The organism is Chryseobacterium mulctrae (assembly GCF_006175945.1).
Classification (GTDB): Bacteria; Bacteroidota; Bacteroidia; order Flavobacteriales; family Weeksellaceae; genus Chryseobacterium; species Chryseobacterium mulctrae.
This window is the reverse complement of sequence record NZ_VAJL01000002.1, coordinates 1-56,905: the sequence shown is the minus strand read 5'-3', so window position 1 is coordinate 56,905 and position 56,905 is coordinate 1. Positions and strand designations below refer to the sequence as shown.

Here is a 56,905-nt window from a genome sequence, read left to right as displayed (position 1 = left end):
GGGAATTGAGCAGTACCGGAAGTTTAAAGACCTCTAAAGCAATGTTTTTTTTGATTGCGCATAAATCGGCTTCGCCTACTCATGTATGTTGAGGAGAATTATAAATTCTCTCAACATACATTCGGAAAAAAGAATATATTTATATTGCAGAGTTGCAGAAATGCAATTTTCATCATTTTGTGTTTTTTAAAGACGGTTTTTTAGCTGTCTTTTTTCATTCTGTAGGGGTATCAAACTGAGAATAAAATAAAAAAATGGTACAATTCCTCGCACCATTTTGCCAAATCACAACCAAAAATTATATATCTAATTGAATAACAAATAAATTAATTTTTTTTGCATATTTTTGTATATACGTAAATACACACATACGTATATATAATATGGCAAAAATCATTTTAACAACGCACCAAAAAGGAGGTGTAGGAAAGTCTACCCTGACTTTTAATATGGCTTTAGCGTTAAATAATGAGGTTAAAGTCTGCATTATAGATTTGGATTTACAGGGTTCTTTATGGCGTTCCCGAACGGCATCAGATATTCCAGTTTTTTCTGCAGATGAAATGAATGATGTCTTAAAATCAGACTTCGATTTTATTTTTATTGACACTCCGCCCTATCTTAATGAGAAACTTCCTGAATTGGCTAAGTTGGCAAATGTTATTGTAATACCTACAAAAACCGGAATTTATGACCTCTTAGCAATAGAAGACACAATAAGTATTATTAAAGATTCAAAGAGCGAAAAAAAGGCGTTAATTGTTTTTAATATGGTAAAACCAAATACCACATTAACCGGTGAAATGCACGAAGCAATGGAAAAGCATAAAATCCCAATTGCAAAAAATTACATTTCCGACTTGGTAGCTTTTACTCGTTCTGCAATAAATAATGAAATTACAGACCAAAAAGCCAAGTTTCAGATAGAAAACCTAACTCGTGAAGTATTGGAAAGAATTTAAAATCATATATCCGTATATACATATATATTATGGGAAAACCTACTAAATTAGGCGATTTTGCAAAAAATCTTACAAAAGAAAGAAAAACACCTTTGCAAATGGTCGTCCCTGTTAAAGAGAAACCATTGACAAAAAAATTCCTTATGAATATGCCTTTAGATACCTATGAGTTTTTAAGGGAAAAAGCATTTAAAGAAAATACAGATATTAAAACTCTTGTTCTAAATGCTATTGAAAGAACATATTTTAAAGTAAGTCGTGAAGAAGTAATGAAAGAATTGGAATAATGAAATTGAGTATTAGAATTAGATAAAAATAACTTTAAAAATAATAAATATGAAAAATGTATCTAAACAAAATTTAATCATTGCATTGCTTGTCCTAAACTTTGTGTCTATTTTAGGATTGCATTATTTTGCTCAAAAGCAAGATGAAAAAATAGATAAATTGTCCTACAATAAAAATATTTCCTGGTCTGAACTAAAAATTAGACATGATGTTGATATGTTATTATTTGGTGAACCTTTAAATTAATAATACATATCTTTGCTTTAGAAAAGAACAGGATTTATAAAATCTGAACAACTTAACGGCAGGATTTACAAAATCTGAACAGTTCTTTTTCTTAAAATAAAAATCTGGAAGTAATTCCGGATTTTCTTGTTTATGCTATTTTATTTTTTTGATATCGTCTGCTCTGTAAATATCCGAATCTTAAAAAATTGAACAAAAGAACAACGAACGTCAAGTGTTTTGAAAAAAACAAGAAGACTGAGGAATTGACAACTGAAATTTTTTCAAAATAAATAATAATTTGCATATCTAAAACGTAATGCGTAACTTTACACCTTACAATTAATAAGAGTAATGATCTATTCTATAACGCATAAAGGCTTAAAAAAATACTGGACGAAAGATGATTCTAGTAAATTACCCTCAGAAATGATTGATAGAATACGTGAAATTTTAGATATTATTGATAGTGTTGAAGAAGTTCCTCAAGATTTTGAGCCTTTTAAAGGACTGCGATTGCATCCATTAAAGGGGAAATTAAAAGGGTTTTGGTCTGTGGACGTTACTGGTAATTATCGCATCATTTTTAGATTTGAAAGTAAAAATGCTTATGATCTAGATCTATTAGATACTCATTAAGATTGTAGAACCGAAAAATCGAATTTTATTATATGAAACCTATAGTTCGTGCTATCAAGCACAATACGCATCCTGGTGAAATTATTTCGAACCAGATTATTAAACCAAATAAATTAACAGTTGATAGAACTGCTAAATTTCTAGGTATTACACGACCTACTTTATCTAATATTGTTAACGGTAAAAGCGCAATTACTCCCATTATGGCAATAAGAATTTCCAAAGTTTTTGGAGGTAATGCTGCATTTTGGATTCGCTTACAAACTGCTTACGATCTAAGAGAAGCCGAAAAAGAGTTTGAAGAAAAGCATATTGAATTAGATAAATTCGAATTTGCCTAGATACTAAATTATTATCAATATAAAAAGGAGTGCTGAAATTCAGTACTCCTTTTTAATCTAAACATTTTATTTTTTTCCCTTTTATTGCTACCATAAATCTGACATGTATGAACTTGTAAATTTTCAATTCTTTGTAAATCCTATAGAGAAAGGATTAATAATATTACATTATCTAAAATAAAGTTGCGGTCGCCCACCTGCATGTCCTAAAGATAAATTTTTCCTATTTTGTTATTTTATAACAAATTTGGTGTAGGCGTAAAAAAAACTACTGAGCAATAAACTTTTTCGAATATTTTCAGCTTTTATTTTAACACGTCGAGTTTTGTCGTTTTTCTCCTATACTTTTGCATTAATAATGATATTTAATAATTACAAATAACTATTAATTAGAGTATTGAAAAAAAAAAATACATAAATATTATTTCACAAACTAAAAATAATATTTATATTCGCCTACACTTTAACCCATAAAAAATAAACATTATGAAAAAAATTAAAATTTTATTAGCAGCTGCCACAGTTGCTCTATTTTCATTAACTACTTTAATTTCATGTAGTGAAAATGATTCTTCAGAATTAACTCAAAACACGACTACTGCAAAAGGTGATTCAAAAACTATGGCAAGAATAAGCGATAAAGATTTACCAACTGCTTTGTCTGAGGATGTAGATTTTAGAGCTTTATCTGATATGATTGTTTTTTTTGAAGAAATGCCAAAGAAACAAAATTTTGTAGCTAATTTTAATAGAGAAACTTTAGAATCTCAGAAAGATGATGCTTATTTTATTTCTTTATCAGGATATACTCAACAAGAAGTAACAGATGCTAAGACTAAACTCAATTATCATTCAAAGCAAATATATTCTAAATTTCCTCAGTTGTACGAATATAATCAGACTGATCTATACAACATTATAGAAAGTGCAAGTGATTTATATTACAATGAGATAAGTTTAGGAAGTAAGGTTAAATGTTCTACTTGTTCGAAACTAGGAAGAGCAAAAATGGTATTTTACACAGCAACAGGGGCTGCTACATGTGCTTCTGTAGCCGGTCCTTTTGCTTTATGGGCAGGATGGGCATGTGGAACGGCTGGATTTGCCGTAGCTGGGTATGAAGCACTTGCATGTTTAGAAGATTGTCAAAAATAATCGTATGAAAAGAATCTATAAAATTATAGCTCCTATATTCTTTATTGTTATTATAACTGGTGGCTTTACTAAAAATATGGAATTTCCAGTCACCAAGTTTATAATTTCAGTAATATTTGGTAGTTCTATTTATAGTATTTTAGTCTTATTAAAAAAGGAACATTTATTTAGTTATTTAATAGGATTTTTCATCCTTATATTGCTAATTACTAGCTATATAGAATTTATCTTCTATATAGAATTTTTATTAGGCTTAATTGTATTATTCATATGGTCATTATTTAAGAAATATTTAAATAATTTTAAGTTATATAAAAGATAAATAACTCATTAAAAGCTCCTACTTTTTGTAGGAGTTTTTTGTGCTTAAAATTCACAACAGTTAGGAAATTTGAGGAAACGTAATATCGTAATTTTTATAACCATGTAATATTGTCAATTTGTAAAGTAAATGCGAATTTGCATAGTTGATGCGAAAATTTTCTAAGTAAATGCAAATAATCATTTGCCACAGAAAAGCCCACAACTCTTTAATTCAAGTATATCAAAGAAATCTTCTTCCTCAAATAGCTCTAAAATCATCTTTGGTGCTATTATTTTACAAATAGTATTAATCCTTTTTTTCTTGATACGATCTGCATTTTCACGTATTTTTTTTAATGGATAATCTTTCTTCCAATAGTAAGGATTATCACCGCCCTTATACTCGTATGATTCTGCAATATCAAATAGATCCGGATGGTGTTCTAAAAGCCCCACAAGTTCATATAATCTTTGATTAAAACAGAAATAACAATTGGCTCTACTTCTCCATGCGAAGAGCATGTCGAAATACCATTCTGGTAGTAAAAACCTAACGTCAGTTCCTATGATTCTACAAACTTCTTCATATACACTTTTCCAGAAAAATGTTGGAGGTTTCAAACCTCTTGTATTAATAATATCATATACTCCGGAAAGATTAACTCCCATTTCCTGCAATGGATATACTGGCAAAATATTAGGACTAGTAGAGTTATTAAAGCCTTGTCTATTTTCATCAGCTCTAATACCATAATACACCTTCGCACTTTCTCCATTAATCCAGCTTATAAAAGGTTCGATTTTTGCCTGTCTTGTGCAATATCTTGATTGCCCATTTGGAAGAAAATAATTGTAACTCTCAATAATATCATTAAGATTAGCACCAACTTTTATAATTTCTTTTCCCAAATATCCTTCTACTTTATCAATCCATGTAAGTACTTCAGGTAATTCAGCACCAGTAGGATTGAAAACAAATTCATAATCGAGTTCAGGATCTATTGTTCTTTGAACTATTGCTGTAGCTAAAGAATCCTTACCTGATATTGGAATTATATTTCTCATTTGTTTTTATAATTTGATTGAATCTACTCTGCTTAAAAAATAGTATAGTAGATGCAAATATTAGGGTTTTAGTTAAAGTTTTTTGCATTTACTTTGCGAATTCACAAATATAAATATACTCTTTTACGAAGTTGATCTATACTCAATTAATAAAATTCTGTATTCCGATTGATTTCTCATTTTATCTATTCTCCGCCTACTTTCTTAATAAAATTAAAATCTTCGTCCTGTGATTCTTTTCTTTCCTGCTCTTCTTCTAATGTGGGTTTAATCAGTTCTTCTCTGTTTACTGCCTTTGGATATTCCAATTCTCCTTTTAAAATTTGTTCGGCTTCTTTTGATACTCTCTCGTAATACTCTTGTATTTTTCTTGGACTAGTTCTCGGAACTACACTTGCTAAATCTACCTTTGTATTTGTTTTACTCATTTTATATTGAGCATAAATCAAAGGATTTTCATTTTCTACAATGCGTCCTACAAACTCTCCTACTCCTAAGTTCATAAATTCGGAACTCTTAAAAACATCTCTTTCCTGGTAAGAATAACTTTTCCCTTTATTATTCTGTAATATGGATGTATTTTTCTTATTTGTACTTTTAGTTTCAAAAAGTCTGTCTTCTTTTCCAAACTGTTTACTTAAAATATCTGCAGTATGACTACTTGCAACCCTTCCATAAAAATGACTCCCACAAGCAGAAAACAATACATCTGCTTTCTCTTTTCCGTAACCATCAATTAATTGGCTTAAATCCTGAACGAATAAAATTGTCGATATTTTATTGCTTCTCCCTGTGTTCGGAATTACTTCTATATTCGGAATAAATACCGTAGGTGATTCATCCAGCATCACAGTTGATGGCAATCTATCCGGTTGGTTCATCATTTTAGAACCTACAGAAGTAACCAGGCTACAAAGAGGCGCAATTGTTCCGGATATTGTAGGATGGCTTCCTACAACCATAATACTAGGGTTTTCTAAACTATTTAACCGTAAATCAAATTCATCAGCTCCAAAAATCCACATAAATTCCGGAGTATTAATTTGTGCAACAGCTCCCTGTAAACTTCCTACTACTCCGGCTATCTGTTCACTCGCTCCGCTTTCTACTGCAGTAGCAATGGAAATAATCATACTCCGAACCTCTTTATCTTCACAAAGTCTCTCAATCAATTCTTTATAAGGGTTTTGAAGAAGAGCCAAAGCATGGGGCAAATCGCAATATTGAGGGTGTTTTTTTCTTAAATACCAAATTACTGCAGTAAGTAAATCCGTTGCAGATCTGCTCCAAAAATCCTCTTTCCGGATGCTTTCTTTCATGAGGTTCTTAATAATTGCACTTGCGTACTCCCTTGCGTATGCTGAAAATGGCATATATAGGGGTCAGTCGACGAAAAGTAAAATTTTGTACGTTAAGGATAAAATCTATTAAAAGGTTTTGTTTTAATAGATTAAACTGATTTAATTAGTCGGTAAATAGTAGCCGGATGAACATCGAATAGTTTGGCTACTTCGGGAGCTGTTTTTCGTCCCGATTGGATAAGATGTTTTATTTCTTTTCTTTGGACTTCTTTCAGTTTAGGTTTTCTCCCCCCGATTCTTCCTTCTTTTCGGGCGTGTTCAAGTCCTTTTTTAGTACGTTCTTTAAGCATTTCCCTTTCAAATTCCGCAAAAACTCCTACCATCTGCATCATCATTCTTCCTGAAGATGTGGTTGTGTCAATAGATTCTGTAAGGCTTCGGAATCCCGATTTTTTACCTTCAATCTGTTCTATCAAGAAGAGAAGATCCTTCAGTGATCGGGAAAGCCTGTCCAGCTTCCAGACAATAACAATATCGTCTTTGCGAAGATGGCTAAGAAGTTCTTTAAGTTTAGGGCGATCCCATCTTCCTCCGGAAACCTTTTCCTCAAAGATAAGTTCACAACCGGCTTTTCTCAAAGCTTCAATCTGAAGCGAATTATCCTGCTCCTGAGTGGAGACTCTGGCATATCCTATTAACATAGATAGTATTTTATAATTCTAAATCTTGTGGATTTTTATGTCCGTCCCAAAAGGAAAGAATTTGAATTGTTTTGTTATTGATTCTATAAAAAATTAAAAATTTTCTAAGGACAACTACATAACGTACACTAGAAATATCAAAAACTTCCTGTCCTGCGTATGGATTATTGGCAATGTAATCTTCTTTTTCAGAAACCTGTTTTACGATCTTCTTTGAATAAGTGGCAGACTTGTTATGGTTGATCCAAAATTCCAAAGCTTCCAGATATAAACGTTCTGCTTTTTCAGTCCATTCTATTTCGAACATAAAGCCTCCGCTTTTTTTCTTACTTCTTCACTTGAAATGAGCCTTCCCTCTTCTGCATCTTTTATACCTTCTAAGACAGATTGTTTTATTTCTTCAGAAATTATAGTGTCTTCCTGCCTTTTAAAACGGATTTTCATTTCTTCTAAAAAAGCTTCAATAACGGAGAATTGTTTTGGGTTATCCGGATAAATAACAATACTTTTCATGATAAGATTATTTACACAAAGATAAAAATTTCGCACAAACATATCGCAAAATATTTTTATTTTGCAATACTTTTTTGCGACTGTAAAATTCATGCTTCCCGAACATTCTGATTTCTGTTGCAAAAAGGATCGTTTGTGCAAAGAATAATTTGAAATTATGGCTTTAAGAAAAATATTATCTGAAAAAGAGAAAGAAAATTTAATTGAGTCTCCTTCTTTAAAAGAAGACATCATACGTTGGTATACTCTTGCGGAATCTGATATTATAATTATTGAGCAAAATTGTAGAGGCACTGCAAACAAATTAGGGTTTGCTATACAACTATGTTATCTACGGTTTCCAGGCAAGGTTTTAAAATCTAACGAAACTCCGGAGTTTTTGCTATTACAATATGTTTGCGAACAACTTAATATTAATCAATCTGTTTGGGAAAAATACGCTGTTCGGGATGTAACCAGAAGAGAGCATATTACATTAATCAGAAAAATTTTTGGCTTCAAAACATATAGTGAATTTGAGCAGGAAGCTTCTTTAAAATATATTCATGATAAAGCACTACAAACAGATAGAGCTGTAATTATAGCTGAGGAATTCATCACTTATTTAAGGACAAATAAAATACAGCTTCCTTCTATCAATACAATTGAAAGGCTTTGCTCAGAAGTCCTAATCAATGCAGAAAAGCAAATTTATGATACCCTGAGTTCTTCATTGTCCAATCATCAGAAACAGTTATTAGATGCTCTTCTCAACTTACAGGAAAAAGGCAGCGTCAGTCAACTAAATTGGCTCAAGCAATCCCCACAGGCGGTCAATTCAAAATTTTTACTGATGCACATAAAGAGGTTGAGAACAATTAAAGATATTAATTTTCCAAAAGATATTGGTAAGGATATTCATCAAAACCGATTACTAAAAATAGCCAGAGAAGGGAGACAGATGACACCACAGCATCTAAGGGATTTTGAAGAATCCCGGAGATACGCAACATTGGTAGCAATACTTCTGGAAACCAAAGCTTCTATTTTCGATGAAATTATAGAAATGAATGATAAGATCATCGGTTCTTTATTCAGATATGCAAAGAATACACAAACACAAAAAATGCAGGACTCTGGAAAATCTATGGGAGAACAGCTCGGTATATTTTTTAAAATTGGAAATGCACTTCTTGATGCAAGAGAAACAGGAGAAGATCCTTTCGATGCTGTTGAGTCGGTTATTTCGTGGGAAGCTCTGGCTCAAAGTATTTCGGAAGCTAAAAACTTAACGGCTAAACAAAATTTTGACTCACTATATTTTATATCCGATAAATATTTCACGATAAAAAAATATGGTGGAGAATTTCTGAAAGAGTTAGAACTCCGTTCTGCCCCTGTAGCAGAAGATATTTTAAAGGCAGTGGCTATCCTGATCGACTTATATGAAGGAAAAATAAAAAGGCTTCCGGAAAAGCTACCATCAGGTTTTATAAGAAAAAGATGGGAAGAACTTGTATTTACTGAGAACGGTACCGATAGAAAGTTTTATGAACTGTGCATATTTTCTGAACTCAAGAACCATCTGCGTTCCGGAGATCTTTGGGTGCAGGGATCAAGACAGTACAAAGATTTTGAAGATTATCTTATTCCTGCAGACAGATTTACTGAAATGAGAGATCAGAATCAAGTTCCTCTTGATGTAGCTTTGAATGTAGAAAAGTTTCTTTCAGAGCGGATGGAGCTTCTTTCAAATAAAATACAAATCGTTTGTAAACTTATTGAAAGCAATGAACTTCCGGACTCTTCTATTATTAAAGACAGAATAAAAATTAAACCTCTTGAAAATACAGTTCCTGAAGAAGCTGAAGTTTTAGGAAAAAAAATATACGGTTTGCTTCCTCTTATTAAAATTACCGATCTTTTGAAAGAAGTCGATCAGTGGACGGGCTTTACAGACAAATTTATTCATCTAAAATCCGGAAATAAAGCTGATGAAAAAAAACTGTTACTTACTGTAATACTGTCAGATGCCATCAATTTGGGTTTAAGAAAAATGTCTGAAGCTTCTCCGGGAACTTCCTATGCAAAACTCTCATGGCTTCAGGCGTGGCATATCCGGGATGAAACGTATTCTTCAGCATTAGCGGAAATTATCAATACTCAATCCGATCATTCATTTTCTTCTTACTGGGGAGAAGGCAAAACATCTTCTTCGGACGGTCAAAGGTTTGCTACCGGAAGCTATGCGCAAAGAACCGGAAATATTAATCCGAAATATGGAAGCAGTCCCGGAGTTCAGTTTTATACTCATATCTCCGATCAGTACGCGCCTTTCCATACCAAGGTCATCAATGTAGGAGTGAGGGATGCTACCTATGTTTTGGATGGGCTTCTCTATCATGAATCTGATGTACAGATAGAAGAACATTATACAGATACTTCGGGGTTTACCGATCATGTGTTTGCTTTGATGCAGTTATTGGGATTTAAATTCGCCCCAAGAATTAGAGATTTAAATGATAAGAAGCTATTTATTCCTGAAGCATCTACGGGCTATTCTGCTTTATCAGAACATATAGGAGGAACAATCAACAGTAAAAAGATTATTCAAAATTGGGACGAAATTTTAAGGCTTGCAGCTTCCATAAAAAATGGAACTGTTACAGCTTCACTCATTGTAAAGAAGATTGGAAGTTATCCAAGGCAAAACGGACTGGCTGTAGCATTGCGGGAATTGGGTAAAATTGAAAGAACCTTATTTATGCTCGACTGGTACATGAGTCCGGAACTTAGGCGCAGAGTTACTGCGGGGCTTAATAAAGGGGAAGCCAGAAATGCTTTGGCAAGAGCTGTATATTTTAACAGGTTTGGAGAAGTCAGAGAACGTAGCTTTGAAAATCAACGGTATAAGGCAAGCGGTCTTAATTTGGTAACCGCTGCTATTGTTTTATGGAATACGGTTTATATTGAAAAAGCAGTGCAGCACCTGAAAGAACAGGGCGAAGAAATTAATGAAGAGTTACTTCAATATCTTTCTCCTTTAGGATGGGAACATATTCACCTTACCGGAGATTATGTTTGGGAAGAGAGAATCAAACTTAAAAAAGGAGAGTTTAGAGCTTTGAGAAATTTGTAACAAGCAATGTCAATCATTAAATTATGCTGATATTATGAAAGTATATTATTATAATAGGTCAACTATAATAAAAAATGTAGAATTTATCTAAATTAGTAAACATTTTAAATTTTAGGGTATTTATGAAAATCTTGTTAGCAATAGTCGGTTTTGTCCTTGGAAATATTTTTGGAATTGCAATTTTGGCGCTTTACTCTACTTTAGCTAATAGTCAGATGGGAAATCCATTCTTACTATCAACCAGCTTAGGAATTATATGTGCAATTGTAGGATTTAATATGAAAAAAAATAATGAGTAAGGGGAAAAAAATATACATTTTTGTTAGTATCATTATTGTACTTAGTTTATGGTTAAAGTTAGAATTTTATTCAAAAGATTATTATGCTGCTGATAATTTTACAGATGATAGATATGAATTACAAGCGGCAAGATTTATTGAATCTAGACATATTCGAGAAAGATTTGATAATATATATCCTTGGATAATACCTTTTTTCTCTGATGATGTAGAATATTTTTACGGACATTCAAATCCATCAAAAGCATATATTAAATTATATTATATGTTTCAAAATTGGTTTTATAAACCATATATAACCGTAGAGGAATGGAGATTGACACATTATTTTCCCGAAAGTGACCAAGTTAGATATAGGTTAATTGGAACTCAAAAAATTAATGGTGTAGAATATAAATTTGATGAAATAGTAACCTTCAACCATTCTGGAGAGATTGTTCACATAGATGATCTAACAAATCAAGATTAAATTAGAAACATTTACTTAAACTATTAAATATTGAAATCTAATAGATTTTATCCTTAACGTACAAAATTTTACTTTTCGTCGACTGACCCCAAATGGAACTTAAAACAATTGAGAGAAGCAACAGAAAGTATCGGTTCTCGAATGTTTGAAATTGAGACGAAAGAAAGTTTAGAACAAATTTGGTTGTTCTCTCGGGTTAAATACTTACTCGGAACCGGCAGCTTCACTGTTACACTTAATCCGTTGGCTTCCCAATACTTCTTCGAGTTGAAAAATAATTTTACAGCTCTTCAGCTAAAATCAGTTCTAAATTGTTCTTCAAAATATGCAAAACGGTTGTACGGAATTGCCTGCCAATGGCGAAGTGTAGGAAGTAAGCGTTTTGAAATTGATGAACTAAAAAAAATGCTTGGATTGATAGATAAAAAAGGGAATGAACAATTTGATAAAATAAGTCAATTTAAAGAAAGAGTATTAGATATTGCTAAAAAACAGATCAATGAAAACACGGATATTGAAATTGATTTTGAACTAAAAAAGAGAGGTCGCTCTTTTCATTGGGTAACGCTGCATGTCAATTCTCAAAAGTTTAAACAATTAGAAATTGATTTTGAAAAATCTATAAATCTTCAAAAATTCGCTTCTAAACTCGTTGCTTATGGCTTTAATCAGGAACAGGCGGAGTTGATTGCCGGAAAAGAAAAAGAAAAGGATTTTGACATCTTAATTACAGAACTAAATGAGAAGATCAGACAGAGAAAATTGAAAATTGAAAATTCTGTTGGTTACTTGGTTGGTGTATATCAGAAAAAAGGAATATTACCTGTGAAAAAATAAGTTATGGCGGACAAAAAATATTCAACTGCGGACATAGCGTCCGAACTTGGCAAAAATGAGCGTACTATTAGACGTTGGATTTCTGATTTGATCAGCATTGACGGGGGCAAATACACCTTGTCCGAAGAAGTAGCTGAACTGTTAAGAAAAAAATCATCTACGGACACATCTCAGGACACACTGCGGACACCTGCGGACATTCAAGAAAATGAGGAATTTCCTTACGTTGAATACTTTACTGAAGAAGAATATGAGGAATTTAAAAAACGTATTACAGAGTACCCATTCCTAAAAGAACAGATTGAAAGTTCTAAAGAATATTTAAAAGCGATGGAAAATCAAATTGAGTATTTCAGAACCTCATATAATAAACAACTTGAGATACACGAAAGTTTAGTACATAGCGTTAAAAACTTCTCTGATAATTTAGTACAGAGAAATTTCATTGAAGCCAAAGAAAAAGGACTGGATAAAGATTAGTGAATTTTGAACTAAGGAGCAACGAACGGCAAACGTTTGAAAAATGAGAAGACTGAAGTGACGGCTGAAAAATTTGTTATATTAATTATAATACGTCAAGTTTTGTCGTATTACCTCAATATATTTGCATCAATGATTAAATATATTATTTTTTCCATTGTAATGAGAAATATTTATATATTTGATCTTCAAACTAAATAAAACAAAATTTTAAACTTTCAAATTATGAAAAAAATTTTATTTGCATCCTTGCTATTAGGAGGCTTTACATTGAGTTTTGCAGCTGAAGCTAAAACAGAAGAGACTGTTAAATCTAAAGAATCAAAGACTGCTGTTTTTTATTTTCCAGTAACAATTACATCTAGTTGTGGTTATACTGAAACTTTTGAATTCACACCAGGTGTTGATGATCCAGGATGTATTGATGTCGAAGTAAGACAAATGGAAGAATTTTGTGCTGCGCCAGTAGAAGGTTGGGGACTTGCTTAAATATTATATGATGAGTAAATTTTTTCTTTTATTATTATTTACAATTAGTATTACTTTATTTTCTCAACAAAAAGAAAGAATTACTTCAGAACTTGAAATAAAGTATCTTTATAGTTATAATACAGATACTTTGGATGTGGCAAAAAGAGATCAGGAGACAATGACTCTCTTTTTAGGTAAATCTTCTTCTTTATATATAAGCCAAGCACACCTTGATACAAGAAAGGCGATTCGAAGTAAATTATCTAATACAACAGGAGCACCTATTGAAATTAATGCTAAAGATCTTCCAAAATATAAAATTAAATATTCTGTATTTAATAATAATGGTAAGGTAACAGTAACAAGCCCTATTGGTAAAGATAATTTTACATTTGATTCTGAAAATCCAACTTGGAATTTAAATTATAAAGAACAGAAAAAAATTCTTGGATATACTTGCTTTAAAGCTACTACTTTATTTAATAAAAGGCAATACACCGCGTGGTATACAAAAGAAATTTCAATTCCAGATGGTCCTTATAGATTTAAAGGATTACCAGGTCTTGTAATGGATGTTGAGGACTTTAATAGTTATGATAAAATATCTATAATTGCAATTGAAAAAAAGCAGGAAACAATAGAAGCTGTAGAAGCTGGAATTAGAACTACACGAGACGCATACATCAAAAAAAGAGAAGAATTTAAGAGCAATCCTTATCCTGATAATCCGAGATTTAGTAAAGAACAAAGAGAAAATTTAATAAAAATGGGGAAAAAATTTAATAACTCATTTGAAAGATAGCAATTCAATCAAACCAAAGACCAAAGGCTTCTACAAAATTGTAGAAGCCTTTTTTTATTATGATTGCTTATCCGAATGTATGTTGAGAGAATTTATAATTCTCTCAACATACATGAGTAGGCGAAGCCGATTTATGCGCAATTATCACCGCTCTAAAATGCTTTAATAGTCGGAAAAAACAATTTATTTCTTCCCTTTTTTGAAATCCTGATAGCCTTTGTAATAGATTTCTAATGATTCGCTGTCTTTGGGATTCGACTTCTGCCACGCCCTGAGAACCTGCGACTGTTCTACATAACTATCCCATTTTGATTTTTCTACGATAATATTTCCGCCCTGGTTAATTTCCTGAAGAACCTGCGTTCTTACTTCCTCTTTGGTACGCACACTTTCTTTATAATACTTCATTCCGGAATAAGCCCCGAATAGAGCCAATCCCCACCCTGAAAGCATCACAAAAAGGGAAATGTACAGTATCGGTTTATAATGCTTAAAATAATCTTTGTAGGCTTCGAGCTTCTTCAGATCTTCCGGAGAGATTCCAACACGGATATCCAAAACACTTTCTTTGAGTTCCTTCAGGCTGTGATCGATCAGCGTTCTGGCTTCCTTCAGCTTTGCATCCATTCCGGAGATTCCGGAGTTTAATTTTTGGGTTTCCTGTTGAAGTGCTGCAGTAGTTATTTTTAAATCTTCAACCACTGCTTTTGGGTCAAACTTCCCTTGATTTTGATTCTTATTTTCTTCCATAATTGTTATTTTTTTAATGTTTATAATGACATTCCCATGTCTCTCGATATATCTTTGGTCATGCTTTTTGCGATATCTAACGCTATTTCTTTAATTTTCAGTTTCGGATCGATATCGCTTAATTTAAAGCCTTGTTTCGTTACTTTTTCTAATACTGAAGGGTTTGTATTTATATCTGCTTTCGGGATGATCCTTGCACCGTTTAAGCCTTTCGAGTTCTTGCTGATCTGCATGATGTAGCCCCTTTTATCCATACGGTCTACTAAATCACTCAAACTTTTACTTTCCCCTTTTTCCTGGAGTAAAACGTTTTTGATTTCCGCTTTCTTCTCTCCGCTGATTTCTTTTGCCGTCTTCCAGCTCCGCTCTTTGGATAATACTTCCGCATGTTTGGATGCTCGTTCTCCTATATTATGGCTCGTGACCTGATTTTTACCGTGAAAATCAATACGGTTGGCGATAATATGCAGATGTTTGTCGTCCGTAGATTGGTGCAGATGCACCAAATATTGATTATCCCTTCCGATTTTCTCTCGCTTTAAATAATCCTCTGCCAGTTTTGCCCAATCGTTAAGGTTTAAATTTTGGCTGTACTCTTTCGGAGGCGAGATCACCGCAGTAACGTATTTATTTTCGGTTCGGGGGTTCTTATCCGCAATCTCTTTAAATTCTGCAAACAGGTCTTTCGGCTTCTCTCCGGAAAGTCCGTTCCGGCAAACTTCAACACTCTGCTCCTTGTCGCTCTGCTGGTACGCAATGGATCGGGAACTCACATTCCTTGTAGATGCAGAGATTACCATTTTACCTGTGTTTTTATGCCTTTTATTGCTCCCTCAATTTCCTTGAGCAGATCTGCTCGCTCTCCGGGAGTAAATATTTCTTTCTTCATGTAATTGGCTATTCTCCGGAAATTGGTTGCATACTCAGTGAGCATAATGTTTTTTTCATAGTCCGGAAGTTTTTTTTCTAAAAGAATCAAACGGCTGTAATCCGTAAGCTTCAGCTTTTTTTTATCCGCTCTTTCTTTTAGCATTTTCATCTCTGAAGGAGTAAACCTGAGAGCCAAACGCTCCGATTTTGGGGTGCTTAGTTTCGGGCGACCTCCGAGCTTTCCTCGCTCTATATATTGGTTTTGTCTATCTACTTTCTCAAATTCTGCATGGAGTAGTGATTCCCAATCGTCTGTATTTTCTTCTTCCATAATTCAGTTGTATTTTATATCTTAGTGGTCATTAAAAAATACTTTATATAACTAACTCATTATTATTGTATCATTAAGCTCTCCAACACGGAGAGCTTTTTATTTTCCCCGGTATTGTTTTTTCCGACTATTAAAAATTCTCATTTTAACTACCTTTCTGTAAAAGCGTACATCAGTCCTTAAAGCATTCTGCTGTCCCTTTTTGACGATAGGAGAAAAGCAAGTTGTCCTTTTGTGGCAGAAATCGGAGCGATAGCGTAGGTTTTTGACGTCAAAAGGTACTACTTGCCCTTACTGAAAACATACTTTTTCTACTCAAATATAGCAATTCCTTTTTTTATTCTGCAACCTATGATTATTTTATCCAGGTACAGCTCCCATAATTCTAAAATATCGCCCAGCTCATACCCTAATCAAAACAGTCCAAAATGATAATACTTCAGATCGCCCATTAACTAAATCGCAAATCCGGAACAGTCAAAAAACACTCTAAACACTCCGCAAAAAATAAAGGCAAAAACAGAAAAACTGAAGGAGAATTCAGATCACTTCCGGAAGCGATATCGCCTTGATCAGACAGCCGGACAGCTCACCAAATCACCACACTAACAATAGTTTTTATCTATTAATTATATTATGTGATACATAACATCCGCCCGCAACCCGATTTTCTCGAATCTCTGTTTTTTTTTCTTTTTGTTTTTCTTCCACTCTGCACATGACAGGATGTCCGGAAAATTTTCGCTCCAATGGAAAAGATAAAAGTCCGATTGAACAAACGTATTCTTTAAATATTTATTACTTTCTTATTTTAGTATTTTAAAGACCTGCAATTGTTTGATTAATAGACTATTATAAGTTTAAAAACCACTTTTTATAAGCTAAAAACCACTTTTTATAAGCTAAAAACCACTTTTTATAAGCTAAAAACCACTTTTTATAAGTGTTAAATACCATAATTTAAGCCACTGTGGTTTTATACGTGGTTTTTTATTTTTACATTTGTTTCTCAAATTATAATTATGGAATTAATAGACGTTAATACAGAGAATAAAATGATTTATCAGCATAATGTCATTACTTCCGGAAGGTATGATTATTCGGCTACGATGATGGATATACTTTTTATGATACTTTCATCTTTAGAAATAGGAAAGCTGGAATATACTATCCATGTACAGGATATTGAAGTGATTACAGGGCGTAAATGGGGGTCAGTCGACGAAAAGTAAAAAAAACAGGGTTAAGGATAAAATCTATCATATTTTTTGCTTTGAATAGATTTTATATATTAATCAGAAATTTTTGTTAATACCTAACACTATATGGCGTGGCAACAGTCTTTGTGTGTATAAACTCTCACTTATATTATTTATTGAGTATCTCTGAATACTGTTTGAATTTAAAAGATTATTGCCCTGAATAAAAATACTCATATTATACTTCTTTAAAGTATAGTTCGCTTTAATATCCCAAAACTGAGTAGTTTTTTGAGCTGTATTTCCAAATTTATAATATTCTACAAGAGACTCAATCCTAAACTGTGAATTTATAGTAAAATAAAGGTTCAAAAAACCTTTTTGATCTATGTATTTGTTAGAATTCACTTTCGAAGAAATAGTATTGAATGCCCATTCATAACCGCATTCATAATTAATAAATTTTGTCCAGCCTGATTTCATTTCAAAAGCTGCCTTCCAATTGATAAATTTAGTTTTTATTAAAGGTTGATTATTTACACTATTTTCATAGCCCGATTGCATATAAGAGCTTAAAATACTCAATCTTGATCTTATAGGCTTTAAGTATTTTCTTAATTCTAAGCTTGCAGATAAATTGCTATTATTCTTTACCAAAATTGTTTGATTAAAAGTGTAATTAGGATTTACAATCATATTATTAGACAAATAATCTCCACTTTTGAAAAAATTAATATTGAAATTAAGATATTGAGACATTTGCTCTCCCACGTTGTAGCTAAATCCTAAATTACAATCTTGCAAAACAGCAAAATTTACATTGCTCTGTTTAAAGTTTCTGTTTCCCTGATAGATATAGTTAGTATAAACATCGTTGATACTGACTGTGGAAAATTTCCTTCCTGCATTCAAATTAAAATTTCCTATTTTTCTGTTTTGGTAACCAATATTTGCTAACGGAGAAACATAGAAACCATTCTGTTTATTTTGATTTAAATCAGAATGAATCATTTGATTTAAAATGGTAAAACCATAGCTCCAATTTTTTACTTTTTTGTTATATTTAATCTGAGCAAAAACATTATTCTGAACATAATCTGTATGATTAATAAACTCTGATTTATCAAAACTTATCGCTTCATTATTTGAATTAAAAATATGAAGGTTTGAGCTTAAAAAATCTTTTCTGAACTCGTTTCCTAACTGTAATTCCAGGCTGTGTTCTTCTGCATACTTTTTAAGATAAGAAAGTTTTAATCCCCCAAAATTCATTTTAGAATCAATAATCTGATTTATTTTTTGAGCATCAGGATTGTTTAGTATTTGAGAAAAAACATCATTTTCATCAGTAAAATCATATGGGCGGTTTTGAAAAATATATCGTGCTACTGCTACTAAAGCTTTGGATGAATCTATTTTCTTAGTGTAAGTCAATCTATTTTCGTTGGCAAAAAGTTCATTCTTTCCAATTTGATTATTCAACTGTTCATTAAAAAGAAAAATATTATTATTATTTTCATTTAAGGATGAAACTTTATTATAGAATTGTAAGTTTGAGTTATTTTTTAAGTCTTTTGAAAGTTCTACCTTCCCAACAATATTTCTGTTATTTTGCTTCCATATTTTATCCTCACTATTAATAAAATCTAAACCGTTAAAATTAAATTTATAAAAAGAATTGATATAGTTTCTATTTTCTATTTCATTAAAAATAGTTACAAACTTTAATTTCCAATCGGTTTTAAAATTATAAATATAATTAAGTGAAACTAACTTATCATTGTTAAAATTAGTGCGCTTATCATCAAACTGAAAGTTTTTTTGATGAAGATTAATTATTGATAGTGTGTTAATATTGGTTCCAACATTTTCAACATCATTATCCGAGCTTGGATTGGTTAAGTATTCTACACCCTTCATTTCATTTAAACCCAAATTATTGGCATTCAGAAGAAAATAGATTTTTTGTCTCTTTGTAAAGTTCATCAGATTGAGTTTTCCCTGTCGCATATCTTCTTTATAACTTGTAGAAGCTAACAAAACATTTCCAAACCACTTACCTTTGGCATCTTCTTTTAATGTAAGATTAAGGGCAATACTTTCTGAAGCTTCAATATTTTTGAGAAGCTTATTTTTTGAATAATTTTTAAGAACCTGAACTTTATCTAAAGGTTTGGAAGGCATATTTTGGGTAAGTGTCTGATAACCTCTTTCAAAAAGATCATCATTTTCTATCATCACCCTGGAAACCTCTTTATTTCCGAATTTTATTTTACCATCACTAAGAACAGTAATTCCCGGAAGTTTTTTTAAGAGATCTTCTACATTTTGCTCTGTTCCATTAGAAAAATTTTTAGCAGAATATTCTATAGTGTCTTTCTTAATCTTGATCGGCGAAGTTCTGCTAATAACTACTTCCTTTATTTCTTTTACTTTATCAGTCTCAAGAATAATGGTTTTAAAATTTTTGCTTTCACCTCTTTTAATTATAGAAACAGGGAATTTCTTAGAAAAATAGCCCATCGCAGAAATATTCAGATTAAAATTTCCGAATTTATCCGTATTAAGCAAAAAACTTCCGTCTTTATCACTAAAGACGAAAGTTATTATATTATCCTGTGAATCGGTAAGAATCACATTGGCTCTTGAAACCGCCTGTTTATTTTCTGACCATACTAAACCTTTTATCTCTGTTTGAGCAGAGATTTTAAGAAATAATATGATGAATAATAAACATAAATACTTCATTAAGGCTTTTTAGACTCTTCCCATTCGAAAGATTTTTCTATCTTAAAGTCTCTTTCTTTGGAAGAACTCACTACTATTGTTCCAGCTGGTCTATTTGCTTCAACTTTTGACTTAATATCTTTTAAGTAGTTATTTTCAATATTTATATATTCTTTATAATCAATGTACTTAGACTTTTCTTCAGGAAATGAGAAAAGAAGTTTAGAATTAATGTCAATTTTCTGTGGAAAATTTAATACAATCTTAGCAGCTTCATAGGTAAACAAGTTATCTTTATCTGAAACTTTTAAAATTACACCAGGTAATCCTCTAAACTTTAAAGGACCTAAATCAACTGGCAAATCGGTTGTAAAGTAAGCAATAAAATCTCTTCCTCTAAATTTCCCTAAAGCTTTATGACATTTATATCCTAAGATTATTTCCGTATCTTTCTGAATAATATTCCAATCAATTTTTTGATAGTTGTCTAACGTAAAAAGAATCTCCTTAGTAAAAGAATTATCTTTTATATAAAATTTTTTCTCATCCAGTGAATTTTTTATAATCTGGCTGCTCCTAATTTTTTCACTATTAGTCAAAAAATCATTCACTTCTTCCAAACTTCCTCTGTAGCTAAAAAAAATAGACCATTTATCTTGAAAAACAAGTATATTTTTTTCATAAATTTTTTCATTACCACCAGCATCATCTATGATTTTATTGTAAACAATAAAATTGTTCTGTGCTTTGAAAAAAACACAGAACAAAATCATAATAAATTTAATATATGCTGTCATTAATAATTTGCAGGGCAATCGCCAAATCCTGTCATCATTCTTGTTACTTTAATTAGTAACCCTCCTTCACCCGCTTCACTACAACCACTTCCATAAGCTTCGTATGATTCTTTAACTGTACCTACGTAATTTCCACAAGTATCGTATTGTCTTGTATGTGTTGCAATTGTACAAGAAAATAACACTCCATTCACATAGTTGTAGGTTGTAACTTGTTTTTTGTCTCCTTTTTCCTTCGTTACAACTTTTGTTTCCATTTTATGTTCAGAAACATTAGGTACTGAATTATTCGCTAAAGCAATCCCTGAAATTCCAACTGTTAAAAACAACGCTAAAATAGTTTTTTTTCATAAATTTAATATTTAATGTTAGAATCCAAATATAGAAAAATAATTCATGCGAAAAAGATTTTTTTTCACTTTTTAATGTTCTACAACAAAGGGAGTTAACATAATATTAAAAGTTTATATTTGTCAATAATATTAATTTTAAGGTAAGTAATAATTATACTTTTCTTAGCGATCTAAACTCTCCTTTTTTAAGTTTGATACGTTCTTCCCAAACATAATCTCCGGTAAGGTGAATATGTTCCCATCCTAAAGGAGAAAGATATTGAAGTAACTCTTCATTAATTTCTTCGCCCTGTTCTTTCAGGTGCTGCACTGCTTTTTCAATATAAACAGTATTCCATAGAACAATAGCAGCAGTTACCAAATTAAGACCGCTTGCCTTATACCGTTGATTTTCAAAGCTCCGTTCTCTGACTTCTCCAAACCTGTTAAAATATACGGCTCTTGCCAAAGCATTTCTGGCTTCCCCTTTATTAAGTCCCGCAGTAACTCTCCGCCTAAGTTCCGGACTCATGTACCAGTCGAGCATAAATAAGGTTCTTTCAATTTTACCCAATTCCCGCAATGCTACTGCAAGTCCGTTTTGCCTTGGATAGCTTCCAATCTTCTTTACAATCAGTGAAGCCGTAACAGTTCCATTTTTTATGGAAGCAGCCAATCTTAGGATCTCATCCCAGTTTTGAATAATTTTTTTACTGTTAATTTTACCTCCTATATGTTCTGATAACGCAGAATAACCGGTAGATGCTTCAGGAATAAAAAGCTTCTTATCATTCAAATCTCTGATTCTTGGGGCAAATTTAAATCCCAATAACTGCATCAAAGCAAACACATGATCGGTAAACCCCGAAGTATCTGTATAATGTTCTTCTATCTGTACATCAGATTCATGATAGAGAAGCCCGTCCAAAACATAGGTTGCATCCCTTACTCCCACATTAATAACCTTGGTATGAAAAGGTGCGTATTGGTCGGAGACATGAGTGTAAAACTGAACTCCGGGACCGCTTCCATATTTAGGATTAATATTTCCGGTTCTTTGTGCATAGCTTCCGGTGGCAAAACGCTGACCGTCCGAAGAAGATGTTTTTCCTTCTCCCCAGTAAGAAGAAAATGGATGCGCGGATTGAACATTTATAATTTCCGCTAAAGCTGAAGAATACGTTTCATCGCGGATGTGCCACGCCTGAAGCCAGGAAAGTTTTGCGTAGGAAGTTCCCGGAGAAGCTTCCGACATTTTTCTTAAGCCTAAATTGATGGCATCTGACAGTATTACAGTGAGTAAAAAGTTTTTATCATTACTTTTATTTCCTGATTTCAAATGGGTGAATTGATCTGTGAAGCCCATCCACTGATCGACTTCTTTCAAAAGATCTGTGATTTTAATGAGAGGAAGCAAACTGTATATTTTTTTTCCTAAAACTTCAGCTTCTTCAGGAACTGTGTTTTCAAGAGGTTTAATCTTTATCCTGTCATTAATAATAGAAGAGTCCGGAAGTTCATTGCTTTCGATAAGTTTACAAACGATTTGTATTTTATTGGAAAGAAGTTCCATCCGTTCCGAAAGAAACTCTTCTACATTCAACGCTACGTCCAGAGGAACCCCATTCTGATCTCTCATTTCAGTAAATCTGTCTGAAGGAATAAGATAATCTTCAAAATCTTTGTACTGTCTTGAACCCTGTACCCAAAGATCTCCGGAACGCAGATGGTTCTTGAGTTCAGAAAATATACACAGTTCATAAAACTTTCGATCAATACCGTTCTCCGTAAATACAAGTTCTTCCCATCTTTTTCTTATAAAACTTGAGGGTAGCTTTTCCGGCAGTCTTTTTATTTTTCCTTCATATAAATCTATCAGAATATTTATTGCCTTTAGAATATCTTCTGCCACAGGAGCTGAACGGAGTTCCAATTCTTTCAAAAATTCTCCACCATATTTTTTGATCGTGAAATATTTATCGGATATAAAATAAAGTGAATCAAAATTTTGTTTAGCGGTTAAGTTCTTGGCTTCCAAAATACTTTGAGCCAGAGCTTCCCATGAAATAACCGATTCAACAGCATCGAAAGGATCTTCTCCAGTTTCTCTGGCATCAAGAAGTGCATTTCCAATTTTAAAAAATACACCGAGCTGTTCTCCCATGGATTTTCCGGATTCCTGCATTTTTTGAGCTTGTGTATTCTTGGCATATCTGAACAAAGAACCGATGATTTTATCATTCATTTCTATAATTTCATCGATAATAGAAGCTTTGGTTTCCAGAAGTATTGCGACTAAAGTTGCGTATCTCCGGGATTCTTCGAAATCCCTTAGATGTTGTGGTGTCATCTGCCTGCCTTCTCTGGCTATTTTCAACAACCGTGTTTGATGAATATCCTTACCAATATCTTTTGGAAGATCAATGTCTTTAATAGTTTTCAACCTCTTTATGTGCATCAATAAAAATTTTGAATTGACCGCCTGTGGGGATTGCTTCAGCCAATTTAGTTGACTGATGCTGCTTTTTTCCTGTAAGTTGAGAAGAGTATCTAATAACTGTTTTTGATGATTGGACAATACAGAACTCAGGGTATCATGAATTTGCTTTTCTGCATTAATTAAGGCTTCTGAGCATATTTTCTGTACAACAGATATTCTAGGTATCAATATTTTAGCATCTCTCAAAAATTTTACTAACTGCTGCGCAATTAATATTCCTTTATCTGTTTGTAAAGTAAATTTTGTTAAATTGAATAGAGAATCAGTATAGTAAGTTGAAGAGAAATTTTCATATCCATAGTTTTTTCTCAAAATATTTATATGATCCTGGCGAGTTTCAGCCAAATTATCATAATCCTTCCAGTGGCTTTTATCTATTTCTAGCTGATTACATAATAGATCCAATATTCTTTCATCTGGAATAAATACAGTAGGAATAATAATTCCGGGAAATTTCATGTAGCTAAGTAAAACTGATACTCTAATATGATTGGTTTTTCCTCTGCATGATGCCTTAATGAAAATTATATCGTCATCTGAAAGAGAATAGATCCTTATAAGTTCTTCTCCAGACTGAGGAATATTTATTAATGAAGTAAATTCTTGTTCTGTTATAGATTTTCTTAAAGCCATAAAATAACATTGTAAAAATGACCGTTTTCAATAAAGTTATAATTAAATAAAAATACATATTTATATTTTACTTTTTTATATAGAATAATTTAATATTTATACCTTTAATTTTAAAATAGCTTTTATGTCAAAGAATGTAGCTTATCTAAGGGTATCAACAGCTGACCAGGATCTTGAAAAAAATAAAGCAGAAATTTTATTTTTAGCGAATGACAAATCTTTAGGTAAAGTAGATTTTGTAGAAGAAAAAATCTCCGGAAAGATTCACTGGAGAAAACGTAAAATTGGTGAGATCATAGAGGATTTACAAAAAGGAGATACTATCCTTTTAAATGAATTTTCCAGATTGGGACGAAGTATGCTTGAATGCATGGAAATTATTTCTATTGCGACAGAGAAAGGCATTAATATTTATACTGTCAAAGGAAACTGGCAACTTGACGATACCATACAAAGTAAAGTGATGGCAATGGTATTTTCTATGGTATCAGAGATTGAACGGGACTTGATTTCCAAAAGAACAAAAGAAGCGCTGCAGACAAAAAAAGCAAACGGAATTAAATTAGGTAGACCAAAAGGACCAGGAAAAAGTAAACTTGATACTCACAAATTGGAAATACAAGCTTTACTTAAAAATGGTTCTACCAAAAAATTTATAGCAAAACGCTATAATTCGACTCCGGCGAACCTCCATAACTGGATAAAAAAAAATAAAATACAGGATTCCCCAAATTAGTTTTATAAATTTATCTATTAAAAATTAAATTTTAATAGATTTTATCCTTAACCCTGTTTTTTTTACTTTTCGTCGACCGACCCCTTTCTGATAACAAATTATCTATTTCCCAGTCGGAAATCAATGGATTAGAATTTTCTGAAAGTAATTTTTCTAAGGCTGTAATATCCGAACCTAAGTAATCTTGCCAAATTTTGAATGATGAAGTACTTAATCTAAATTTCTTATAAGAAAAGTCTTTTTCACTATTTATTTTTCGGCATTGAATTATTGATTTTTCAATTCTCGCTTCCGTAATATCAGAAATATTCTCAAGATCTTTAATTTCGGTGTTAATTTCAAATTTCGTTTTAACAGGCAGTTGAACAGTAATAAAATTTCTTGTTTCAGCACTTTCTGCATTTAACTCTAAAACCGCCTGTGCTAATGTGCCAGAACCCGAGAAAAAATCAAGTATTGTGTCGCCATCTGTCGAACCAACTTTTATAAAAGTTTTAATAAGTTCAAGAGGTTTTGGAAAACTGAAAGTTTTTTTTCCAAATAATTTTTCCAAATCCGAAGTACCTCTTCTACTGCTAAATTCTTTTTCTAATAGCAATGATCTAACAACTTTCTCTGTCGTTCTCATTTTCTGCACTATCCTATACTCATCATCTGAAATTTTATACCCTATGATATTTACATTCATTTCCGATGCAGACTTATCCTTTCCCCATCGCCAGACAAATTGAATATTATCTTTAACCGATTTAGGTGGAAATATTTCAACTGAATTCTTAAAAGGTTTTAATGAAATCTCATAGAAATCTTCTTCAATATTATTATCAAGATTGAGGTAAAAAGGATAATAAAGGTTAGGTCGATTTATGTTTGTAAAAGCAACATTACTATTGTACAATGGGTGTATATTATAATCCCCGATATCATCAGAATACTTGAACTTTTTATCCTTATCTTCCAAATGATATGTTTCAGTTAATGTAGAATTTTTGCCATAAAATAAACAGTATTCGTGCATTTTTCCAATATGTCCGTAATCCCTAGCATTTGGTGTAGAATTAATAACAAATTGACCTAAAAAATTTTCTTCGCCAAAAATTTCATTCATCAATAACTTTAAGTTTGCTACCTCATTATCATCAATACTTACGAAAATAACACCGTCTTCCTTAAGTAAGTTTCTTGCCAGCCGTAATCTGGGATACATCATTGAAAGCCATTTACTATGAAAACGACCATCAACTCTTGAATTTGTGGCTAATGGTTTTGAATCTTCATCTAATTGACCGGTTCTTCTCATATAATCTTCAACAGTTTCTGAAAAGTTGTCATCATAAATAAAATCGTTACCAGTATTGTAAGGTGGATCAATATATATCATCTTAATCTTATCTGCATAAGCCTTCTGCAATAATTTCAATACTTCAAGATTTTCACCTTCAATAAATAAGTTATCAGAATGAATTGCTTTTGATGAAAAATCATTGGCCGGAATGAGTGTTCCTGTACTTGGACTTGCAGATTTACGTCTAGCTTCTCTCTTTCCTGGCCAAAAAAGACCATAATGTTCTGAATCAACATCATCATCCTCTTTGTAATGTCCTAATGCTTCCTGAAGGGAATGCCAGTTTATTTTACCATCTGCAAATGCTTCGGGCACTATTTCGTATAGTTTTTTAATTCTTTCTTCGTCGAATTGAAAATCTGGTTTAAGTTTTTCGATTGCCATATTTGTAGTAGTGTTACTTTAAGTATAAGTTATAATTGGATATCATTAGACCTTTCTGAAATTAAAGATGCATTGATAAATTCTTCTTTCTCCACATCGCTGCCGTAATCTTCATAATATTTTTTGAAGTTCATATTAGTGCCCTTCTGAATGGAGGTAGCATATTCCCTAAATGATGAACAAGAAAAACGCGCATCGCAGTTTCTGCAAATTCTAGTTGCGAACTTAGACCTTGTACCTTCAATTAAACTATTAAGTATTTCAACGGGCGGAGGAGTAAAGCAATGCTTTTCTATATTATCCACCGTATCTGCAAAATCCGCAATTGTGGATTGAACATTTTCCTCTTTAAAAGGGATTTCTATAATTGGCTGCCAGTCTGCAAATTCTTTTTCTGCTCTTGAAACATTTCCTTCGACGATTGAGTTTTTCAGCCCATCAGGCAGAACTGTGCTTATGACAGCAGTATGATCCAACTTATTGCCCCGAAGGTTTTCCCAAATGTAGGAATAAACATTTAATTGCTTTTGGTAAAAATCTAAATTGGAACGAACATAGAGTGGATCGTGTGTTTTAATATCATACATCCAGACTTCATCATCTTCTCTGACTATATCAACTATACCTTCAATCGTAAAACTACGACCTTCTGGGGTTTTTTGATCAGGCAAAGTTAATTTAACTTCAGTATCTGTGACTTTTTTTGCTACATCACTAAGCTTACGGTAATAATATAAGATCTGCTGAAAAGCATCATTTTTTGTGGCCTCGGTGAGAGCGTGACCGCCTTCCAGTTTCAATAACTCATAATTTTGTTCGAAAATCTCTTTGAGTTTTTCTTCAATTTCTAGATCTGTCATACAGCTGAGACTTTATTTCTTTCGTTAATAAGTAAATGGTGCAGATCTTCTATTGTCTGGTGTACCAAGGAACCGAAGAACATCGTTTGTGAGCGTGAAGGGACGAAGCCATATTTTTTGAAAATCATATAATTGCGAGGGCATTTATTGTAAAGCAAGTAATCAGAAGTATAAGAATAACTCTTACCCAAATCTTCGTCTTTTACATCCGCCACAGGAACTGTATCAATATTAAAATCTGAAATCAATTCCAAAGGGTATTTTGCGAAAATATCTTTAAAAATTGGAGTTGCATTCGAATTATGTGTATAGCGAGGCAGGACCAAAAGATTTTGAGCCCGCGACAAGGCAACATAAAACATACGCATATTATCGTAATGGGAAATCTTATCCAAAGGTTCGCCTTCTTTTTTGAGAAGTTCCCTGATAATAATTTCTTTTTTATCCGGACCGGATTCTCTTTTGAAAACTGCTCCCATGACAACAACAGGAAATTCAAGCCCTTTTGATTGGTGGATTGTTAAAAATGGAATACGACCTTTTGGAAAAGGGTCTTCGCTATCTTCATATTCCGTCTCTCCAAGACGGAACAAAGCGTAAATATAGGAGGCGAAGAATACACGAACGAACTTGTCATCACTTAGAAATGAAGCTGTTATGAGTGTGCCATATTCATCCATAAAACGGGATAGGTATTGGCTTAAAAGGCCAAGATTACAAATAGGGCCTTCGTCTGTACCATCTTCAGCCAGAAGATACATCTCGCGGAAGTATCTGAAGCCATTGAGCTGATAAAATAAGTCAAGAACAGTCCAGTCTAATGAGGTTGTTCTGTTGATGATGTAATTTATTGAATAAGGAGTACCTTCTTTTTCTTTTGATTCAATAATTTTTTTGAAATATGAATTTGTCAGGTTTTTACGGGCTTTTTCGGAGAGACGAGGGACTTCGGCAAAGTCTTTCATCATTGATAAAGTAAAAGGCTGATTAGTATCCCACTTCTTTTTAGAAACTAGAGAAATTAATATACGATAATCGGACAAGGCTGCATCTTTCTCCATTTTCTTGTCCTGAATAAATTCTTTCAGCGAAACGTCCTCTTTTATAATATCGTCCGCAAAAGCAAGACAGCCAATCATCCAATCACGAAATCTTTTCTGATCACCAAAAACTTCCCGACCAAAATGATGACGACCAAAAATCTTCATCATTAAACCAAAAAATGCTCTTGCCTCTTCAACCATAATGAAAGGATTTGCGCGAGGTGCATATACTGGTATGCCGAGATTATCAAATGCCTGCTGAAAACCATCAACACGACTGCTACCCTTTAAGTATGGGAACAAAAATGCACATTGATTGTAATCTTGAATTTTGCCAGCTTGTTTTAACTGAAGCACAAAATTTGCAATTTCTTCATAAACATTGATTGTCCTATCGTGATTTGAACAAACAACAGAAGGTGCTACGTCTACGCTGTGCGCTTTGATTTCTTTGTTATGAACTCTGAAAAAGGTTCCTTTAGAAAGCGGGTTTTCCCAATCAGACTGAACTATAAAATGTTTATAAAGGTCAACTATTTTTTTGCGGGAGCGGTAATTAATATCCAAATCGATACGAGTAGGCCTGATCCCTAAAGATTTGCTACACCTACTTTCAAATTCCACAAGGTTTTCTACTGTGGCGCCGCGAAAACGATATAGAGCTTGATCATCATCACCTACAACACAAATATTTTTATTTCCAGCGGATAAAGCAAAATACAGTTTTTCCTGAATGGCGTTGGTATCTTGATACTCGTCAATAATGATATGCTTGAAAACTTGGCCAGAATCTTGGAAATTTTCAATTGCTTGAAAAGCTTCCTGCTGAAGTAAAGAAAAATCTACCTGCTTGGTAAATGTGTTTATTTGTAAGGAATTCTTATAGAATTTATACATCTGGAGTAATGCAGAAAGAATTTCATTATCAGTGGCTACATTATCTGGATCCAAATTTTCTTCTGAAAATCTGTTGAACAAGCCAATAACAGCAAGGCAAGCAATATGGCGATTATTTCTTTCGTCCCCATTAAGATACCCAGTAAGTATGATGTTGGCTTCTTCTTCATCTGAGAAACCACCTGCTAGTAATAAATTTTGCCAAAAGCGTTTGTTATAAATCTTGAAATATTGGGAGAGCGAATCAAGTAATATAGGTGCGTTTTTCCGAGCAGCCCCATCTGAAAAACGACGGTCCGTTATTAGATTTTGACATATGGAATGAACAGTACCAATAGACATTTTTGAAATATCATACGGTTTACCAGTGCAGTTGGTGACAATACCAAGTAATGTGCGCAGACCGTCACGAAGTTGCAAAGAAGCCTTTTCGGTGAATGTAGACAAGAAAATATCCTCCGGTTTAACATTTTCAAAAACAATTAGGTTTAGAGTTCGCCATAAAAGAACCCGGGTTTTTCCTGAACCAGGACCAGCAGTTAAAAAAAGTGGACCTTCTGTATGTAAAATTGCTTTGCGCTGACTAGCATTAGGAGTGAAGCCTTTGATTTGCCAGAAGTCTTCAATTGTAAATGTTTTATTAATCATAAATAGCTAGAGCGTTTTTAAAAACATTGAATGATACAGGTATTTCAGCATTCTGGTAATGCATGTTTAGAGCAAGCTTGTAAGCTTTAATTTCCTCTTCATATTTCTTGTTACAATCTTGAAGCAATTCTAAGGTTGATTCTAAAGTTATTCCCCGGGCAATAGACTCTTCCTCTGCACTGAAAAAAGTTTCTTCAGCCGCTTCTTCTAAGGAATCAGTAAGTGCAATTGTCTGTACGTAATAAAGAGAATTATGTACGACTGATTGGTAATCGTCTTCCCCAAATTCTATCAAAACGGGTTGAAAAAAACTTTCAATTTTCGGACGTATTACTTCCAAAATTTTTCCATGAAGAAGTTCATCTTCAGAGTTGAGAATGGAAAGAACACAATCATATATATCTTCATCATCCATGTTTTCTTCTAAATTATTAAGAAAGTCTGAGAAAGCAAGTACCTCAATTTTAAACTCTTCAGCTGCCTCTGCGAGTTCGTTTTTCCGTATATCCGGATTGTCACGATAGGCGGAGTTTTCTGATAATGCTATTTTCAGCGCTTTTTCAATGTCAGTATCTGCAATAGCTAGAATTATAATATCTTTTAGAATAAGCTGCAAAAAGACATTCTTATCTATAAAAATCAATTCATCTCTAACTTTTAAATTTAATTTTCTAAGAATAAGATTTTTGACGCGTTCCACAATTGGTTTGGCTAAAGTTTCTTGGGTAATGATTCTCATATTAGGCGGCTATATTTAGTAGTTAATTTAATTTCTAAATGTACTAAATGCAAATGAAAGAAAAAAGAGGGAATTCAGAAAGGGAGTAAGGACGTAAGCAAATTTCACCAAAAGAAAATTTTCACTTTTTATGTAAAAAATTTACCTGTTAATCGTAGGAAGTAGAATGCAGAATAAGGAAAAGGGTGTTTTACTTTGCTTTATAAGTGTTCGTATTCATATGTTTTTTTTTGAAAAAAAATAAAAAAAAATTTTTTGATAAAAAGTGGTTACTGCCCTTACTGCCATAAAATAAAGAAAAGCAGTGCTTTTGGCACCGCTTTTCAAAAGAGTATAATTTTTGGCTGATTTTAAAGAAAATGATTACTAATTCGGAAATCTGTACGGCAACTTTCCGACCTCGGAATTATCGGTTTCAATATGTTCTTTTTTGCGTGCTCTTCTGTCTACTTCATCAACATCGAGAACATTTACAACGTAGACGTAGCTTTTGTTTCTTACGATACGGATAAAGCCATGTTTCTTTAAAGCTTTGCCTAATTTATTGACAGTTCCGTCTGTCACATTTATATTCGCAACCGTTGCCAGGCGGACCGCAATTTGAGAAGCATTCAGGAAAGCGTTTGCTGTTTCTCTCGTTGCCGGTTCAAACCATGTTAATAACAATTCTTCTTCTGGACTCATTAGCTGGTACTGTTCATTGTTGGCATTGATTTCTTTGATTTCTTCCTGGTTGAACCAATGGCGGAATTCGGATTTATAGAGCTTTACTGCCTGTGCATAAACTTTATTGATGTCGATTTTGTGGGTGTATTCTATGTTTTCTACTTCAAAACAAAGGAAACGGCGGGAGCCGGTTGTATCGTTAAGGAATTGGGCAGTGTTAACTGATCCGGCAAAGCTGGCGCGTCGGGGCATATTTTCATTATTATGGCCATAAGCTTTTCGCATTCTGATATGGGTTTTTGTAATGATTTCTTTTAAGCTGCCGATTTCTGATCTATTCAAGTTTTCGAGCTCGTCCAGGTTGATGAGCATACATTCTGCTAAGTGAATTAAAGTGTCTTTATTGTTAGGGTTTATCGTGCCTGAAAAGATGTATTCTTTCAATTGTTTAGGCATTAGTTTTTCCATCCACGTTGTTTTACCTAGACCTTGTTTTCCACTGAATACGATTACAGTTTGATTCACTTGTTTTTCATCCAGAACGCAAGCAACCATCGCCACAAACCATTTCTTGAAGCAGGTTCTCCAAAGGTCTTGTTTTGTTGTGGTTACTGTATCAGCTAACATTGTAATATAATCGGTTTCATCTTCATTATTAGATCATATTTTATCGTTTTTTGAGATTTTATGATTATGTTTAATTTCCTTTTAGAAGATTCCATTTACCCGATTTGTATTGATATAGAATATCTAATCTACTAAGCTCTTTCCCGTCAATACCAATAATAACTTTCACATTATAAACATTAGAATATTCACTCACGACAGGAAATATACTCATAATGATGCAGCATATTACAAGGATTGTACGCAATAAAATGGTTTTTAAGTGTTTAGAGGGTCAGATTTCTAAGGGTAATACGATTCGCTTTATAGATCGTTTTTTATACTTTCCAATATTCTGAATCTACAAAATTCATCAAACATTTAGCAAGTAAGCATAAAGGTATTTAAATTTTTGATGATTTATTTTCTTAGTTTTGTTGCCTTGATCCTACGAAAATGGAATCTTTACGATCTATTGTTGGAAAAAATACAATCTAAAAACTGAAATAAAATAATACCTATGAAAAAACAACTTTACTTGATATCATTCGCATTACTGTCTATTTATGGAATGGCACAAGATAATAATGTTGAAAAAAATATTACCGGTGCTCAAATAGGGCTTTTCGGTTTAGATTTTTATAATGAGACAAAGATTGCCAACAGAACAACTTTGCGGCTGGAGGCTAGTTTGTTTCCTGCGATTTGGGGCGGAGATCTTTATGGAAAAACGGGCTTTGCATTCTATCCTTCATTTACTTTACAGCCAAAATACTATTACAATATTTCAAAGCGTGCTGAAAATGGAAGAAATACGAAAAATAATTCTGCTAATTATGTCGGATTACAGATCCGTTACATACCGGATTGGTTTGTGATCTCCAATGCTAACAATGTGAGTCTTTCAAACCAAGTCAATGTGATTCCAACATATGGATTCAGAAGAAATTTTGCCAATAACTTTAATTATGAGTTTAGAGCAGGATTAGGTATTGGTACAGCATTTACAACTAATAACAATGTAACCGAAGCAGTATTTGATTTAAGTTTTAAAATTGGATATGACTTTTAAAAATTAAAAACAAGGTAATCAAGCTGATGTTTTCTAAATAATTGATTTTTTAATTAGTATTTAGAAATTTCAGCTTTGAAAACTTTTATTATCAAAATGAAATATTTTATGCAATATCAAAGCATCGATAAATTACTTCTTAGTGCTTGCTTCTTCTTTGCATCCTTCCTGTGCTATTCTCAAAATTATCCTTTGAAATTTGGTATTAAGGCTGGATGGAACTATTCTAATGTAAATGCCATCGATGAAATAGGAGAACGTTCGGGATATCTAAGTAACGGAGGGGAATTATTTGGAGGGATAGCTTTAGAAAAACAAATTTCAAAAAAAACATACATTCAAACCAGTTTTCTGGTTTCGTACACTGATAGAGTCACTTTTTTAGAGTTACCTCTTTATTATAAATACAATTTTTATAAAAAGTTCTCTTTGCTGGCAGGTCCAAAATTAAACTATATTCCAGACGATGAAATAAGTCAGCCATATGATTTTAAGAGAAGAGTAGGAATAAGTGGTGATTTAGGGATAGATTACAAAATATCAAATCATTTTATTATTGAGGGTACCGTTTCTAAAGGCTTTACTAAACAGTATGATGATCTCATTCTAACGTATTATGATGCCAAAAGAAATGTTTACAGATTGGGCGTAGCCTATTATTTTTAGCCCGTTCGAAATTAAAAATTCAATTAAACTTTCCTTTAATAATAAAATTTTAAAAGTGTAGATAAGTAAGATGGTAATTTTAATCTTTATTTTTAAAAATTTAAAGTGTTAAAAAAACCGACAAATAAATACCGAAATGAGAAAAATTGCTACTCTGAAGGTGACATTTGTTTTCGTTCTGATTCATTAAAATTGACAGAGTAAATCCGAATTTAATATAATCCGAATTATGTAAATCATTTAGAAGGTCGTTTTGTAACATTATCTAATGAGAATTCTAATCACCAAATAATAAAGCGTCTGAAATTTCACGACGCTTTTGTTTATTATAAAATGCAGTTCTTTTTTAAAGATTAATCAACCGAAAATTCTGTTCTCCCATCATCTAAGTTATTGTCCTTGATATTTGTTGTGACGTTAATGAGAGCACAGTTAAAATCATTCTCGCCGAGATCTCGGAAAGTTGCCATTGATTCAAAAGAGTAAATTCCCACCCGATTTAATTTGATGCTTATTTCCAGCTCATATGAATCGGTAGCATTATTGTAAACCGGTTTAAATCTTGTGTCGTCCACCTTGTCACCCTTTAGAAAAATGACCGTGTTGCCCTTGAAGAGTTCAGATAAATTGACTAGCAACAGGCCGGAGTTTAGTTTTGTTTCCTCATAAATATCAACTTGTTTTCCACTCATTGAGAGTTTTGACTTGACTGCAAATTTAAAATTTACTGTCTCGCCTTGATCATATTTAATTTTACCGGGCAACAATTCACAAAGATTATCTTCAATGGTATAACGGGTATATGTATCACAGGGACCACCGCGTCCATCTTCACACTGCATCATAAGAGGAACCAAAAAGATGGAGAAAAACACATTTAAAAAGGATAATTTAAGCATATAGTATTTTTAAGTTCGTTCCCGAGTAGTTTTTAATATCATGCAAATTATTTTACTGCTAAAAAATCACTCCGAGTTTGGAGTGATTTTAAAATCAAAGTAAGATGTTATTTTTTGCTAAATTTTGCACTAAAAGTTGATTGTTTCGTTTTTACTTTTATAATGTACGTCGCTGTTTTTAAAAATGATACAGAGATTTCATTTTTTCCTGACCTATCTCTTATTACCAATTTTCCGGATAGATCATAAATTTCAACATCTTCTATATTTTCTTTTGTAAGAATATGTAAGTAATCAGTAGTGGGATTAGGATATACATTGAGGTGATTAACTTGAGAAATTTCTGCTGTCGAAAGATTATCAGCATTTAGGATTTTGATGTTATCAACTGTAAATCCCGAATCGAAATCATCATAAGCAAAATCAATGACTTGGAAACCCGTAGTTGTGGTCAGGAAATTTTTACTGCCAAGTGAAGTGTTATTAAGGAAATATTGTACAGAGTGATTTGTCATATCGACGACCATTTTAAAATTGTACCAGGTATTAGGGGTTACATCAATAGAGGTTTCTATTGCATCATCAATGATACCGTCGTAAATCGCCACATTACCCTGCTCGTAATTGATAACAAAAGCAGCTAATATTGTATTTGAATTATCCCTAACTGCGATAAAATAGTCTGATTCATCAAGAGCGGATATCTTATAGTCAAAGGAAAATTCTGTTTTATTAAAACCAACAACGTTCTTTCTAATTCCGCCATCATCAAAACTGTTTGTTCCCAAAACATTCGCTGAGTTTGTACCCAATGTAGAGGTAGTGTTAATAATCGTTGCTGTGTTGGGGGTAGTGGTTCCGTAATAACTCCAGCCCTGTTGATTGTTGATTTCTCCTAAAGTGTAGCCTTCAGCAGACTCAAAAGAAATGTTTTGGCCGTAAGCAGCTAAACTTAGACCTAGACTCAAAGCAGTAAATAGTAATTTAAATTTCATAAGTTTTGTTTAATTTATAAAAATATATATAGAACAATTGGACACTTAAGATTATGCTCATATTATAATACACAAGAAATTTTGTTCATTTTGGTATTAATATTCCTGTTATACTCCATCTTTGTTAAAACGTTGCTGGACATTCATAAATGAGGAATTTTTTGTAGTACTAAGTGTGTTAATTTTCAGCGATAAAACTAATAAAATATTTCATATTCTAAAGAATTTCTTTTTCATCAGATAAGTCACTTGATTGATTGTGAATTATAGTTAATCTTGACGGTGACTCACGGACTTTATGTAGTATTTTACGTGTGGAACATTATTCCTCATATATAAATAAAAGTCATATTTCCATTGAATAGTTGCTGTGATTTTTCATGTAATTTTACTATGATTTCTCTAATAATAAAATTGATCGTTTTTTGAGATTTTAATGAGTATTGTAATAATCTTTTATTGGCTTAACTTATACTAATGATTCTAACAAAAATATTTATCTCGTATGCAAACTACTAGAAAGGATAATTATAGAGGTAAGTTATTAATTTCAGAAATATTTAATTCGCTCTCTATCATATTATTTGTTTCAGCTTTAATAATAGTCTGGTCAATATTTGAATCTTTTGGGATTGGTAAAACTTGATACAAATTAACCTCTGCTCGAGTTATTGCGACATATTTTAAGCATTTTTCTTGATATATCTGCCAATCCTGCAAATTTCCTTTTGTTGGCATAAAAGGTAAGGAGTCATAATTGAGAATGAAAACATTTTTAGATTCTAAACCCTTAGATTTATGAATTGATGATAAAATTATGCTATCGTCGTTTTCATTACTGAAAAGTTTGCGTAAAGCTTCAATCATATCACTAAAATTTTCCGCTTCCTTAATATTGTGATATGAAAAAATAATAACATCTCTTATACTTTCAAATACTGTAATTTTTGTCTCATTATCCGAAAACTTTCTTTTGTAAGAGTTTAAAACTGTCTCAACATTTTCAATAAGATTTTCGTAAAAATCAGGGTTTTTGTGGAATTTACGGGGAATAAAATCTATTATCTCTTGAAGAATTTCTTCTTTACCAAGTATTTTACAACTTTTCCCCAAACTTATTAATTTAAAGAATGTAAGTACAATATCTTTGTTAAACCTTGAAAGTATAAAATCCTTATGTTGAACAATTTTTAAGATTTCATTATATTCGATTTTTGTTACTTTTCCTTCAAGAACATTTGTAGTAGAAATATCATCCCTAATGTCTTTTGCTAACGAAACAACACTTTTACTGCATCTAAAACAATTTGTCAGATTGAAAGTTTCCGGATTTAATAGTTTTTTTATATTATTGAACGATTCTGGTGAAGCACCTGCAAATCCATAAATAGATTGAAAAGGATCTCCTACAGCAAAAACTCTACCTCCTGTCTTTTTGTAATATTTCATCACAATTTTTAATTGAGCATTCGATAAATCTTGACATTCATCAACGAAAATAATATCATATTTATAAAATGATGTATAATTAAAAACATCAGGTAAAAATATCATATCCGAATAATCAATATTTTGATTTTTTTCTGCATTTTCAATCCCTTTTTTAATTACTAAGGAAACAATTTTTGTATAACAGTCAAGTTCTATATTACAGTTCAGATCTATATCTAAACCGTAAAATTTAGCAATCTTTGCAATTCCTTCTCTCCCTTGATTATAACTTAAGGTCAGTCTAGATAACGATAACAATTTTTTGAAGTTATTGTCCGCAATTTCGTAGAAAGAAAGTTCCTCTACCTCTCGCATTTTATAATTTGAAAAATCTTCCGGATCAGAGAAATCTATTTCTTTTTTTAATTTTTTCTTCTTTTCAAATGTTTCTTTCAGTTTAGCAAAAGCATCTTTCACATCATTTTGACGTAAATCATTTAAAGGATCTTTTCCTAAGTATTTAGAAAGTATTTTATCATATTTATCGGCATCAATATTACAATCTTTGAATTTATTGTTATTCATTTTTAGAATATTTAAACCTAAAGCATAAGTTGTTTTTACGAATACAGGTCTTGAAAAATTCTGTACTTTTTGACTTATTTCAGTTTGAATTTTTTTGTTGAAAGCACAAAATAAAATTTTCTTGTTAATAGGCAAATGTTTAATCCCTTCAATTAATGTTGATGTTTTTCCTGAACCTGCAACGGCATCAATAATTCCATTATTTTGTTCAGAATTAAAAAAGCGGAAAATTTTTTCCTGTTCAACAGTTGGAATAAATGACATTGTGTGATTATTTTGTTTTTTGGCTATTTTTTATAATTGGCTATAACTATATACCGAATATCTTTCTGTTTTGCGTAGATATGCATAAATAATGGAGCCTTTTTTTTAGTTTACAGCACCTCAAAAATATTTAATATCATCTGTATTAGTGTAGAAATAATTTTACTCCAGACCGAGTATTAATAAGTATTTCTTTCACTGATCGTTTTTTGAGATTATTTTTATAGCTGCTAACTTTTGCAGCTTAAGTGATGTTGCTATTCAAGCGGACTGGTTTTCTCTGCCAAGATAAAACTTTCTTAGTAAAAACAAATTTCCTGTTACCGAAAATCAGCAGTCTCGCTTAGTCGCTTTCAGGCGATGTGTTAATCACCTTGATATAGTCTAATTTTATCAATAGGCATGGGATGATTTATTTGTTTTAGAAGAATTTTGAAAGTTTCTTCAATTTCTATTTCATCCTCACTAGATATCATTAACCTAAGTAATCCATAAAACTCTAAATTATTCGAATCAATAGAGTAGGTTTTAATAAGTTTGTGATCTTTTTTGTAGCCTATTTTAAACTGTTTTTCCAAGTACTCAAAGGTCAATTCATTATCTTTCCAGTCGACGATCTCAAATTCTGACCAGAGCATTCCAAGTTTACCAGTAACCGACCGTATGAAAAGATCCGCGACATCTAAAGCCTCTTTTACATCATCAATCTCAGGTTTCTTGTACATATGTTCCAACTTATTCCGTAACGTTCGCGATTTTGAAATTATTAAACTAGGAGCCAAGTTAAGGGCGTGAATAATTCTTAACTTAATCGGAATATCAGATTCAAATTCGAAATATTGCAAAAAATCATTTATGATAGGATTAAAATTCTCATACTTCGAAATTAGAGTTTCGATTGTTTGATCAATTTGGCAGTCGATCGCTCTTTTTGAATTTGTTATACTATTTATAAAACCTTTTTCATTTCCTTCCTTTAAATCTTCTTTTGCGAACTTCAAAAAATCTTTTGGAGAAATGTCGAACGTTGTTTCATTAAAGCTTGTTCCAAAAGTAGACCGCAAGGTCATGTCTGTCAAGTTCATTTTTGAGTCATTTAAGATTTCTAAAAGGATGTTATTCATCGTTTTTTAATATTTTTTCGATTAATCTACAAGAAGAAATATATTCTACATCATCAAAAATATTTTCTCTCATTCTTTTAAGTTCTGCTTCTACATCAACATCATTAGTTTGCGAAGAAATTAACCTACTGAAAAAATCAAAATCACTATAATTTCTTCTGTGTGGGTCAATTAATTTTTGCAAAGCATAATTAAAATTCTTAACTGGTTTTATTAAATTTAAAGAAGGGGGTTCATCTAAATTGTCTCCTACGACATCAATAAAAAAGGGTGTTTCAATGATAGATAATGGCTCGTAGACAATGAAACGCCTTGTAAAGATATCATCGCAGTATTTTATTGCATCAACTAAATGTAAATTTAAATCTTCAAGAAATTTTTCGTAAACATTATTATACCGTTGGTGATCCTGGCGCATATTAAAAATCTTTAGAATCGATTTACTGTCGTACAGATATGTTCCATTCAAGAATGGCTGAAATTTTTGTTCTAATAATTTAATCAAACTTTCAAATCTGCTAATGTCTGATACTTTTTTAAGTACTTTATTGAGTTCTGATTTATGTTTCCTAACAACTAAACTCAATTTTTCAATAATTATATCTAACCATGCATTCAAAAAAAGTTCATGCCTGCTCACAACGTCATTAATGTTATGCTCTACTAATTCAAACCTAAAATCATTATCCTTATGATATCTGAGATATTCGATTTTCCCTTGATGTGCCTCGTAAGAAAATAAAGTAGAAGACACTAGTTTTCCTGTTTTATCACGTCGAATAGGATGACCCACCAATTCATTTCTTATGTCTCTATTAATTGCATAATTTTCATCTTTCTTTAAATCTCCCTTATTAAAATTAGTTGAAAACAATCTTAGCATATCCTCTATAAAGTCTTGCTGTACATATACAATCTGTAGTAAACTAATATGATATGAAAAAACTTCTGGCAGACCGCTTCTATCAACAGATATTTTTAGCATATCAAGTGTATCGTAAAAATATCCCATCATATCACCAAAATAATTTGTTTTGGCATCTTCATTAAAATTTATTTCGCTTTGACAATATGGATAATCCCAGATATTAAAATTCCAAACATCCCTAATTGTCTCTAGTTTTTTGTAAATATTATCCATATAAATGTTAATGCGTCAAGTTTTTCAGTCAATTTCTTATAATCGTTTTTTGAGATTACCTTTAATAAATATATCTGCCAGCGGCGGATCAGATGTTTTAAAATTTTACGATTCGTTTTATCATGTTCGCTTCAATATTTTTTGTTATTAAACAATAAACTGAAATCGCTTCCCAGATTCCTCCACCAGATTTTTTATAGCATTCAATTAATGATCTCAAGCCAGATTCCGAAATAACCTTAAATTTCGTTTCAAGGGTATACTTTGTCGCTGAAATGCTTTCAACAACTTCAGTTAAATTTAAATTTTTTTGATAGAAAACATCATTTGTCTTTAGTTTATCAAATTCAAACGCAAATTGTTTCGATATATGACTTCTCACATCAATATTAATTTCCATTGGCCAAAATTCAGAACTAAGACTAAAAACAACGCCAAATACTTTTTCGTTTGCTTGCCTGATATGTAACGCACCAATTCCTTCCCATAATTCTTCAATCGATAAATTAGAATTCATTTCTCTTTCTTCAGGAACAAATTCCTCGTTAGGTGCTTTTAAATCAATTTTAATCAATGGATATATAAAAATTCCAAAACCCTGATAGTGACTTTCGGTTTGAAGTCCTTTATTTTTTATGCTATCTAAAGTTGATTTACTTATGAAATGAATAAACTCCATAATCTTGGTTTTTCCTATCATTTTATGAGACTAATTACATAAGTGTAACTAATTGCCGTAATTTACTAGGAAAGTTCTAGGGTTATTGGACCAGCTTAATTTAAATAAACAACCACTTCATAATGAAGTGGTTGTTGTAAAAATTTAATATTTAATCCGCTTTTAGCTATCTGCTCTCCAGTAAGACCAGACCGTTCCGTTGTAAACGCAAAACAGCTTTTTAACGGTGTCGTAAACAATCATTCCCGGTGCAGGACTTTTGATCGTATTGGCAGGATCTGCCACCAAAGGCGGAATCATCGCTTTATTGGTATCAGCCAACACAAGAATTCCTGGAGTGTTATCCGTAAAAACACCTCCAATCTGAGCTTTTGCAGTGGACTGCTCAACAGCCGGACTTGCCTGGATGGGAGCCGTAACTACAACATTTGCTCCTACCGCAGGTAATTCTGTGGTGCGTACCGTAAGGTCAACCCAAGTTCCGTTATTTCTTGAAAGCTTAACCCTGCTGTCATTTCGGTCAAAAATAAGAGCTCCGCCTCTCGCAGTGGCTCCCGGATTTAAACTTACATTGGCTGCAGCCGTTACCCACGGCAATATCAACCCCTTATTACCTGTTCCAAATTCTAAAGACACACCCGTCTGTGTAGTCGTCTTTCCGATGGCGATCTGCGCAGAAAATATTGCTGAACATGACAGACCTAAAAATATTGAATATATCAGTTTCATTTTTTTCATTTTTTAAAATTAATTTTCTTCAGGACAAGACTGCGTGTTAAAACACTTCCATCCCGTTCGAGTACCATCTGTATTTATTTTCATACAGTTATTGGTTGTATCATAGAACGTCATTCCAACTATCGGAACAGCTATAACAGGAGCAGTCAACGCTACATTTACAGGCTCACCGGCAATAACAGCACCTGCAGTAGTAGCTGCAGCAGGCATTCTATTCATTACAAACGCTTTGGTATTGGCTTCAAGAGCTGTCCACCCGTTATTCCTGATCATTGGCCAGTTTGTATTATTTACTCCCGCCCTGTTAAATGCGGTAATACCGTGTATCGTCGCATTATCAGTTCCTAAGGTTATGGTTGGGTTTCTATAGCATTTACAGTCATTAAGTGCTGAGTTCTGAGAATTCCCGACAGCCTGACCTACTCCTGAAACAGGAGAAGAACCTGTATTGTCTGCTACACCTGCAGCTGCTGCACCTGCAACAAGACCAATACTCGCATTGCTGTTATTTGCACCATTATTGACAACCTGAGGAACACCATTGGCTGCTGTAGCAGTACTGATGATCTGAGAAGGTGTACCTGCTGTCGTTCCGTTAAATCTTACATTGATCTGTCCCGGATTGGTTGGAGAAGTCAAAGGATTAACCATAGAATAAGTGACATTTTCGGAACCTTCAATTGCATCAGGACAGCTGTCGCCGTCTGAATCTGTATCTAAGTGATTAGATATCCCGTCGTTATCTGTATCAAGTTCAATAGGGGTACTGCAGAAATCATTGATTCTTATACGGTGTACGTTTGTTGACCCTCCTGTGGAAGCGGTAAAACCAAAACGAACTTTGCTGGCTCCAAAATAAGTATTTGCAAAATTAGCAGTTGTAAGAGTTCCTGCAGTTATTCCATCAACTGTATACGATAGGGTTTGCGTCCCTGCATTCCAGGTAACTACCACAGGATGATAGGCATTATTTTCCAACTGACCCAAATCAACGGAAGTTGTAAGACCGGCACCCTGATTGTCAGAATCCCAAATCTGACCGTGATCCGCAACAATATCTCCAACACCAGGTCCATTATCATAAGTGTCCAATTCCAGAACTAGACCGTTAGCAATATTCTGTGCACCCATTCCCACACCTGTTGCTCCAACAGCAGCTGTTCCGGCAGGGGAGTTTTGAAATACGACCGCTATACCATCAGCACCGGCATCAAATTCTCCTACAAATGCATCAAAAGTAAAAGAAAAACTTTTTGTAAAATCTACTTTTCCGACTGACCAGTATTGACCACTTTGAGAGCCCGCATTTGGAGTCAACTGTGCAATATTTGCACTTACTCCGGAAGCATTATTATTTGGGACGAAAGTAAAATTGTTTAAAAATGATGCGGCAGCCAAACCATTTTCTGTACAGTCTGTAATACCATCATTATCATCATCGAGATCTACAGTATTTGCCAATCCGTCGATATCTGTATCTGGTTCTATTGTCGCTGTTACAGTACACGTTGTTGTACTTCCATTCAGGTCAACGGTAAGAGTTCTTGATCCTGCAGCTCCTGTCCCGTTGTAAGTAATGGGAACATCAATGAAAGTCGTTGCCGTAGTTACTGTAACTGAGTGAGCGGGATTTGTAAAATCCGTTCCAATTACATTTAAAACATAATTTCCGGGTCCATAAATATCTGAAACAGGAATACGTAATGTTCTTGTTGAAGATGTCCCGGCCCTATACGGAGTGGTTCCCTGAAATGCTGTTCCACCACAATTAAATGTGAATGGCTGAAAATAATCAACAGATGCAAGATCAATATTTGAACTGCCTAATCCTGTTAATGTATATTGAGTAAGGTATTCTGATACTCCAGTAGAAATGTTAATACGATATATAACAACGGTATCATTCCCATTTCCTGAAGAAGCAAAGACAAAGCCATTCAAGTATGCAGTACCTCTTATATTTCCTACATCTATAGTTGTGGCAGTATTTGCCGTTGCATTTCTTACCCCAACAGGTCCTGTGATCTGTGTAATTTGAGTTGCTGTTGCAGAAGTTACAGCTCCGTTAATAGCGATTTTATATAGATACCTTATAAAAGTTGTACCATTTTGATGCTGAAGAATCGTGTAAACATTATTTTCATAATCATAAAATGTATCACTTGCAAAAATGGTTGAACGAGGATTACCAGCAGTTCCATCACCATTAGCATTCCAAATTGCATCGCCTGTAATAGGAATAGCAGCAGAAACAGTAGGATACAACCTGTAAAGATTTTTACCATTAAAACCAAAGACTTGTCCGAAATTGTTTCCCAAAACATTATTAGTTCCTAAACCTCCGATGGTAACAGCAGGTAAGGTAAGTCCTGTTGCAGTTCCATTTTTTAATATCGGACTGTTTGCCGCAGTATTGGAGTTAATAAAAACAAGCGGTTGGTTCGCGACCGTAGTATCGTAACCAATTGCTAAATTACTTACAGATGCACCGTTATTTGCATTGTAATATGCCGGTGATGTAATTGAAGCAGGCAATGTGGTTTGAACAGTTGATGGCGTATTACCCGTAATATCATAAACGTGGCCTACCCCTGTTCCTGCAGATGACAGATATAACTTACCTGCGCTTTGAGCTAAAATTAGTGTTGAATTAACAGCTACTAATAATAGAATTAAAAATATTTTATTTTTCATATAAAAGTATTAGAATAATTATCTCGATTGTCTGTTGAGATGTGAAAAAAATAAATGCCTTTTTATTCTATACTATGGGTGGCGGTCTTACAGAATAGACTTGAGAATAACAATAATCTAAAGATTTGTTATTGTAATGAAAATATTTGTAAGAATGAAGATAATTTAAAGATGATGTTATGAGAAAATTATGATATCTGTGAACTGTCTTTGAAAAATTATCGTGGTGATTATTCGGAACTATATAATCTTTAGCGACCTGATAAACTGTCAAAAACTGTCCTGAAGAAGGATGGTGATAAAACTGATGGCTGTGAAAAAGTTCTTTTTGCTTTTCAAACGCTCTAATCTTTTTATCAACCGTATCCTGTTCGTCTTTTTTCTTCTTTTTGACTGCATTTTGCAACTGATCCTTTAGCGGCGTTTTTTTACTAGAGGCGCTAGCTGTGGATTTAATCAGTATTTGATCTTTTTTACTGACATTAAACAAAAAATCACCACCTTTAAGTCTGATATCCTTGTTAAGGATCTGCTTGTTGAAATTTTCCTCTGTGGAATAAATAATGGCTCCTTTAGCCATTACAATACTTACCTGCTGTCTTATCTCATGTTCAATAGAATCCTGGGCAGAAAGAAAAGAATGACACATGGAGAATATTAAAATTAAAAATATACGGAAACTGTTGAAATTGTTTTGATATTTCAGATATCCGACATGTATAATTCTGGTTATTGGAATTTTATTCAACTGTAATTTTTCCTGCCACAAAAATAAACATAATTATCATTAAATCATATTATTATAGATGATTTATTCCTACTCCCAGTATCGAGTTATAAGGTTGCAGTATGTGTAAGAAAAGCTTAAATCACGGGAAGTCTTGTTGATAGGGTCGAATAAACTTACTGCATTTAATACTTAGATATATAAATTAAAATTTTACAGTACTAATTTGTCTGAAATAAAGAATAATAAACTCTATGACTTGCCTCAAAGAGTTTTTATCATTTACAAATGTAATTTAGAGTATCGTTTTTTGAGACTTTATTTGATCTAGAACGTTTCGGGGCTCCTTTGCGATGGTGGGGCATTCGAAGCACAAATCTTCAATTTTGAACAAAATTTGAACCGAAAAACTGCCGTTGAACTTTGCAGTTTCGCCCCACTATTGCAAAATCCTTGTTGAACTAAACCTCCGGTAGCTTTTCCCTTCGCTGTTTTATTAACTTTGGTAAAACAACAAAAAATCTTTAAAATGGCTACAAAAAAAATCTCCGGAGGAGTTAAGGGTAAACAAAATTCTGAACCGTGCCTCGAGCGAAGTTAGTGGTTTTGCCGAACTGCTGCAACGCTTCGAAAGGAATATTTCGATCTTGGGCAGGAGCCCCAGAACGTTCGACAATTATTCCCGCCATGTGACAGCCCTGGCACTGCATTTTAAAACCCTGCCTACCGAGTTGGATCCCGAACAGGTCAAAGATTATCTTTTTGAACTGCAGCAACGCTCCAAAACTCCTTCCCAAACTTACTTTAAACACACCGTTTACGGACTTCGCTTTTTATTGAAAACGGAAGGCCTGCCTTATAGTTTTCTGCATCTTCCCGCTATTCCACAAGTGAAAAAGCTTCCTGTCATCCTGAGTCGGGAAGAGATCTGGCGTATGCTTCAATCCGCCGAACTCCTGAAACATAAACTGCTCATCGGACTTATTTACGGCTGTGGACTGCGGTGTATGGAAGTAAGGAATATCGAACTTCAGCATCTGGATTTTGACCGGAAGATGTTACATGTTGTTCAGGGTAAAGGGAGCAAAGACCGGTATGTTCCTTTGTCGGAACATTTGATCAGTGGACTGAAAACCTTTATCAGTATTGAGAATCCTAATCAGTATCTGTTTAATGGCAATCAAAACAGGAATATCGAAGATATTGATGTTTTAGCTCCGAATAGAAAAGATTTCGATTCCCGCTACAGTCAGCGTGGCGTGCAGTGGGTAATAAAAACCATCTCTAAAAAAGCAGGCATCACCAAAGAGGTGCACACCCACACGCTACGACACAGCTATGCGACTCATCTGCTGGAAGACGGTGTTCCGATCATTATGGTGCAGAAACTTCTGGGTCATGAGCGTATTGAAAGTACAATGGAATATCTTCATGTGTGCCAGCTCTCGGACCAAAAACCGCACAGTCCTTTGGATACGGTATTTACTTTATGCAGCAGGAATGCAGGCCCGAAGTAAAGGTGCGAATGTAGCAGAAGTTCTTCGCAAAATCAATTTATCATCCCAAAACTTCAGCGTTCATCAGGAAAAGACATTGCGGGCATTGTCCAACTGCCGGACTTCTGCCTTGGGTGGTCATATTGATACGTGTGATGGTTGCGGAAATCTTTCCATCAGTTACAACTCCTGCCGTAACCGGCACTGTCCGCAGTGCCAGGGTCATAAACGGGAAGAATGGATCCAGAAGCGCGAACAGGACCTCTTGCCCTGCAGCTATTACCATGTGGTTTTTACCCTGCCGGAGGAGTTGAATGGGCTCGCAATATCCCAGCCCCAACTTATTTACAAGATCCTGTTTGAGGCCGCCTGGGCCACTTTGAACCAGTTCGGCAAAACCGAAGGCCTGCAGCTGGGCATGATTGGTGTTTTGCACACGTGGGGACAAAACCTGAGTCTTCATCCGCATCTGCACTGCATTGTGCCGGGAGGTGGTCTCACGATGCAGGGAAAATGGAGAAAGAAAGTAAGGACGGATAAGTTTCTGTTTCCAGTAAAAGCGCTGAGCAAAGTCTTTCGGGCAAAGTTTGTGACTTCCTTAAGAGCCTGTGGAATTACTGACCGGGATTTAATGGAGAAACTCTTCACCAAGAACTGGGTCGTATATGCCAAGCGGCCTTTTGGCGGCCCGAAACAGGTGATCGAGTACTTGGGGAGATACACTCACAAAGTCGCCATCAGCAATCACCGCATAAAAGAAGTGACGGATCAGCAGGTCCGTTTTGAGTACAAAGATTACCGCAAAGGCGGCGAAAAAAAGGAAATGACTCTTGCAAACACGGAGTTTGTCCGGAGGTTTTCGATGCATATTTTACCGAAAAGATTTGTAAGGATCCGGCATTACGGCATCCTGAGCAGCAGCTGGAAGCGTGGGAAACTGCAGGCACTGCAATCCGATTTGAAAATCAGAGTTACTGCAGCAAAACCGAAAACTTTGCTCCGGAAATGTCGAAGTTGCAAGGAAGGAAACTTAGTCACTATAGCTGTTTTCGGGCAGCGCGGTCCGCCACCGGAATTTCTTTTCGTTATCCAACCATTGTCTGCAAAATAACCTTTGCGGGTAAGGGAATTTATATGCTGCAGCGAAGAAAAACCTGCAGAAAACCACTCATAAAGGCTACCAAATGCCACAAAAAAAAGCAGTCATTCCAAAAAACTGCTTTGTTACCCTAAATCCTAAAATCGAAAACTACATAGACGGCCAAAAAAGCTCCCGGAGCTTCCGTTCAACGGGCTTTCATCTCGTGTCCTGCGGACAAGACGAAAGCTTAGTTATTAGCAGAAGGTTTTTTTAGAATGATCTTTTAATTTCATCGAAAACAATTTTACGATAATATTTCCGCATTTTTCTTTGCAACTTAAAATCATCTCTTCTCAAATCCTGTGAAACATCAGCACCGTTGAAATAAATTTGAGTTCTATTCCCTTTTAGAGGGAAAATAGTAAAACTTATATTTCGTAAAGTATCATTGTCAATAATTAACTCATTTTTAATATATTTTTTTCCTCCACTTGTAGAATCAATAACACTTCGATAATGAATTAGTCTCACCGTGTCAAATTCGATTCCATTTTGTTTAAGTTTATTAAGTACGTAGTCTTTGCTATGGTTTACTTTCATATTGCATTTGTAACATTGAAGATTTCCATTATTCATAGTAAAGTAATGACTTGGTGGCGGTGCTTCTGCAATAAATATGAATAAAGATATGACAAAAATAAATTTTGGATTCAGTTTTTTTATTGTTAAAAAATCTATTTTGTGAACATTTTTAATCAGATAATATGGTATTGGCAAAAGTAATAAAACAAACAAATCAGAATAATCAATAATTCTTGATGTTTGAATTGGTGAAATTTCATTGTAGAAATTAATCAGACTTTGTGAATATTGACTTTTCCAAAATGAGAAAATAATAGCTGCAGCAAAAACACTATTCTGCTTGAGTTTTGGGAAAATATATGTCAAAAAAAATGGAAAAATAATTATTCCACAAACATCAGATAATTTTCCAGTAAAATAATTTGAAAATTCAAATTTGAATATTTGATCATTTAAAAATAGAATCAAAATGCCAAAAATGAAAATGTAATTTACAATATAATTTTTGTTACGATTTGTGTTCATAAACTTTCTGCTAACTTCCAAATTTACGCATTGCGTCAATCCAAACTATATGATATTCGCAAAGCCATTTATGCTACTAATATAAAATATTATTTTGATTAATTGATTATTAGTTTCATACAGTTTTGTTTCGCTCAAATTTATCTTTGGATTAGCGAACTTTTACCTTTTAATACCCATTTTTTTAATTTCTTCATCACTATAATTGTCCAGAATTTTAGCATACCGATAAAAGGTAGCCCTAGTCAATCCAAAAGGCTTATAAATATCTTCGGGACGTTTCGTGACATCTTTGTATATATTGCGCAGAAGTAACAGTTTAGAAATTGTTTCTGCAGTATAACCTTTTGGTCTGCCACCGAGTCTACCTCTTGCTCTTGCAGATTGTAGTCCTGCGTTGGTTCTTTCTCTTATTAACTCTCTTTCATATTCAGCTAAAGAAGCCATGAGATTCAAAAATAGTCGTCCATTGATAGTTGAAGTATCTACACCATCTACAAGACCTTTTATTAAAATTCCTTTATCACTCAAACTTAAGACAAGATCAATAATGTTTTTTAAACTTCTACCCAATCTGTCCAATCGCCACACATAAAGTTCGTCACCTTCTCGAAACTGGTCAATCATCTTATCAAGTTCGGGACGATTCTTTGTTGCACCCGAAATTTTCTCCTGATAAATTTTCTCACAACCTGCTTTTTCTAAGGCTTCAATTTGTAAATGCAAATTTTGATCTTTGGTTGAAACCCGAGCATATCCTATTTTCATATTTTTGTTACATTAAACTCATACTATGTAAATTTATGAAACTTTGTTTAATGATACGAGATTTTGAGAAAATTATTTGAAAAAATAAGAATTCAAAGTTGCATTTTTCAAAATCTCAAAATACTACCGTTTTTTTAAACTAAAACAAATTATATAATGTTGATTATATAATTATTTTTAATTTAGCACTGACACTAAATGCCTTCAATTAATTATGAATTTCATAATTGAAAATTCAAGAAAAATTGAAAGGTTTAAATTATTTTTTTTCAAAAAATGCAATTATTTTTATGATAATAGTTTTTAAATTATTCTCAAATTCAACTTTATAGTAAGATTCAATAAAGTTGGTTTCTTCCATCGTATTACAGACAATTCTCCTTAAGTCATGTCTTCCAATGTTTGGGTCATTCTGTATAGACTTGAGATATTTTTTTCTTTCAATATTAGTTTCCAAATTGTCTAAGGTAGATTTAATTTTATCAAATGTTTTCATATTATAAAATTATTATGAAATATAATATCAACTTTACGGTTAACAGTAATTTTGAAAAAATACTCCAAACATTCAGCAAAATAGTTCGATAAAACTAATCTTAAAGATAGTAAGCTGCATCAGATCCGAATTGTAATAACGAATTATTAAATACTCCAAACATTCAGCAATTCCGATAAAAATTTTTCTTTTTTTCGCAACTTTTTTCTTTTTACGATAGAGAAAAATTATAGTTTGTTTTTTCCGACTATAAAAAAATTATCCGAAAGGACAAAAAAAAGATCGTGAGCATAGCGAACTCCTTTTATTATAAACTTTAATACTCCTTTATATAATACTTTTAGAGTCGCCCGTAACCCATTACTGAAAGGACTTGGCACGCATTTACACCCCAAACATTCAGCAAAAACACTCCAAACATTCAGCAAAAACACTCCAAACATTCAGCAGAAATAGGCAATATGCACTCCAAACATTCTGCAAAAAAAGTTCACTTTTTTGTGATGCTGTAACCCCTTTACCATCATTGTATTGAAAACTATTAAAAAATATAAAATTATACTCCAAACATTCAGCAAACTTTGCAATTTTGTATGTTTTTTATCCTAAAAACTTCAATTACTCCAAACATTCAGCAAATTCACTCCAAACATTCAGCAAAAAAACTCCAAACATTCAGCAATAGTTTTTAAAATACTCCAAACATTCAGCATTATTCTGAAGTAATCAACTTAGGATATCCTTTTGGAAATTGTTTGAATTTTTCTGAATTTTCATACTGATTTTGAATTTCTACTTGCCATTTTGCTAAAAATTTCAATCCTGTTAAATCTGTCATTTTAATATCCTGTTTTCTAACAGATTTTTTTAAATTGTCATATGCATCATTCATTAATTCCATATCTGCCGAACTATTTAAATAAATAGTTTCAATATGTTCTAAGCTATCTTTATCAATTTTGTGTCTTCTTTGCAAGTAATTAATTTGATACTTTACCTTGGCTTTATATGCATTTTCAGGTTTAAGCCTTTCTAAAATCTTATTTCGATTCACATCTAATGCGATAATGTAGTAAGTCCCATTTTTATAGGTGAAAGCAAAACTTCTATCATTAAATTCATATAATTTCGCCTGTATTGGTTTTAAGAATTTTTCACTTATGTAATCTTTATCTCTACCTTCTAAACTAAATTTCTTTTTAGTGTTTCAATGTTAATTTGTGTCCAGCTTGTATATGTTTCTTTTTTGAATTCAGCATCTTTATACATCGGTATTGATCTCAACCATAGAGCAAAAAATATTTGTTGAGTGTTGGGAATATTATAAGCCAAATTGAAAAGTACATCATTGTAAAATTCAATATTTGCCATTTTTTCCAACCAATAACTATTTACTTCTAAATATACTTTACCCCTTGTGAACGAATTATTTGCTATAAGAGGAATAACACTTCTAATTTCTTCACCTTTAGAGTTTTTTTGAACCACTGTTCTTAATGTACGCTGTATTAAAAGATGTAAGGCTTTTTCAATTCTTTGAACATTTCTCGATGGTGATATTAATTCAGTAGGAATAATAAAATTTGCAAATGTATTATCTCGTGAAAGAAATTCTTCTTCAAATAGTGAAGGTGTATAAGGCGCACGAGGTTGGTTGAAATTGACTGATTTTGCCTGATGTATCAAAATAAAGATTATTCTAATTGCTTCAATGGGTGCATCTATCAATTCACCGGAATTTTTGAAAATTTCGCTATAGATTAGATTTGAAATATTTATATACTCTATTTTCTCTTTTTTTCATCAAAAGTTTTTACAACATTTTTAGGCTTATTAATGTCGTAGTAAATAATATTTTTATCAGAAGAAAGTTTTATTTCTTTACTATCTATTTCTTTGATTCTCTGTAAATAATTCTTTTTCATCCTATGTTATTTTTTGCAAATTGTTGAAATGTAAAATCCTGTACAGGATGTTCTTTATCAAAAATTGAATGATAATTATTAGCCTTCGGATTAGAAAAGTAATCGTTTTTATGAAGATAAATCTTAATCCATAACCACGGCTTATTTTCTTTATCTAAGTAATCTGCCATTTTTGAAGGCTTCCAAACCTTGTTGTACCATATTGTTTTTTTTTCGTTAGTTAAATATGCTACACAAAAAAAACCTTTACTTTCTGTCTTTTTCATCGTAATATTTTTGGTGTTAGGAAAAATATTTGTAAATTCGTGTTAGGAAAAAACAAATTATTTTGTTTGAGGAGTTCTAATTTATTAGAGCTCTTTTTTTATTTTGACTTTAATTCTGTACTGTCTGCGTTCTTAGATGGTTTTTTGATTTTTGAAAATGTGGCAATTCCGCCTATCACTAAAGCAAAAACAAAAATTACAACGATTATCAAACAACCTGCATTTAGAGTTTGCATAAAACACCCCTGTCCTTTCGGTTTTAAAACTTTGGTGGTATTGATAGGATAACCGCAATAAGGGCAATTATTTGCACTATCTGAAATCGATTTGGAACACTCCGGACAATTAATTAAAGCCATGACTTTTTATTTAAGTTTATACTTATTTTCTAAATGCTCAATTAACAAGGAAAATAATTCTTCCTTAATAAATACTCCCCCACCCTTTTGCTTGTGATAAATAAAATTATAGATAAAATTTTGATCTGCTTCACTAATTAGAAATGAAGTGTTTTTCTTTATAATATCTTTATTTGCTGTAGATTTTCTACCTTTTTTTGTCGGCACAGGTACATCGTCTGGACGTTGCTTCACAAAGGGCGAAGCTTCTTGTAATAGTTTGATTCCTTCTCTTACGGCAGAACCTTCACTATAGCTATAATCAGATTCAATCTTATGAATTACGAGTTCTTTCAGATAAGTAATCATGCTGACAGGAAGAGTTACGGCTAAGACAACACTGTTTTTATCAGAATATACATGCTTTTTCTCTTCTATTTTATCATTACTCACCTGCAAGTTTGTTCCTGCTGTTTTAAGCTTATCTAATCCTTTCATTATTGGCTTTTTATGCATTACTCTTAATCTTTTGTATTAATTCATCAGCTAACTTTCTGTAATCCATAGAAACAGGGCTATAGGGCTTTAAAAACACTGCTGATTCACCAAGATTTATACTTGTTCTAATAAACGCATTCTTTCTTACATAACTTTTAAAAAGCATATCAGAAATTGGGCTTTCCGAAAGTTCTCTGTAAGCTTCTTTAAAATCTTTCGTATTTTCTTCTACTTTAGCGAAGAAAAACCCTAAATATTTTGCCTTCAATTCTTCATTGGTCTGCAATTCATTAATTTTTATAATTAATGAAGTTAAACCATCCAAAGTAAAAGCGTCATAATCAACAGGAGAAATTATATAATCAGATGCATAAACTGCAATTTCTCCAAAGCCTAAATCATCATTAATAGGTTTAGGTGGACAATCAATCAAAATATAATCGAAATCATCACCAATTTTTTTCAATGCTTTTTTTAGGCTCTTCCTATTTAAGTTTTTGGTTGACAAAGTTAATTTACCTGCAATTACACTAACATTTTCACCTTTTCCTTTATTTACATATCTAACAGGTTCAACAGATTTTAAAAAATCTTCAACATTATATTCATTCTCTGCATCTACTCCATAACCTAACGATAAATGACATTGCGTGTCAAAATCAATAACTAAAACTTTCAAGCCCATTTCAGCCATTACACCCGAAATATTAATTGTACTTGTGGTTTTTGTTACACCGCCTTTTTGCGTAAAAATTGATATTACTTTTGCTTTCATGTACTGTATATTTTAGTTCGTTAAATTCGTTCCGGATTGAGCTGAAATCGTTCAGATCCTGGAACGAATAACGAATTATTTTTTATTTTAATTTAGTTAATTCAATTTTAGCTTTTTTTAAACTTTCTTCAACTGTAGAAATTGAGTTAATCAATTTATCCGTATCACTTAAAAATTTCGTTTTTTCTTTCTGAGCATTTTGCAAATCAGATTGAAGTTTCAAAATTTCTTTTGATTGCTCAATTCTCAATTCTTCATTCTTCAGAAATTCGAAAAAAAGCTTTTTAACCGCTTCGCCATTATTGGTGGTTCGAAACTTATTTAATATTTTCTCAAAATTATCTTTATCCTGTTCTGTCAAATCTTTGACATAGATAATATCTGGTCTTGTATTAACTCTTGCCATTTCTAATGAATTTAGATAATTATTAAAACCAACCTATCTGAGTTAAATTCTCGGTTTCTTTGTTCTTTTCTTCCCATTCAGTTCTTATATAAGAGGAATTTCCTATATCATATCTTCTAACTTCAAATTCGTCTAAAATATCTGAAGGAATATTTTTTACATTCATGCAGATGCTTTCATAACTTCCGTCAAATTTTCTATCTGCTCCCAAAATTGCATTGGTTTTATATTTCGTCTCTTCATCGTAAGCGTAAAGCTTTAAAGATTTTCCTGCAATTAATTCTAAAATTTCAATTGCCTTATTTGTATTTTTTACTGATAATCCCATAATTAAAACATTTGTGTTTGTTTTTTTGTTTCTAAAATCTCACAAGTATCTCCAACATAAAAAGTCCAATCCTGACCATTATCATCAGAGAAAAAAACAGTATTACTACTTTCATAACAAAGTCCTGTTAAAATTCTTCCTACGGCTACTGTTGAGCCTGTCTTTCTTGTATCTTCTACTTTTAAAACTTCGAAGCTTACATATTTTGGAGCGTTCATATAATATTTAATTATTGGTTATAATGTTAATACAAATATAACACTTAATTTTTAATTAAATGTTATATTGTTATAAATTTTATTTTAAAAATGTGTGATTTCCACTATCTACAATTGTGACCAGAGCCATACAGGCAACAAGTATTATTATTGCGATTATAGGGTGTAAATTATCTTGATGGGGTTTAATAGTATTTTTCATAAGAATATTATAATGTTTAATTAATGGTTATAATGTTATATAAATGAAAGGCTTAATTAAAAGCCTTTCATTAAAAGAATTAAGAATTTGTGTCTTTAGAACCTAACAATAAAACTTCTTCTACTCTGATTTCCGTAATGTATTTTTTCACCCCGTCTTTATCGTCATAGCTTCTATAAGTGAGTTTTCCCTCAATTCCAATTTCTTTTCCTTTGGAAACATATTTCTGAAGGATTTCGGCAGTCTTTCCGAATGCTACGAGATTGTGCCATTGTGTTTCTTCGACCTTTTCGCCTTTTGCATTGGTGTAATGGTCATTTGTTGCCAACGTTACTGAAGCTTTTAAACTTCCGTTTTCAAAGTTAATTACTTCAACTTCTTTTCCTGTGTGTCCGATTAATCGAACTGAATTTTTAATACTCATGATATTGATTTTAAAAGATTAAATTAATGATTTTTGATTAGTTCTGTTTTAAAACTTTTGGGTTAAAACAAGTGTTGATTATCTCCAGATAATATTTTTCTTTTTCAGAAAATTTTCTTTCTCCGTCAATAAAAAATAGTTCGGTGCTTTTTTGAAAATACTCCTTTTCAAAATCTTTAAAGGATCTGCTGTAAGTAATTACAAAAAAAGATTTTATTTTGAAAATTAACTTTTTCATAATTATTTTTTTAAAGTTTCTTCCAATTCTCCGGATTTATTATTGATGATAAAATCCAAAGTTCCAACGACCATATAATAGTTAGGAATTTCATCGTTAAGAATCATTTCTTTGGCTCTTCCGTTTGCTTCATCTTTATGATGTTGGTAACCCATTTCATAGCCTATATAAAATTCAAGGCTTAATAGAATTGCTGTTGCAAATATTCCGATGATAATAATTGTAGCCTTTTTCATAATATTATATGATTTAATTAATTGTTATATTGTTATAATTTTGTTTTTTAATTTCCTGTAAATCGTCAGCAAAAAGTAGACACTATATAGTATAAAAGTTAAGGAGTGTTTTCAAAAAAAGAATTACATTTAATTATGGAAACACCTAAAAAGAAAAGTTCCGAAAAATTCATAAAAGACATCCGTAAAAATACAAGGAGGATCTTTACAGCCGAGCAGAAAATTTTAATCGTAATGGAAGGGCTTCGTGCAGAAACTTCTGTAGCGGAACTATGCCGACAGCATAATATTGCCAATCTCAGTTTTATTCCTGGAACAAAGAATTTATGGAAGCCGGTAAAAAACGACTCAACGGCGATGTCATTAGAGAAGCCACGAGTGATGAAGTGTCGGATTTGAAGAAAGAGAATGCCCGACTGAAGGAAATGGTTGCCGATTTGGTTCTGCGCTATGACATTGTAAAAAAAAGCTTAGACATGCTGGATTGACCATAATACAGAAAGTTTATGAGATTATCAGCAAGTGAGAAATACGAAATTATTCAAGAAGTTACTACGAGTGAAATTGGTGTAAAACGAACCTTGGAAAGCTTTGGGATTGCAAGAAGTACTTTCTATAAGTGGTATCAGAAATACCTTGAAAACGGCTACGATGGCTTGGAAACGTCCAAAAGAACATCTAAAAGACAATGGAATAGCATTCCGGAAGAAAAAAAGATTTGGTAGTAGAAATCGCTTTGGAACATACAGAACTTTCCTCAAGAGAACTGGCGCACAAAATTACCATGAACAAGGTATTTTCATCTCAGAATCCAGTGTTTACAGGATTTTGAAGCAACGGGATTTAATCCCTGCACCGAATCATTTTTACTTTCAGCAGCAAATGAATTTAAGGATAAGACAGAATTTGTGCATCAAATGTGGCAAACAGATTTCACTTATTTTAAAGTGATTGGTTGGGGTTGGTACTATCTGAGCTGTTTTAGACGACTACAGCAGGTATATCATCCACTGGAACTCTGTGATTCGATGAAGGCTGAAGATGTGAAAAGAACAG

General features: G+C 32.7%; 65 protein-coding genes and 1 pseudogene (1 of these 66 cut by a window edge). 23 read left to right on the top strand and 43 right to left on the bottom strand.

Going from position 1 to position 56,905, the window contains the following annotated elements:
* From FDY99_RS22415 to FDY99_RS22385, 7 genes are all read left to right on the top strand, one after another.
* Positions 1-37: the final stretch of a hypothetical protein gene (locus tag FDY99_RS22415; protein WP_048508963.1), read on the top strand. Its footprint begins 311 nt before the window's first position; the window shows 37 of its 348 coding nt (coding positions 312-348); the start codon falls outside the window, past its left edge; it ends in the stop codon at positions 35-37.
* A gap of 346 nt (positions 38-383) precedes the next feature.
* Positions 384-962: a ParA family protein gene (locus tag FDY99_RS22410; protein ID WP_048508964.1), complete on the top strand. Its 579-nt coding sequence runs from the start codon at positions 384-386 to the stop codon at positions 960-962.
* A 29-nt stretch (positions 963-991) separates the two neighbouring features.
* The gene (locus tag FDY99_RS22405) at positions 992-1,249 is read left to right on the top strand and encodes a hypothetical protein (RefSeq protein WP_048508965.1); all 258 of its coding nucleotides are present in this window, start codon (positions 992-994) and stop codon (positions 1,247-1,249) included.
* A 49-nt stretch (positions 1,250-1,298) separates the two neighbouring features.
* The gene (locus FDY99_RS22400; protein WP_048508966.1) at positions 1,299-1,496 is read left to right on the top strand and encodes a hypothetical protein; all 198 of its coding nucleotides are present in this window, start codon (positions 1,299-1,301) and stop codon (positions 1,494-1,496) included.
* A gap of 333 nt (positions 1,497-1,829) precedes the next feature.
* On the top strand, positions 1,830-2,114 hold the full coding sequence (locus FDY99_RS22395) for a type II toxin-antitoxin system RelE/ParE family toxin (RefSeq protein ID WP_048508967.1): 285 nt from the start codon (positions 1,830-1,832) through the stop codon (positions 2,112-2,114).
* A gap of 32 nt (positions 2,115-2,146) precedes the next feature.
* A complete protein-coding gene (locus FDY99_RS22390) occupies positions 2,147-2,455 on the top strand; it encodes a HigA family addiction module antitoxin (RefSeq protein ID WP_048508968.1) in 309 nt (102 codons plus the stop codon).
* A 486-nt stretch (positions 2,456-2,941) separates the two neighbouring features.
* Positions 2,942-3,610 (top strand): hypothetical protein, encoded by a 669-nt coding sequence (locus FDY99_RS22385; protein ID WP_048508955.1) that lies wholly within the window; start codon positions 2,942-2,944, stop codon positions 3,608-3,610.
* A 501-nt stretch (positions 3,611-4,111) separates the two neighbouring features.
* Here FDY99_RS22385 and FDY99_RS22380 read toward each other — a convergent pair.
* The 5 genes from FDY99_RS22380 to FDY99_RS22360 all read right to left on the bottom strand — a co-directional run bounded on the left by FDY99_RS22380 (position 4,112) and on the right by FDY99_RS22360 (position 7,493).
* Entirely contained in the window at positions 4,112-4,978 is an 867-nt protein-coding gene (locus FDY99_RS22380; RefSeq protein ID WP_139423907.1) for a phosphoadenosine phosphosulfate reductase domain-containing protein, read from the bottom strand.
* A 185-nt stretch (positions 4,979-5,163) separates the two neighbouring features.
* Positions 5,164-6,351 (bottom strand): type IV secretory system conjugative DNA transfer family protein, encoded by a 1,188-nt coding sequence (locus tag FDY99_RS22375; RefSeq protein ID WP_139423906.1) that lies wholly within the window; start codon positions 6,349-6,351, stop codon positions 5,164-5,166.
* A 77-nt stretch (positions 6,352-6,428) separates the two neighbouring features.
* Entirely contained in the window at positions 6,429-6,980 is a 552-nt protein-coding gene (locus FDY99_RS22370) for a recombinase family protein (RefSeq protein WP_116096814.1), read from the bottom strand.
* A 10-nt stretch (positions 6,981-6,990) separates the two neighbouring features.
* Positions 6,991-7,287 carry a type II toxin-antitoxin system RelE/ParE family toxin gene (locus FDY99_RS22365; RefSeq protein ID WP_116096816.1) on the bottom strand — a complete coding sequence of 99 codons (297 nt, stop codon included), beginning with the start codon at positions 7,285-7,287 and terminating at the stop codon, positions 6,991-6,993.
* Entirely contained in the window at positions 7,275-7,493 is a 219-nt protein-coding gene (locus FDY99_RS22360; RefSeq protein WP_123962699.1) for a hypothetical protein, read from the bottom strand. Before FDY99_RS22360 ends, FDY99_RS22365 begins: the two co-directional genes overlap by 13 nt.
* A 157-nt stretch (positions 7,494-7,650) precedes the next feature.
* Between FDY99_RS22360 and FDY99_RS22355 the strand changes: the two genes are divergently transcribed.
* From FDY99_RS22355 to FDY99_RS22330, 8 genes and pseudogenes are all read left to right on the top strand, one after another.
* Positions 7,651-10,611, top strand: a complete 2,961-nt coding sequence (locus FDY99_RS22355) for a Tn3 family transposase (protein WP_139423905.1) — start codon at positions 7,651-7,653, stop codon at positions 10,609-10,611.
* A 122-nt stretch (positions 10,612-10,733) separates the two neighbouring features.
* Positions 10,734-10,910 carry a hypothetical protein gene (locus tag FDY99_RS23095; RefSeq protein ID WP_162304200.1) on the top strand — a complete coding sequence of 59 codons (177 nt, stop codon included), beginning with the start codon at positions 10,734-10,736 and terminating at the stop codon, positions 10,908-10,910.
* A complete protein-coding gene (locus FDY99_RS22350; RefSeq protein ID WP_115949231.1) occupies positions 10,903-11,379 on the top strand; it encodes a hypothetical protein in 477 nt (158 codons plus the stop codon). Before FDY99_RS23095 ends, FDY99_RS22350 begins: the two co-directional genes overlap by 8 nt.
* Positions 11,380-11,481: 102 nt before the next feature.
* A pseudogene (locus FDY99_RS23740) lies at positions 11,482-11,718 on the top strand (RepB family plasmid replication initiator protein); the annotation flags it as partial.
* Positions 11,716-12,216 (top strand): hypothetical protein, encoded by a 501-nt coding sequence (locus FDY99_RS22345; protein ID WP_394344555.1) that lies wholly within the window; start codon positions 11,716-11,718, stop codon positions 12,214-12,216. The pseudogene FDY99_RS23740 and the gene FDY99_RS22345, both read left to right, overlap by 3 nt.
* A 3-nt stretch (positions 12,217-12,219) precedes the next feature.
* Positions 12,220-12,696 carry a helix-turn-helix domain-containing protein gene (locus tag FDY99_RS22340; protein WP_139423904.1) on the top strand — a complete coding sequence of 159 codons (477 nt, stop codon included), beginning with the start codon at positions 12,220-12,222 and terminating at the stop codon, positions 12,694-12,696.
* A 225-nt stretch (positions 12,697-12,921) separates the two neighbouring features.
* Positions 12,922-13,185 carry a hypothetical protein gene (locus tag FDY99_RS22335; protein WP_139423903.1) on the top strand — a complete coding sequence of 88 codons (264 nt, stop codon included), beginning with the start codon at positions 12,922-12,924 and terminating at the stop codon, positions 13,183-13,185.
* Between the two features lie 10 nt (positions 13,186-13,195).
* Positions 13,196-13,969 (top strand): GLPGLI family protein, encoded by a 774-nt coding sequence (locus FDY99_RS22330; protein ID WP_228448982.1) that lies wholly within the window; start codon positions 13,196-13,198, stop codon positions 13,967-13,969.
* A 183-nt stretch (positions 13,970-14,152) separates the two neighbouring features.
* Here the strand turns inward: FDY99_RS22330 and FDY99_RS22325 are convergent, their stop codons facing one another.
* From FDY99_RS22325 to FDY99_RS22315, 3 genes are read right to left on the bottom strand one after another with little or no spacing between them, the layout of a single operon-like run.
* A complete protein-coding gene (locus FDY99_RS22325) occupies positions 14,153-14,719 on the bottom strand; it encodes a hypothetical protein (RefSeq protein ID WP_139423901.1) in 567 nt (188 codons plus the stop codon).
* A 20-nt stretch (positions 14,720-14,739) separates the two neighbouring features.
* Complete coding sequence (locus FDY99_RS22320) at positions 14,740-15,519, bottom strand: relaxase/mobilization nuclease domain-containing protein (RefSeq protein WP_139423900.1); 780 nt, start codon at positions 15,517-15,519, stop codon at positions 14,740-14,742.
* Positions 15,513-15,920 carry a plasmid mobilization protein gene (locus FDY99_RS22315; RefSeq protein WP_139423899.1) on the bottom strand — a complete coding sequence of 136 codons (408 nt, stop codon included), beginning with the start codon at positions 15,918-15,920 and terminating at the stop codon, positions 15,513-15,515. The genes FDY99_RS22320 and FDY99_RS22315 overlap by 7 nt, the downstream gene beginning before the upstream one ends.
* A gap of 1,022 nt (positions 15,921-16,942) precedes the next feature.
* Here FDY99_RS22315 and FDY99_RS22310 point away from each other — a divergent pair.
* Positions 16,943-17,152 carry a replication initiation protein gene (locus FDY99_RS22310; protein WP_185148754.1) on the top strand — a complete coding sequence of 70 codons (210 nt, stop codon included), beginning with the start codon at positions 16,943-16,945 and terminating at the stop codon, positions 17,150-17,152.
* Between the two features lie 63 nt (positions 17,153-17,215).
* On the opposite strand, the gene FDY99_RS22305 is transcribed toward FDY99_RS22310, so the two are convergent.
* From FDY99_RS22305 to FDY99_RS22290, 4 genes are all read right to left on the bottom strand, one after another.
* Positions 17,216-19,867 carry a beta-sandwich domain-containing protein gene (locus FDY99_RS22305; RefSeq protein WP_139423898.1) on the bottom strand — a complete coding sequence of 884 codons (2,652 nt, stop codon included), beginning with the start codon at positions 19,865-19,867 and terminating at the stop codon, positions 17,216-17,218.
* Positions 19,867-20,643 carry a GLPGLI family protein gene (locus tag FDY99_RS22300; protein ID WP_034751503.1) on the bottom strand — a complete coding sequence of 259 codons (777 nt, stop codon included), beginning with the start codon at positions 20,641-20,643 and terminating at the stop codon, positions 19,867-19,869. The genes FDY99_RS22305 and FDY99_RS22300 overlap by 1 nt, the downstream gene beginning before the upstream one ends.
* On the bottom strand, positions 20,643-20,972 hold the full coding sequence (locus FDY99_RS22295; protein WP_139423225.1) for a hypothetical protein: 330 nt from the start codon (positions 20,970-20,972) through the stop codon (positions 20,643-20,645). The genes FDY99_RS22300 and FDY99_RS22295 overlap by 1 nt, the downstream gene beginning before the upstream one ends.
* Positions 20,973-21,147: 175 nt before the next feature.
* Positions 21,148-24,108, bottom strand: a complete 2,961-nt coding sequence (locus tag FDY99_RS22290) for a Tn3 family transposase (protein WP_139423897.1) — start codon at positions 24,106-24,108, stop codon at positions 21,148-21,150.
* 124 nt (positions 24,109-24,232) lie between these two features.
* Here FDY99_RS22290 and FDY99_RS22285 point away from each other — a divergent pair, with 124 nt between their 5' ends.
* Complete coding sequence (locus tag FDY99_RS22285) at positions 24,233-24,844, top strand: recombinase family protein (protein WP_139423896.1); 612 nt, start codon at positions 24,233-24,235, stop codon at positions 24,842-24,844.
* Positions 24,845-24,875: 31 nt separating this feature from the next.
* Here the strand turns inward: FDY99_RS22285 and FDY99_RS22280 are convergent, their stop codons facing one another.
* From FDY99_RS22280 to FDY99_RS23090, 6 genes are all read right to left on the bottom strand, one after another.
* Positions 24,876-26,573, bottom strand: a complete 1,698-nt coding sequence (locus FDY99_RS22280; RefSeq protein ID WP_139423895.1) for a site-specific DNA-methyltransferase — start codon at positions 26,571-26,573, stop codon at positions 24,876-24,878.
* Between the two features lie 29 nt (positions 26,574-26,602).
* A complete protein-coding gene (locus FDY99_RS22275; RefSeq protein ID WP_139423894.1) occupies positions 26,603-27,433 on the bottom strand; it encodes a PD-(D/E)XK nuclease family protein in 831 nt (276 codons plus the stop codon).
* Positions 27,430-30,021, bottom strand: a complete 2,592-nt coding sequence (locus FDY99_RS22270; RefSeq protein ID WP_139423893.1) for a UvrD-helicase domain-containing protein — start codon at positions 30,019-30,021, stop codon at positions 27,430-27,432. The genes FDY99_RS22275 and FDY99_RS22270 overlap by 4 nt, the downstream gene beginning before the upstream one ends.
* Positions 30,014-30,760, bottom strand: coding sequence for a hypothetical protein (locus tag FDY99_RS22265; protein ID WP_139423892.1), 747 nt, complete (start codon positions 30,758-30,760; stop codon positions 30,014-30,016). Before FDY99_RS22265 ends, FDY99_RS22270 begins: the two co-directional genes overlap by 8 nt.
* A 366-nt stretch (positions 30,761-31,126) precedes the next feature.
* Positions 31,127-32,053 carry a VapE domain-containing protein gene (locus FDY99_RS22260; protein ID WP_139423891.1) on the bottom strand — a complete coding sequence of 309 codons (927 nt, stop codon included), beginning with the start codon at positions 32,051-32,053 and terminating at the stop codon, positions 31,127-31,129.
* Between the two features lie 70 nt (positions 32,054-32,123).
* Positions 32,124-32,267, bottom strand: coding sequence for a hypothetical protein (locus FDY99_RS23090; protein ID WP_157969138.1), 144 nt, complete (start codon positions 32,265-32,267; stop codon positions 32,124-32,126).
* A 285-nt stretch (positions 32,268-32,552) separates the two neighbouring features.
* Here FDY99_RS23090 and FDY99_RS22255 point away from each other — a divergent pair, with 285 nt between their 5' ends.
* Together FDY99_RS22255 and FDY99_RS22250 are read left to right on the top strand one after the other, a co-directional pair.
* On the top strand, positions 32,553-33,104 hold the full coding sequence (locus FDY99_RS22255) for a hypothetical protein (protein WP_034751588.1): 552 nt from the start codon (positions 32,553-32,555) through the stop codon (positions 33,102-33,104).
* A gap of 75 nt (positions 33,105-33,179) precedes the next feature.
* Positions 33,180-33,770 (top strand): porin family protein, encoded by a 591-nt coding sequence (locus tag FDY99_RS22250; RefSeq protein ID WP_123962804.1) that lies wholly within the window; start codon positions 33,180-33,182, stop codon positions 33,768-33,770.
* Between the two features lie 353 nt (positions 33,771-34,123).
* Here the strand turns inward: FDY99_RS22250 and FDY99_RS22245 are convergent, their stop codons facing one another.
* The 9 genes from FDY99_RS22245 to FDY99_RS22205 form a co-directional block, all read right to left on the bottom strand.
* The gene (locus FDY99_RS22245; protein WP_123873363.1) at positions 34,124-34,669 is read right to left on the bottom strand and encodes a hypothetical protein; all 546 of its coding nucleotides are present in this window, start codon (positions 34,667-34,669) and stop codon (positions 34,124-34,126) included.
* A gap of 107 nt (positions 34,670-34,776) precedes the next feature.
* Positions 34,777-35,664 (bottom strand): T9SS type A sorting domain-containing protein, encoded by an 888-nt coding sequence (locus tag FDY99_RS22240; RefSeq protein WP_034751596.1) that lies wholly within the window; start codon positions 35,662-35,664, stop codon positions 34,777-34,779.
* A 528-nt stretch (positions 35,665-36,192) separates the two neighbouring features.
* Positions 36,193-37,944: a UvrD-helicase domain-containing protein gene (locus tag FDY99_RS22235; protein ID WP_139421423.1), complete on the bottom strand. Its 1,752-nt coding sequence runs from the start codon at positions 37,942-37,944 to the stop codon at positions 36,193-36,195.
* Between the two features lie 365 nt (positions 37,945-38,309).
* Positions 38,310-39,029, bottom strand: coding sequence for a hypothetical protein (locus tag FDY99_RS22230; protein ID WP_139421425.1), 720 nt, complete (start codon positions 39,027-39,029; stop codon positions 38,310-38,312).
* 31 nt (positions 39,030-39,060) lie between these two features.
* The gene (locus FDY99_RS22225; RefSeq protein WP_139421427.1) at positions 39,061-40,209 is read right to left on the bottom strand and encodes a hypothetical protein; all 1,149 of its coding nucleotides are present in this window, start codon (positions 40,207-40,209) and stop codon (positions 39,061-39,063) included.
* A gap of 97 nt (positions 40,210-40,306) precedes the next feature.
* Positions 40,307-40,909 (bottom strand): hypothetical protein, encoded by a 603-nt coding sequence (locus FDY99_RS22220; RefSeq protein ID WP_139423890.1) that lies wholly within the window; start codon positions 40,907-40,909, stop codon positions 40,307-40,309.
* Between the two features lie 141 nt (positions 40,910-41,050).
* On the bottom strand, positions 41,051-41,617 hold the full coding sequence (locus FDY99_RS22215; RefSeq protein ID WP_139421433.1) for a hypothetical protein: 567 nt from the start codon (positions 41,615-41,617) through the stop codon (positions 41,051-41,053).
* A gap of 18 nt (positions 41,618-41,635) precedes the next feature.
* The gene (locus tag FDY99_RS22210) at positions 41,636-44,320 is read right to left on the bottom strand and encodes an L-type lectin-domain containing protein (protein WP_139421435.1); all 2,685 of its coding nucleotides are present in this window, start codon (positions 44,318-44,320) and stop codon (positions 41,636-41,638) included.
* 67 nt (positions 44,321-44,387) lie between these two features.
* Positions 44,388-44,969, bottom strand: coding sequence for a hypothetical protein (locus FDY99_RS22205; RefSeq protein WP_139421437.1), 582 nt, complete (start codon positions 44,967-44,969; stop codon positions 44,388-44,390).
* A 725-nt stretch (positions 44,970-45,694) separates the two neighbouring features.
* Between FDY99_RS22205 and FDY99_RS22200 the strand changes: the two genes are divergently transcribed.
* Together FDY99_RS22200 and FDY99_RS22195 are read left to right on the top strand one after the other, a co-directional pair.
* Positions 45,695-46,564, top strand: a complete 870-nt coding sequence (locus FDY99_RS22200; RefSeq protein ID WP_228377001.1) for a tyrosine-type recombinase/integrase — start codon at positions 45,695-45,697, stop codon at positions 46,562-46,564.
* A complete protein-coding gene (locus tag FDY99_RS22195) occupies positions 46,548-47,654 on the top strand; it encodes an IS91 family transposase (protein ID WP_139421439.1) in 1,107 nt (368 codons plus the stop codon). Before FDY99_RS22200 ends, FDY99_RS22195 begins: the two co-directional genes overlap by 17 nt.
* Before the next feature lie 240 nt (positions 47,655-47,894).
* Here FDY99_RS22195 and FDY99_RS22190 read toward each other — a convergent pair whose 3' ends face one another.
* The 16 genes from FDY99_RS22190 to FDY99_RS22120 form a co-directional block, all read right to left on the bottom strand.
* The gene (locus tag FDY99_RS22190) at positions 47,895-48,572 is read right to left on the bottom strand and encodes a hypothetical protein (RefSeq protein WP_228448779.1); all 678 of its coding nucleotides are present in this window, start codon (positions 48,570-48,572) and stop codon (positions 47,895-47,897) included.
* Between the two features lie 321 nt (positions 48,573-48,893).
* A complete protein-coding gene (locus FDY99_RS22185; RefSeq protein WP_139421443.1) occupies positions 48,894-49,499 on the bottom strand; it encodes a recombinase family protein in 606 nt (201 codons plus the stop codon).
* Positions 49,500-49,758: 259 nt separating this feature from the next.
* Positions 49,759-49,995 carry a hypothetical protein gene (locus tag FDY99_RS22180; protein ID WP_116096777.1) on the bottom strand — a complete coding sequence of 79 codons (237 nt, stop codon included), beginning with the start codon at positions 49,993-49,995 and terminating at the stop codon, positions 49,759-49,761.
* 712 nt (positions 49,996-50,707) lie between these two features.
* Complete coding sequence (locus tag FDY99_RS22175) at positions 50,708-50,971, bottom strand: hypothetical protein (protein WP_139423889.1); 264 nt, start codon at positions 50,969-50,971, stop codon at positions 50,708-50,710.
* 206 nt (positions 50,972-51,177) lie between these two features.
* Positions 51,178-51,723 (bottom strand): hypothetical protein, encoded by a 546-nt coding sequence (locus FDY99_RS22170; protein ID WP_139423888.1) that lies wholly within the window; start codon positions 51,721-51,723, stop codon positions 51,178-51,180.
* 56 nt (positions 51,724-51,779) lie between these two features.
* Positions 51,780-51,920, bottom strand: a complete 141-nt coding sequence (locus FDY99_RS23085) for a hypothetical protein (RefSeq protein WP_162304199.1) — start codon at positions 51,918-51,920, stop codon at positions 51,780-51,782.
* Positions 51,917-52,186 carry a hypothetical protein gene (locus FDY99_RS22165; protein ID WP_139423887.1) on the bottom strand — a complete coding sequence of 90 codons (270 nt, stop codon included), beginning with the start codon at positions 52,184-52,186 and terminating at the stop codon, positions 51,917-51,919. The genes FDY99_RS23085 and FDY99_RS22165 overlap by 4 nt, the downstream gene beginning before the upstream one ends.
* A 98-nt stretch (positions 52,187-52,284) precedes the next feature.
* Positions 52,285-52,545, bottom strand: a complete 261-nt coding sequence (locus tag FDY99_RS22160; RefSeq protein ID WP_139423886.1) for a zinc ribbon domain-containing protein — start codon at positions 52,543-52,545, stop codon at positions 52,285-52,287.
* A 6-nt stretch (positions 52,546-52,551) separates the two neighbouring features.
* Entirely contained in the window at positions 52,552-53,022 is a 471-nt protein-coding gene (locus tag FDY99_RS22155; RefSeq protein ID WP_123962695.1) for a hypothetical protein, read from the bottom strand.
* A gap of 10 nt (positions 53,023-53,032) precedes the next feature.
* The gene (locus tag FDY99_RS22150; RefSeq protein WP_139423885.1) at positions 53,033-53,797 is read right to left on the bottom strand and encodes a ParA family protein; all 765 of its coding nucleotides are present in this window, start codon (positions 53,795-53,797) and stop codon (positions 53,033-53,035) included.
* 82 nt (positions 53,798-53,879) lie between these two features.
* Entirely contained in the window at positions 53,880-54,203 is a 324-nt protein-coding gene (locus FDY99_RS22145; RefSeq protein WP_139423884.1) for a hypothetical protein, read from the bottom strand.
* A 22-nt stretch (positions 54,204-54,225) separates the two neighbouring features.
* Positions 54,226-54,531 carry a hypothetical protein gene (locus FDY99_RS22140; RefSeq protein WP_139423883.1) on the bottom strand — a complete coding sequence of 102 codons (306 nt, stop codon included), beginning with the start codon at positions 54,529-54,531 and terminating at the stop codon, positions 54,226-54,228.
* A gap of 2 nt (positions 54,532-54,533) precedes the next feature.
* Positions 54,534-54,749 carry a hypothetical protein gene (locus FDY99_RS22135; RefSeq protein ID WP_139423882.1) on the bottom strand — a complete coding sequence of 72 codons (216 nt, stop codon included), beginning with the start codon at positions 54,747-54,749 and terminating at the stop codon, positions 54,534-54,536.
* 281 nt (positions 54,750-55,030) lie between these two features.
* A complete protein-coding gene (locus tag FDY99_RS22130; protein ID WP_139423881.1) occupies positions 55,031-55,375 on the bottom strand; it encodes a single-stranded DNA-binding protein in 345 nt (114 codons plus the stop codon).
* Positions 55,376-55,412: 37 nt separating this feature from the next.
* Positions 55,413-55,613 (bottom strand): hypothetical protein, encoded by a 201-nt coding sequence (locus FDY99_RS22125; protein WP_139423880.1) that lies wholly within the window; start codon positions 55,611-55,613, stop codon positions 55,413-55,415.
* 2 nt (positions 55,614-55,615) lie between these two features.
* Positions 55,616-55,849, bottom strand: a complete 234-nt coding sequence (locus FDY99_RS22120) for a hypothetical protein (protein ID WP_139423879.1) — start codon at positions 55,847-55,849, stop codon at positions 55,616-55,618.
* A 135-nt stretch (positions 55,850-55,984) separates the two neighbouring features.
* Here FDY99_RS22120 and FDY99_RS22115 point away from each other — a divergent pair, with 135 nt between their 5' ends.
* A complete protein-coding gene (locus FDY99_RS22115; RefSeq protein WP_139423878.1) occupies positions 55,985-56,248 on the top strand; it encodes a transposase in 264 nt (87 codons plus the stop codon).
* 107 nt (positions 56,249-56,355) lie between these two features.
* On the top strand, positions 56,356-56,574 hold the full coding sequence (locus tag FDY99_RS22110) for a helix-turn-helix domain-containing protein (RefSeq protein WP_139423877.1): 219 nt from the start codon (positions 56,356-56,358) through the stop codon (positions 56,572-56,574).
* The last annotated feature ends 331 nt before the right edge of the window (positions 56,575-56,905 follow it).

Coding starts and splice junctions, on each gene's coding strand:
- FDY99_RS22315 (WP_139423899.1), bottom strand. CDS start 15,920: ATGGAAGAAGAAAATACAGACGATTGGGAATCACTACTCCATGCAGAA.
- FDY99_RS22145 (WP_139423884.1), bottom strand. CDS start 54,203: ATGGCAAGAGTTAATACAAGACCAGATATTATCTATGTCAAAGATTTG.
- FDY99_RS22195 (WP_139421439.1), top strand. CDS start 46,548: ATGCAGGCCCGAAGTAAAGGTGCGAATGTAGCAGAAGTTCTTCGCAAA.
- FDY99_RS22180 (WP_116096777.1), bottom strand. CDS start 49,995: ATGAAAACATTTGATAAAATTAAATCTACCTTAGACAATTTGGAAACT.
- FDY99_RS22320 (WP_139423900.1), bottom strand. CDS start 15,519: ATGGTAATCTCTGCATCTACAAGGAATGTGAGTTCCCGATCCATTGCG.
- FDY99_RS22235 (WP_139421423.1), bottom strand. CDS start 37,944: ATGTCATTTATTCCAACTGTTGAACAGGAAAAAATTTTCCGCTTTTTT.
- FDY99_RS22390 (WP_048508968.1), top strand. CDS start 2,147: ATGAAACCTATAGTTCGTGCTATCAAGCACAATACGCATCCTGGTGAA.
- FDY99_RS22240 (WP_034751596.1), bottom strand. CDS start 35,664: ATGAAATTTAAATTACTATTTACTGCTTTGAGTCTAGGTCTAAGTTTA.
- FDY99_RS22225 (WP_139421427.1), bottom strand. CDS start 40,209: ATGGATAATATTTACAAAAAACTAGAGACAATTAGGGATGTTTGGAAT.
- FDY99_RS22355 (WP_139423905.1), top strand. CDS start 7,651: ATGGCTTTAAGAAAAATATTATCTGAAAAAGAGAAAGAAAATTTAATT.
- FDY99_RS22135 (WP_139423882.1), bottom strand. CDS start 54,749: ATGAACGCTCCAAAATATGTAAGCTTCGAAGTTTTAAAAGTAGAAGAT.
- FDY99_RS22150 (WP_139423885.1), bottom strand. CDS start 53,797: ATGAAAGCAAAAGTAATATCAATTTTTACGCAAAAAGGCGGTGTAACA.
- FDY99_RS22165 (WP_139423887.1), bottom strand. CDS start 52,186: ATGAAAAAGACAGAAAGTAAAGGTTTTTTTTGTGTAGCATATTTAACT.
- FDY99_RS22280 (WP_139423895.1), bottom strand. CDS start 26,573: ATGGCAATCGAAAAACTTAAACCAGATTTTCAATTCGACGAAGAAAGA.
- FDY99_RS22215 (WP_139421433.1), bottom strand. CDS start 41,617: ATGAAACTGATATATTCAATATTTTTAGGTCTGTCATGTTCAGCAATA.
- FDY99_RS22270 (WP_139423893.1), bottom strand. CDS start 30,021: ATGATTAATAAAACATTTACAATTGAAGACTTCTGGCAAATCAAAGGC.
- FDY99_RS22140 (WP_139423883.1), bottom strand. CDS start 54,531: ATGGGATTATCAGTAAAAAATACAAATAAGGCAATTGAAATTTTAGAA.
- FDY99_RS23090 (WP_157969138.1), bottom strand. CDS start 32,267: ATGAGTATATTTCCTGTCGTGAGTGAATATTCTAATGTTTATAATGTG.
- FDY99_RS22115 (WP_139423878.1), top strand. CDS start 55,985: ATGGAAACACCTAAAAAGAAAAGTTCCGAAAAATTCATAAAAGACATC.
- FDY99_RS22285 (WP_139423896.1), top strand. CDS start 24,233: ATGTCAAAGAATGTAGCTTATCTAAGGGTATCAACAGCTGACCAGGAT.
- FDY99_RS22410 (WP_048508964.1), top strand. CDS start 384: ATGGCAAAAATCATTTTAACAACGCACCAAAAAGGAGGTGTAGGAAAG.
- FDY99_RS22305 (WP_139423898.1), bottom strand. CDS start 19,867: ATGAAGTATTTATGTTTATTATTCATCATATTATTTCTTAAAATCTCT.
- FDY99_RS22385 (WP_048508955.1), top strand. CDS start 2,942: ATGAAAAAAATTAAAATTTTATTAGCAGCTGCCACAGTTGCTCTATTT.
- FDY99_RS22310 (WP_185148754.1), top strand. CDS start 16,943: ATGGAATTAATAGACGTTAATACAGAGAATAAAATGATTTATCAGCAT.
- FDY99_RS22245 (WP_123873363.1), bottom strand. CDS start 34,669: ATGCTTAAATTATCCTTTTTAAATGTGTTTTTCTCCATCTTTTTGGTT.
- FDY99_RS22290 (WP_139423897.1), bottom strand. CDS start 24,108: ATGGCTTTAAGAAAATCTATAACAGAACAAGAATTTACTTCATTAATA.
- FDY99_RS22120 (WP_139423879.1), bottom strand. CDS start 55,849: ATGAAAAAGGCTACAATTATTATCATCGGAATATTTGCAACAGCAATT.
- FDY99_RS22155 (WP_123962695.1), bottom strand. CDS start 53,022: ATGAAAGGATTAGATAAGCTTAAAACAGCAGGAACAAACTTGCAGGTG.
- FDY99_RS22325 (WP_139423901.1), bottom strand. CDS start 14,719: ATGGAAGAAAATAAGAATCAAAATCAAGGGAAGTTTGACCCAAAAGCA.
- FDY99_RS22365 (WP_116096816.1), bottom strand. CDS start 7,287: ATGTTCGAAATAGAATGGACTGAAAAAGCAGAACGTTTATATCTGGAA.
- FDY99_RS22405 (WP_048508965.1), top strand. CDS start 992: ATGGGAAAACCTACTAAATTAGGCGATTTTGCAAAAAATCTTACAAAA.
- FDY99_RS22220 (WP_139423890.1), bottom strand. CDS start 40,909: ATGATAGGAAAAACCAAGATTATGGAGTTTATTCATTTCATAAGTAAA.
- FDY99_RS22395 (WP_048508967.1), top strand. CDS start 1,830: ATGATCTATTCTATAACGCATAAAGGCTTAAAAAAATACTGGACGAAA.
- FDY99_RS22330 (WP_228448982.1), top strand. CDS start 13,196: ATGAGTAAATTTTTTCTTTTATTATTATTTACAATTAGTATTACTTTA.
- FDY99_RS22160 (WP_139423886.1), bottom strand. CDS start 52,545: ATGGCTTTAATTAATTGTCCGGAGTGTTCCAAATCGATTTCAGATAGT.
- FDY99_RS22130 (WP_139423881.1), bottom strand. CDS start 55,375: ATGAGTATTAAAAATTCAGTTCGATTAATCGGACACACAGGAAAAGAA.
- FDY99_RS22335 (WP_139423903.1), top strand. CDS start 12,922: ATGAAAAAAATTTTATTTGCATCCTTGCTATTAGGAGGCTTTACATTG.
- FDY99_RS22370 (WP_116096814.1), bottom strand. CDS start 6,980: ATGTTAATAGGATATGCCAGAGTCTCCACTCAGGAGCAGGATAATTCG.
- FDY99_RS22210 (WP_139421435.1), bottom strand. CDS start 44,320: ATGAAAAATAAAATATTTTTAATTCTATTATTAGTAGCTGTTAATTCA.
- FDY99_RS22275 (WP_139423894.1), bottom strand. CDS start 27,433: ATGACAGATCTAGAAATTGAAGAAAAACTCAAAGAGATTTTCGAACAA.
- FDY99_RS22110 (WP_139423877.1), top strand. CDS start 56,356: ATGAGATTATCAGCAAGTGAGAAATACGAAATTATTCAAGAAGTTACT.
- FDY99_RS23095 (WP_162304200.1), top strand. CDS start 10,734: ATGAAAATCTTGTTAGCAATAGTCGGTTTTGTCCTTGGAAATATTTTT.
- FDY99_RS22230 (WP_139421425.1), bottom strand. CDS start 39,029: ATGAACTTGACAGACATGACCTTGCGGTCTACTTTTGGAACAAGCTTT.
- FDY99_RS22350 (WP_115949231.1), top strand. CDS start 10,903: ATGAGTAAGGGGAAAAAAATATACATTTTTGTTAGTATCATTATTGTA.
- FDY99_RS22300 (WP_034751503.1), bottom strand. CDS start 20,643: ATGACAGCATATATTAAATTTATTATGATTTTGTTCTGTGTTTTTTTC.
- FDY99_RS23085 (WP_162304199.1), bottom strand. CDS start 51,920: ATGAAAAAGAATTATTTACAGAGAATCAAAGAAATAGATAGTAAAGAA.
- FDY99_RS22340 (WP_139423904.1), top strand. CDS start 12,220: ATGGCGGACAAAAAATATTCAACTGCGGACATAGCGTCCGAACTTGGC.
- FDY99_RS22185 (WP_139421443.1), bottom strand. CDS start 49,499: ATGAAAATAGGATATGCTCGGGTTTCAACCAAAGATCAAAATTTGCAT.
- FDY99_RS22265 (WP_139423892.1), bottom strand. CDS start 30,760: ATGAGAATCATTACCCAAGAAACTTTAGCCAAACCAATTGTGGAACGC.
- FDY99_RS22205 (WP_139421437.1), bottom strand. CDS start 44,969: ATGTGTCATTCTTTTCTTTCTGCCCAGGATTCTATTGAACATGAGATA.
- FDY99_RS22375 (WP_139423906.1), bottom strand. CDS start 6,351: ATGCCATTTTCAGCATACGCAAGGGAGTACGCAAGTGCAATTATTAAG.
- FDY99_RS22255 (WP_034751588.1), top strand. CDS start 32,553: ATGAAAAAACAACTTTACTTGATATCATTCGCATTACTGTCTATTTAT.
- FDY99_RS22380 (WP_139423907.1), bottom strand. CDS start 4,978: ATGAGAAATATAATTCCAATATCAGGTAAGGATTCTTTAGCTACAGCA.
- FDY99_RS22400 (WP_048508966.1), top strand. CDS start 1,299: ATGAAAAATGTATCTAAACAAAATTTAATCATTGCATTGCTTGTCCTA.
- FDY99_RS22360 (WP_123962699.1), bottom strand. CDS start 7,493: ATGAAAAGTATTGTTATTTATCCGGATAACCCAAAACAATTCTCCGTT.
- FDY99_RS22260 (WP_139423891.1), bottom strand. CDS start 32,053: ATGTTAGCTGATACAGTAACCACAACAAAACAAGACCTTTGGAGAACC.
- FDY99_RS22125 (WP_139423880.1), bottom strand. CDS start 55,613: ATGAAAAAGTTAATTTTCAAAATAAAATCTTTTTTTGTAATTACTTAC.